This window comes from Streptomyces pallidus (ex Mingjun et al. 2026), assembly GCF_051550185.1.
Taxonomy (GTDB): domain Bacteria; phylum Actinomycetota; class Actinomycetes; order Streptomycetales; family Streptomycetaceae; genus Streptomyces.
This window is the reverse complement of the sequence record NZ_CP196181.1, coordinates 7,431,259-7,485,625: the sequence shown is the minus strand read 5'-3', so window position 1 is coordinate 7,485,625 and position 54,367 is coordinate 7,431,259. Positions and strand designations below refer to the sequence as shown.

Annotated in this window: 57 protein-coding genes and 8 pseudogenes (2 of these 65 running past the window's edge); 38 read left to right on the top strand and 27 right to left on the bottom strand. The window is 72.6% G+C overall.

The window, feature by feature from the left end:
- Positions 1-244: the 3' portion of a DUF2809 domain-containing protein gene (locus tag ACSHWO_RS33495; RefSeq protein ID WP_438319333.1), read on the top strand. The gene continues 188 nt to the left of window position 1, outside the view; the window shows 244 of its 432 coding nt (coding positions 189-432); its start codon lies off the left edge, out of view; the stop codon is at positions 242-244.
- 129 nt (positions 245-373) lie between these two features.
- Positions 374-1,261, top strand: a complete 888-nt coding sequence (locus tag ACSHWO_RS33490; RefSeq protein ID WP_385849971.1) for a CAP domain-containing protein — start codon at positions 374-376, stop codon at positions 1,259-1,261.
- Between the two features lie 30 nt (positions 1,262-1,291).
- On the opposite strand, the gene ACSHWO_RS33485 is transcribed toward ACSHWO_RS33490, so the two are convergent.
- Positions 1,292-1,855 (bottom strand): nitroreductase family protein, encoded by a 564-nt coding sequence (locus ACSHWO_RS33485; protein WP_438318183.1) that lies wholly within the window; start codon positions 1,853-1,855, stop codon positions 1,292-1,294.
- A gap of 139 nt (positions 1,856-1,994) precedes the next feature.
- A complete protein-coding gene (locus tag ACSHWO_RS33480; RefSeq protein WP_438318134.1) occupies positions 1,995-2,435 on the bottom strand; it encodes a transglycosylase SLT domain-containing protein in 441 nt (146 codons plus the stop codon).
- A 468-nt stretch (positions 2,436-2,903) separates the two neighbouring features.
- On the opposite strand from ACSHWO_RS33480, the gene ACSHWO_RS33475 reads away from it, so the two are divergent.
- The 3 genes from ACSHWO_RS33475 (at position 2,904) to ACSHWO_RS33465 (ending at position 6,999) form a co-directional block, all read left to right on the top strand.
- Positions 2,904-3,524 carry a hypothetical protein gene (locus ACSHWO_RS33475; RefSeq protein WP_438318180.1) on the top strand — a complete coding sequence of 207 codons (621 nt, stop codon included), beginning with the start codon at positions 2,904-2,906 and terminating at the stop codon, positions 3,522-3,524.
- A 104-nt stretch (positions 3,525-3,628) separates the two neighbouring features.
- A complete protein-coding gene (locus tag ACSHWO_RS33470) occupies positions 3,629-4,045 on the top strand; it encodes a hypothetical protein (protein WP_438318177.1) in 417 nt (138 codons plus the stop codon).
- Between the two features lie 287 nt (positions 4,046-4,332).
- Positions 4,333-6,999, top strand: coding sequence for an ABC transporter substrate-binding protein (locus ACSHWO_RS33465; protein ID WP_438318174.1), 2,667 nt, complete (start codon positions 4,333-4,335; stop codon positions 6,997-6,999).
- Between the two features lie 91 nt (positions 7,000-7,090).
- Here ACSHWO_RS33465 and ACSHWO_RS33460 read toward each other — a convergent pair whose 3' ends face one another.
- On the bottom strand, positions 7,091-7,549 hold the full coding sequence (locus ACSHWO_RS33460) for a DUF4231 domain-containing protein (protein ID WP_438318171.1): 459 nt from the start codon (positions 7,547-7,549) through the stop codon (positions 7,091-7,093).
- 145 nt (positions 7,550-7,694) lie between these two features.
- On the opposite strand from ACSHWO_RS33460, the gene ACSHWO_RS33455 reads away from it, so the two are divergent.
- Genes ACSHWO_RS33455 through ACSHWO_RS33445 form a run of 3 tightly spaced genes read left to right on the top strand, consistent with a single transcriptional unit; the run spans position 7,695 to position 9,491 of the window.
- A complete protein-coding gene (locus tag ACSHWO_RS33455; RefSeq protein ID WP_438318168.1) occupies positions 7,695-8,375 on the top strand; it encodes a hemerythrin domain-containing protein in 681 nt (226 codons plus the stop codon).
- Positions 8,372-9,325, top strand: a complete 954-nt coding sequence (locus tag ACSHWO_RS33450) for a pyridoxamine 5'-phosphate oxidase family protein (RefSeq protein WP_438318165.1) — start codon at positions 8,372-8,374, stop codon at positions 9,323-9,325. Before ACSHWO_RS33455 ends, ACSHWO_RS33450 begins: the two co-directional genes overlap by 4 nt.
- A 37-nt stretch (positions 9,326-9,362) precedes the next feature.
- A complete protein-coding gene (locus ACSHWO_RS33445; protein ID WP_385849886.1) occupies positions 9,363-9,491 on the top strand; it encodes a hypothetical protein in 129 nt (42 codons plus the stop codon).
- Positions 9,492-9,969: 478 nt separating this feature from the next.
- On the opposite strand, the pseudogene ACSHWO_RS33440 reads toward ACSHWO_RS33445, so the two are convergent.
- Positions 9,970-10,047, bottom strand: a pseudogene (locus ACSHWO_RS33440) (NAD(P)/FAD-dependent oxidoreductase); the annotation flags it as partial.
- A 340-nt stretch (positions 10,048-10,387) separates the two neighbouring features.
- Between ACSHWO_RS33440 and ACSHWO_RS33435 the strand changes: the two are divergent.
- The 12 genes and pseudogenes from ACSHWO_RS33435 to ACSHWO_RS33380 all read left to right on the top strand — a co-directional run bounded on the left by ACSHWO_RS33435 (position 10,388) and on the right by ACSHWO_RS33380 (position 16,100).
- On the top strand, positions 10,388-10,774 hold the full coding sequence (locus ACSHWO_RS33435; protein ID WP_438319332.1) for a DUF885 family protein: 387 nt from the start codon (positions 10,388-10,390) through the stop codon (positions 10,772-10,774).
- Between the two features lie 281 nt (positions 10,775-11,055).
- Positions 11,056-11,439 (top strand): DUF5132 domain-containing protein, encoded by a 384-nt coding sequence (locus tag ACSHWO_RS33430; protein WP_438318162.1) that lies wholly within the window; start codon positions 11,056-11,058, stop codon positions 11,437-11,439.
- Between the two features lie 727 nt (positions 11,440-12,166).
- Positions 12,167-12,577: a condensation domain-containing protein gene (locus ACSHWO_RS33425; protein WP_438319331.1), complete on the top strand. Its 411-nt coding sequence runs from the start codon at positions 12,167-12,169 to the stop codon at positions 12,575-12,577.
- Positions 12,486-12,731: pseudogene (locus ACSHWO_RS33420) on the top strand (hypothetical protein); the annotation flags it as partial. The gene ACSHWO_RS33425 and the pseudogene ACSHWO_RS33420, both read left to right, overlap by 92 nt.
- 85 nt (positions 12,732-12,816) lie before the next feature.
- Positions 12,817-13,128 (top strand): hypothetical protein, encoded by a 312-nt coding sequence (locus ACSHWO_RS33415; RefSeq protein WP_438318159.1) that lies wholly within the window; start codon positions 12,817-12,819, stop codon positions 13,126-13,128.
- Between the two features lie 33 nt (positions 13,129-13,161).
- A complete protein-coding gene (locus ACSHWO_RS33410) occupies positions 13,162-13,377 on the top strand; it encodes an MbtH family protein (RefSeq protein ID WP_385849889.1) in 216 nt (71 codons plus the stop codon).
- Positions 13,378-13,574: 197 nt separating this feature from the next.
- Positions 13,575-14,060, top strand: a complete 486-nt coding sequence (locus ACSHWO_RS33405) for a cytochrome P450 (RefSeq protein ID WP_438318155.1) — start codon at positions 13,575-13,577, stop codon at positions 14,058-14,060.
- A pseudogene (locus ACSHWO_RS33400) lies at positions 14,057-14,119 on the top strand (hypothetical protein); the annotation flags it as partial. The gene ACSHWO_RS33405 and the pseudogene ACSHWO_RS33400, both read left to right, overlap by 4 nt.
- Positions 14,120-14,143: 24 nt before the next feature.
- Positions 14,144-14,275, top strand: a complete 132-nt coding sequence (locus ACSHWO_RS33395) for a hypothetical protein (protein WP_438318152.1) — start codon at positions 14,144-14,146, stop codon at positions 14,273-14,275.
- Between the two features lie 30 nt (positions 14,276-14,305).
- Positions 14,306-14,497: a hypothetical protein gene (locus ACSHWO_RS33390; protein WP_438318149.1), complete on the top strand. Its 192-nt coding sequence runs from the start codon at positions 14,306-14,308 to the stop codon at positions 14,495-14,497.
- Between the two features lie 237 nt (positions 14,498-14,734).
- A pseudogene (locus ACSHWO_RS33385) lies at positions 14,735-15,855 on the top strand (IS110 family transposase).
- A 56-nt stretch (positions 15,856-15,911) separates the two neighbouring features.
- Positions 15,912-16,100, top strand: coding sequence for a hypothetical protein (locus tag ACSHWO_RS33380; RefSeq protein ID WP_361102158.1), 189 nt, complete (start codon positions 15,912-15,914; stop codon positions 16,098-16,100).
- On the opposite strand, the gene ACSHWO_RS33375 is transcribed toward ACSHWO_RS33380, so the two are convergent.
- Positions 16,069-16,995, bottom strand: coding sequence for a class I SAM-dependent methyltransferase (locus ACSHWO_RS33375; RefSeq protein WP_438318146.1), 927 nt, complete (start codon positions 16,993-16,995; stop codon positions 16,069-16,071). The two genes, ACSHWO_RS33380 and ACSHWO_RS33375, sit on opposite strands and share 32 nt — an antisense overlap.
- A 120-nt stretch (positions 16,996-17,115) precedes the next feature.
- Between ACSHWO_RS33375 and ACSHWO_RS33370 the strand changes: the two genes are divergently transcribed.
- From ACSHWO_RS33370 to ACSHWO_RS33360, 3 genes and pseudogenes are all read left to right on the top strand, one after another.
- A complete protein-coding gene (locus ACSHWO_RS33370; protein ID WP_438318143.1) occupies positions 17,116-17,700 on the top strand; it encodes a TetR/AcrR family transcriptional regulator in 585 nt (194 codons plus the stop codon).
- A 121-nt stretch (positions 17,701-17,821) separates the two neighbouring features.
- Positions 17,822-18,499, top strand: coding sequence for an FAD-dependent oxidoreductase (locus ACSHWO_RS33365; RefSeq protein ID WP_438318140.1), 678 nt, complete (start codon positions 17,822-17,824; stop codon positions 18,497-18,499).
- Positions 18,421-18,645 (top strand): annotated as a pseudogene (locus ACSHWO_RS33360) (FAD-dependent monooxygenase); the annotation flags it as partial. The gene ACSHWO_RS33365 and the pseudogene ACSHWO_RS33360, both read left to right, overlap by 79 nt.
- 240 nt (positions 18,646-18,885) lie before the next feature.
- Here the strand turns inward: ACSHWO_RS33360 and helR are convergent.
- From helR to ACSHWO_RS33340, 4 genes are all read right to left on the bottom strand, one after another.
- Positions 18,886-21,135 (bottom strand): RNA polymerase recycling motor ATPase HelR, encoded by a 2,250-nt coding sequence (gene helR, locus ACSHWO_RS33355; protein WP_438318137.1) that lies wholly within the window; start codon positions 21,133-21,135, stop codon positions 18,886-18,888.
- 324 nt (positions 21,136-21,459) lie between these two features.
- Complete coding sequence (locus ACSHWO_RS33350) at positions 21,460-21,900, bottom strand: transglycosylase SLT domain-containing protein (RefSeq protein WP_438318134.1); 441 nt, start codon at positions 21,898-21,900, stop codon at positions 21,460-21,462.
- A gap of 333 nt (positions 21,901-22,233) precedes the next feature.
- A complete protein-coding gene (locus ACSHWO_RS33345) occupies positions 22,234-23,433 on the bottom strand; it encodes an enoyl-[acyl-carrier-protein] reductase FabV (protein ID WP_438318131.1) in 1,200 nt (399 codons plus the stop codon).
- Positions 23,434-23,623: 190 nt separating this feature from the next.
- Entirely contained in the window at positions 23,624-24,394 is a 771-nt protein-coding gene (locus tag ACSHWO_RS33340) for a MarR family transcriptional regulator (protein ID WP_438318128.1), read from the bottom strand.
- A gap of 264 nt (positions 24,395-24,658) precedes the next feature.
- Here ACSHWO_RS33340 and ACSHWO_RS33335 point away from each other — a divergent pair, with 264 nt between their 5' ends.
- Both ACSHWO_RS33335 and ACSHWO_RS33330 read left to right on the top strand, forming a co-directional pair.
- Positions 24,659-25,837 carry a serine hydrolase domain-containing protein gene (locus ACSHWO_RS33335; RefSeq protein WP_438318125.1) on the top strand — a complete coding sequence of 393 codons (1,179 nt, stop codon included), beginning with the start codon at positions 24,659-24,661 and terminating at the stop codon, positions 25,835-25,837.
- 171 nt (positions 25,838-26,008) lie between these two features.
- Positions 26,009-27,538: a serine/threonine-protein kinase gene (locus tag ACSHWO_RS33330; RefSeq protein ID WP_438318122.1), complete on the top strand. Its 1,530-nt coding sequence runs from the start codon at positions 26,009-26,011 to the stop codon at positions 27,536-27,538.
- 56 nt (positions 27,539-27,594) lie between these two features.
- Here ACSHWO_RS33330 and ACSHWO_RS33325 read toward each other — a convergent pair whose 3' ends face one another.
- The 3 genes from ACSHWO_RS33325 to ACSHWO_RS33315 form a co-directional block, all read right to left on the bottom strand.
- Positions 27,595-27,771, bottom strand: a complete 177-nt coding sequence (locus ACSHWO_RS33325) for a hypothetical protein (RefSeq protein ID WP_438318119.1) — start codon at positions 27,769-27,771, stop codon at positions 27,595-27,597.
- 55 nt (positions 27,772-27,826) lie between these two features.
- Positions 27,827-29,476 carry a serine/threonine-protein kinase gene (locus ACSHWO_RS33320; RefSeq protein ID WP_438318116.1) on the bottom strand — a complete coding sequence of 550 codons (1,650 nt, stop codon included), beginning with the start codon at positions 29,474-29,476 and terminating at the stop codon, positions 27,827-27,829.
- Between the two features lie 100 nt (positions 29,477-29,576).
- Complete coding sequence (locus tag ACSHWO_RS33315) at positions 29,577-30,314, bottom strand: SDR family oxidoreductase (protein WP_438318113.1); 738 nt, start codon at positions 30,312-30,314, stop codon at positions 29,577-29,579.
- Between the two features lie 93 nt (positions 30,315-30,407).
- Here ACSHWO_RS33315 and ACSHWO_RS33310 point away from each other — a divergent pair, with 93 nt between their 5' ends.
- From ACSHWO_RS33310 to ACSHWO_RS33295, 4 genes are all read left to right on the top strand, one after another.
- A complete protein-coding gene (locus tag ACSHWO_RS33310) occupies positions 30,408-31,247 on the top strand; it encodes a LysR family transcriptional regulator (protein ID WP_438318110.1) in 840 nt (279 codons plus the stop codon).
- 214 nt (positions 31,248-31,461) lie between these two features.
- A complete protein-coding gene (locus ACSHWO_RS33305; RefSeq protein ID WP_438318107.1) occupies positions 31,462-31,686 on the top strand; it encodes a hypothetical protein in 225 nt (74 codons plus the stop codon).
- A 124-nt stretch (positions 31,687-31,810) separates the two neighbouring features.
- On the top strand, positions 31,811-32,866 hold the full coding sequence (locus ACSHWO_RS33300; RefSeq protein WP_438318105.1) for a hypothetical protein: 1,056 nt from the start codon (positions 31,811-31,813) through the stop codon (positions 32,864-32,866).
- A gap of 82 nt (positions 32,867-32,948) precedes the next feature.
- The gene (locus ACSHWO_RS33295) at positions 32,949-33,692 is read left to right on the top strand and encodes a VOC family protein (protein ID WP_385849622.1); all 744 of its coding nucleotides are present in this window, start codon (positions 32,949-32,951) and stop codon (positions 33,690-33,692) included.
- Positions 33,693-33,767: 75 nt separating this feature from the next.
- Here ACSHWO_RS33295 and ACSHWO_RS33290 read toward each other — a convergent pair whose 3' ends face one another.
- Positions 33,768-34,355, bottom strand: coding sequence for a cysteine hydrolase family protein (locus ACSHWO_RS33290; protein ID WP_385849623.1), 588 nt, complete (start codon positions 34,353-34,355; stop codon positions 33,768-33,770).
- Between the two features lie 74 nt (positions 34,356-34,429).
- Here ACSHWO_RS33290 and ACSHWO_RS33285 point away from each other — a divergent pair, with 74 nt between their 5' ends.
- Complete coding sequence (locus tag ACSHWO_RS33285) at positions 34,430-35,425, top strand: GlxA family transcriptional regulator (RefSeq protein ID WP_438318101.1); 996 nt, start codon at positions 34,430-34,432, stop codon at positions 35,423-35,425.
- A gap of 142 nt (positions 35,426-35,567) precedes the next feature.
- On the top strand, positions 35,568-36,599 hold the full coding sequence (locus ACSHWO_RS33280) for a magnesium and cobalt transport protein CorA (RefSeq protein WP_361101855.1): 1,032 nt from the start codon (positions 35,568-35,570) through the stop codon (positions 36,597-36,599).
- A gap of 31 nt (positions 36,600-36,630) precedes the next feature.
- Here ACSHWO_RS33280 and ACSHWO_RS33275 read toward each other — a convergent pair whose 3' ends face one another.
- The gene (locus ACSHWO_RS33275) at positions 36,631-36,876 is read right to left on the bottom strand and encodes an SDR family oxidoreductase (RefSeq protein ID WP_438319330.1); all 246 of its coding nucleotides are present in this window, start codon (positions 36,874-36,876) and stop codon (positions 36,631-36,633) included.
- A 12-nt stretch (positions 36,877-36,888) separates the two neighbouring features.
- Between ACSHWO_RS33275 and ACSHWO_RS33270 the strand changes: the two are divergent.
- The 3 genes and pseudogenes from ACSHWO_RS33270 to ACSHWO_RS33260 form a co-directional block, all read left to right on the top strand.
- Positions 36,889-37,002, top strand: a pseudogene (locus tag ACSHWO_RS33270) (AraC family transcriptional regulator); the annotation flags it as partial.
- 227 nt (positions 37,003-37,229) lie between these two features.
- Positions 37,230-37,874: a GAP family protein gene (locus tag ACSHWO_RS33265; protein WP_438319329.1), complete on the top strand. Its 645-nt coding sequence runs from the start codon at positions 37,230-37,232 to the stop codon at positions 37,872-37,874.
- A gap of 61 nt (positions 37,875-37,935) precedes the next feature.
- The gene (locus ACSHWO_RS33260; RefSeq protein WP_438318098.1) at positions 37,936-38,820 is read left to right on the top strand and encodes a hypothetical protein; all 885 of its coding nucleotides are present in this window, start codon (positions 37,936-37,938) and stop codon (positions 38,818-38,820) included.
- Positions 38,821-38,847: 27 nt separating this feature from the next.
- Here ACSHWO_RS33260 and ACSHWO_RS33255 read toward each other — a convergent pair whose 3' ends face one another.
- Both ACSHWO_RS33255 and ACSHWO_RS33250 read right to left on the bottom strand, forming a co-directional pair.
- Complete coding sequence (locus tag ACSHWO_RS33255) at positions 38,848-41,835, bottom strand: trypsin-like peptidase domain-containing protein (RefSeq protein ID WP_438318095.1); 2,988 nt, start codon at positions 41,833-41,835, stop codon at positions 38,848-38,850.
- A 7-nt stretch (positions 41,836-41,842) separates the two neighbouring features.
- Positions 41,843-42,154, bottom strand: coding sequence for a trypco2 family protein (locus ACSHWO_RS33250; RefSeq protein WP_361101844.1), 312 nt, complete (start codon positions 42,152-42,154; stop codon positions 41,843-41,845).
- Here ACSHWO_RS33250 and ACSHWO_RS33245 point away from each other — a divergent pair.
- A pseudogene (locus ACSHWO_RS33245) lies at positions 42,068-42,517 on the top strand (ADP-ribosylglycohydrolase family protein); the annotation flags it as partial. The gene ACSHWO_RS33250 and the pseudogene ACSHWO_RS33245 sit on opposite strands and share 87 nt — an antisense overlap.
- A gap of 62 nt (positions 42,518-42,579) precedes the next feature.
- Here ACSHWO_RS33245 and ACSHWO_RS33240 read toward each other — a convergent pair.
- The 6 genes from ACSHWO_RS33240 to ACSHWO_RS33215 form a co-directional block, all read right to left on the bottom strand.
- The gene (locus ACSHWO_RS33240) at positions 42,580-43,194 is read right to left on the bottom strand and encodes a TIGR03086 family metal-binding protein (protein ID WP_438318092.1); all 615 of its coding nucleotides are present in this window, start codon (positions 43,192-43,194) and stop codon (positions 42,580-42,582) included.
- Positions 43,195-43,396: 202 nt separating this feature from the next.
- Positions 43,397-43,756, bottom strand: coding sequence for a hypothetical protein (locus tag ACSHWO_RS33235; protein ID WP_438318089.1), 360 nt, complete (start codon positions 43,754-43,756; stop codon positions 43,397-43,399).
- A gap of 365 nt (positions 43,757-44,121) precedes the next feature.
- Positions 44,122-44,526, bottom strand: coding sequence for a transglycosylase SLT domain-containing protein (locus ACSHWO_RS33230; RefSeq protein WP_361083557.1), 405 nt, complete (start codon positions 44,524-44,526; stop codon positions 44,122-44,124).
- 383 nt (positions 44,527-44,909) lie between these two features.
- Positions 44,910-45,776 carry an NmrA family NAD(P)-binding protein gene (locus ACSHWO_RS33225; protein ID WP_438318086.1) on the bottom strand — a complete coding sequence of 289 codons (867 nt, stop codon included), beginning with the start codon at positions 45,774-45,776 and terminating at the stop codon, positions 44,910-44,912.
- A complete protein-coding gene (locus ACSHWO_RS33220; RefSeq protein ID WP_438318083.1) occupies positions 45,773-46,261 on the bottom strand; it encodes a hypothetical protein in 489 nt (162 codons plus the stop codon). Before ACSHWO_RS33220 ends, ACSHWO_RS33225 begins: the two co-directional genes overlap by 4 nt.
- Before the next feature lie 141 nt (positions 46,262-46,402).
- Positions 46,403-46,927 (bottom strand): MarR family winged helix-turn-helix transcriptional regulator, encoded by a 525-nt coding sequence (locus tag ACSHWO_RS33215; RefSeq protein ID WP_438318080.1) that lies wholly within the window; start codon positions 46,925-46,927, stop codon positions 46,403-46,405.
- A gap of 149 nt (positions 46,928-47,076) precedes the next feature.
- Between ACSHWO_RS33215 and ACSHWO_RS33210 the strand changes: the two genes are divergently transcribed.
- The 3 genes and pseudogenes from ACSHWO_RS33210 to ACSHWO_RS33200 all read left to right on the top strand — a co-directional run bounded on the left by ACSHWO_RS33210 (position 47,077) and on the right by ACSHWO_RS33200 (position 49,685).
- Positions 47,077-47,328 (top strand): type II toxin-antitoxin system RelE family toxin, encoded by a 252-nt coding sequence (locus tag ACSHWO_RS33210; protein ID WP_361099373.1) that lies wholly within the window; start codon positions 47,077-47,079, stop codon positions 47,326-47,328.
- 118 nt (positions 47,329-47,446) lie between these two features.
- Positions 47,447-47,776: a hypothetical protein gene (locus ACSHWO_RS33205; RefSeq protein WP_385848279.1), complete on the top strand. Its 330-nt coding sequence runs from the start codon at positions 47,447-47,449 to the stop codon at positions 47,774-47,776.
- A gap of 474 nt (positions 47,777-48,250) precedes the next feature.
- Positions 48,251-49,685 (top strand): annotated as a pseudogene (locus ACSHWO_RS33200) (SDR family NAD(P)-dependent oxidoreductase).
- Positions 49,686-49,723: 38 nt separating this feature from the next.
- Here ACSHWO_RS33200 and ACSHWO_RS33195 read toward each other — a convergent pair.
- The 5 genes from ACSHWO_RS33195 to ACSHWO_RS33175 form a co-directional block, all read right to left on the bottom strand.
- Complete coding sequence (locus tag ACSHWO_RS33195) at positions 49,724-50,935, bottom strand: alpha/beta hydrolase family protein (protein WP_438318077.1); 1,212 nt, start codon at positions 50,933-50,935, stop codon at positions 49,724-49,726.
- Positions 50,936-51,017: 82 nt separating this feature from the next.
- Positions 51,018-51,665, bottom strand: coding sequence for a hypothetical protein (locus ACSHWO_RS33190; RefSeq protein ID WP_438318074.1), 648 nt, complete (start codon positions 51,663-51,665; stop codon positions 51,018-51,020).
- A complete protein-coding gene (locus ACSHWO_RS33185) occupies positions 51,662-53,251 on the bottom strand; it encodes a hypothetical protein (protein ID WP_438318071.1) in 1,590 nt (529 codons plus the stop codon). Before ACSHWO_RS33185 ends, ACSHWO_RS33190 begins: the two co-directional genes overlap by 4 nt.
- A gap of 377 nt (positions 53,252-53,628) precedes the next feature.
- Complete coding sequence (locus ACSHWO_RS33180) at positions 53,629-54,237, bottom strand: hypothetical protein (protein WP_438318068.1); 609 nt, start codon at positions 54,235-54,237, stop codon at positions 53,629-53,631.
- A protein-coding gene (locus ACSHWO_RS33175) for a hypothetical protein (RefSeq protein WP_438318065.1) crosses the window boundary here: on the bottom strand, positions 54,230-54,367 show its 3' portion. The gene runs 18 nt beyond the window's last position; only the last 138 of its 156 coding nucleotides appear in the window; the start codon falls outside the window, past its right edge; its stop codon occupies positions 54,230-54,232. Before ACSHWO_RS33175 ends, ACSHWO_RS33180 begins: the two co-directional genes overlap by 8 nt.

The window sequence follows — 54,367 nt, the reverse complement described above, 5'->3', positions numbered from 1 at the left end:
ACGGGTCACGCCCCTGAGGGGTGCCGCAAGTGCGCTGGCCTTCAGTTGCCTCGTCGAGTTCCTGCAGCTGAGCCCAGTGCCGGCGGAGCTCTCCCGACGCAGCACCGTCGCCCGCCTCGTGCTCGGTTCCACGTTCAACCCGCCCGACTTCTTCTGGTACTCGGTCGGCGCGGCAGTCGGGTGGCTCGTCCACACCGCGATGGCGAGGCGCAGGCCCAAGCCTTCGTCACGTACGCACAGGTGATGCCCGGTCGGAGCCGTTCCGCGCCGGCCGCCGAGAAATCCCGTTTCGAAAAGTCGTTATGGCGGCTGCTGCCGCAGGTCTCCTTCTACGTCAGGTCACATCAGGTCAGGCAGTAGTACGAGGAGAACGATGCAGCACCACCGCGACGACGAGCGCACGGAGTGGATATCCACCGACCGGTCCGGCCGCGCCGCCGGGCACCGCAAGCCGGTCCGCAAGGCTCCGCTGCTGGGCATGGCGGCGGCCGCGGTCGTTCTTGCCGGCGCCGGCGCCTACGCCCTGGGCTCCCCGGAGTCGTCCCCGGCGGGGACGGCCGCGGCAAGCGCGCCTTCGGCGCTCCCCCCTCAGGCAGGGGCCCCGGGCGGGTCTGCGCCCGACCCGGCCGGTGCCGCGAGTCCCACGGCGACTGCCGCCGCCCCCGGAAGCGGCGCCTCGGCCTCAGCCTCGGCCGAGGCGTCGCCCGTCGCCGGCACAGGCGGCCCTGGCGAGACCTCGCCGAAGCGGTCCACCGCCACGCCCCCGAGCGGCGAGCAAGCGGCTCCGGCGCCGACCGGCCGGCCGTCGGGCACGGGTCCGGTGGGTCCTGACCCCTCCGTCCGCGGCTCCCGCTCGTCGACGCAGGCCGTCAGGGACGCCGAGGCCATGTCCCTCCAGCTCCTCAACGCGGAGCGCGCCACCGTCGGGCTCCCGCCGCTCGCCCCCAGGCAGGACCTCGGCGACTTCGCCCGGGGCTGGGCCAAGCACATGAGGACCAGCGGTTTCGGGCACTCTTCCGACGGGGACAGCGCCTACCTCAAGACCGGCTCCCGCACGTGGATCGGCGAGAACATCGTCATGTGGAGCGGGGCGTCGATGACCGCGCAGGAGGCCGCCGAGAAGTTCCAGTCCATGTGGCGCCACAGCCCCGGCCACTACAAGGCACAGACCAACCCGAAGTTCACCGAGGTCGGCATCGGCATCTATCACGACGAGTCGGGATGGTGGGGCGTGCACAACTTCTCGGACGGCAGGCCCTGACCCTCCGGAGCCCGACCGTGCTCCTGTTCCCTACGCCGGTGGTGTCGGCCAGGGGGCCGTGCACAGGTCGGTAGCGGTGCGGCGTTCGCGTACGACCGGGGGTTCGTCGGCCGCCTTGCCGATCGCGAGCATCGAGACGACCGCCCATCCGGGGTTCGGGCGCAGTTCCTCGGTCAGGGCTTCGAGGTCGAAGGCGCGGAACTGGTGCGTGGCCAGTCCCATCGCCTGGGCCTGGAAGCTCAGGTGGGCCACGGCCTGCCCGAGGTCGTAGTCGGCGAACTCGGAGTAGAGGACGGTGGAGTCGTCGACGTGGCGGCGGGTGAGGGTGACGAGCAGCAGGCCCGCGTCCTTCGCCCAGAGGGCGGAGCTGGGGGCGAGGTGGGGCAGCAGGCGCATGTGGTCCGGCTCGCCGGGGCGGGCGGGGAGGAAACCCCAGGGTTGTGAGTTGCCGGCGGAGGGGCTCCACCGGGCGGCTTCGAGGAGCAGATGCAGGGTGGGATCGTCGACGAGGCCGGACGGATCGAACGTGTACGGGCTGAAGCGCTCGGCGAGGAGGGGGTGGAGCCGGTCGAGCCGGTGAGGATCATGAGACACGTCTCGTGCAACTCGGCGTGTGAGTGTTCCATTTCCGGTCGTCCGGCTCGCCTCACACGGATACGCGAAAACGCTCGGCCGGGGGTTTCCGGCCGAGCGTTTTCGTGTGTCCGTCCTGTGGTCCGTGTCCGCTGGTGGCTCAGTACCAGTGGTTGGCCTGCCAGAAGTTCCAGGCCTGGACCGGGGAGCCGTAGCGGGAGTTCATGTAGTCCAGACCCCACTTGATCTGCGTGGCCGGGTTGGTCTTCCAGTCGGCACCGGCGGAGGCCATCTTCGACGCCGGCAGGGCCTGGACCAGACCGTACGCACCCGACGACGCGTTCGTGGCCTGGTAGTTCCAGCCGCTCTCATGGGAGACGATCTTGTCGAAGGCCGCGAACTGCGCCGGGTCCTTGATCATCTGCTGCGCGATCGCCTTGGCGCTCGTCGGGGCCGCCTGGGCGGGAACCGTGGCGAGCATGGAACCGGCGACACCCAGGGCGACGACGGAACCCGCGAAGGTCTTCTTGGAAGCGGCGATGCGGCGGATGACAGAGGACACGAGCTGGCCTTCCGAAGGGGACGAGGACGATCGCGGCATGCCGAGGACATGCGTGAGCCACTCACGCCAAGGAGAGGGGTTCGTCAGCGGCCGGTGACTACCCGGGCCGCCCTGCGACGCATCCAGTTCTACCCACGCCCCCACCCCCTGACAACGCCCCCTCCTACTACGAGCCCTCGCAGACACACGCGGACGACCCGAGCACACCCCGCCCGAGGCCCCGCCCCACCGCGCCACGCGGCCTTCGCACCTACTACCCCCGCTCGTATGTGACATGGGCCCTATGGGCCGAGTCACCCCGAGACCACCCGAATCTCACCGAATGTCACGGCTTGTGGCTGTTTGCACAGCCCCCTCCGGTCACGGACGTCCACGGTCCGCAACAGTGCGATCCCGGCTCTGCGTCGAACGGAATCCGGCCATCGCCCTGGCCTGATACCGAGAGCTACGGTGGCGCCACTCTTCGACGGCGCCCATCCGGTGGCGCCCGGACAGAAGGAGACGGCAATGGCGACGCGGAGACGGTCGAGGGGGCTCGCGCTGGCCGCGCTCGCCCTGTCCGGGACCCTGACCCTGGCGGGCTGCAACGGGGACACCGACGGGGGAGCAGCCGGGCCGGCCTCCGGCACGACGTCCGGAACCACACCCACCGCCACCGCGGCCGCGCCCTCGGTCACGCCCGGCGGCGTGCTGCCCTCGGCGTCCGCTAAGGCCACGCCGACGCCGACCGGGGCCGCCACCGCGCCCGGCAAGCCGAAGCCGCCGGCGCCGGCTCCCAGCTGCGATCACAAGATGCCGATCTCGCCGGACGAGATCGCCGTCTACCGCTACACCCCGGAAGGGGGCGAACACAGCCTGATCGTCAAGCACGGCAACTGGGGCTGCCCCGGCCCGGGCGGAGCGGCCCCCTTCGTGACGGTCGGCGGGGAAACCTTCGTCTCCGTCAACGAAGACGCCAAGATCACCGCACTCAGCCCGATCGTCGCCAGCTCCGTGAGCAAGCCGATCACCCTCCACGAGCTCAGCGAGTGGCTGGTGGCCCACCCGGACAAAGGCCTGGTGTTCCACTACAACGTCGACCACAGGGGCCACATCGAAACGCTCGGCCAGGAGGAATACACCTCGTAGCCGCCGCGATCGGATAATGGCACCACCCGGGCTGCCCCGTGCGTGCGCGGCGGCAACCCGAAACGACCGACAGAACGACAGAACGACCGGAAAGACGAGGATCCATGGCGCTGAAGGCGGGCCACCGGGTGAAACTGGCGGCGGACCTCGAACTGGCCGGTGCGGTCAGCCCGGCCGGGGGCTCCCCGGCGGACACGGACGCGGACACGCACGCCGTCTCCGGATCCCTGTCCCTGTACCTGGCCGCCGGCATCGAGGGCACCGTCGAGCGCGTGCACGAGCACCGGGACCGGCCTCAGAGCCAGGAGGTGCGCGAGTACGTACGCCTCAAGTCGCTCCTCGACGACTTCGGCCACCAGATGCCGCCGGGGTCGAGGGGGCAGCTGGAGGAGCAGGTCGGCTCCCTGGAACCCGCCTGGACCGCCCACCAGGAACAGCAGCGCCGTGCGACGCTCCGCGTCCGCTTCGACAACGGGTTCGTCCTCGACGGCGCGCACGAGGAACACCTGACCGCCACCTGAGGCGCCCGTCGCCGCGGAGCCGCCGCGCTCGTGATGTGGCGCGAAGTCGTCTCCCGCGGGGACGGGGCGCCGCGAGGGGCGCCGGCCGGGGCAACCTTCTCAATACCCGGCGGGAACACCGCCCGCACCGCTAGCGTGGCGCACCTCACTGCCGTCGGGGGGCAGGCGGTCGATTCCACGACCGCCGGGGGCATGGTTCCGCATGGCCTGAAAGCAGCCTCTCGACGGTGCTTCCCCGGCAGGCGGACGTCCCCGCCCGCCGTGACGCGCAGAGGAGCAGCGAGCACGTGCCGCTTCCACAGAAGATCCACTATCTCATCGAGTGCTTCGACACCCTGGCGGTGAACCGGGGCGGGAACCGCCGGTTACCGGCGATGCTGCTGAAACGGGACGCCGCCGGGGAGCCGACGGCACGCGACATCGTGGTGGAGTACGAGAAGCGCCTCTACACGAAGGAGGGCAGCGAGAAGGTCAGGCGGGTGCCGCACGCCCTGCTGACCGATGACTGTCTGGGACCGCGGGACGCGGTTCCCGGCGAGCCGGCCCGCGAGGTGGCCGCGCCGCACGTCCACGTACTGGACGAACTCACCAAAGAGCTCGCCAAGCTACCGCCCGGCGCCGGGAAGATCCGGCTGTCGCGTTTCAACACCTGCCGCGCCGTGCTGAACGCGAACGTCAACACCGTCACGCCCGATGCCGGAGTGCGGCAGCTGCGCGACCACCTCTACGAGGAACTCCTCCAGCGGCGGGGCGGCCTGGAGATGCTGGCCGGACTGGCCGGCGACGACGCGGCCACGGCCATCGCCACCGCATGGGCGAGCGTCGTGAGGTTCTTCGGCCTGCGGCTGCCCCGCTCGATCTACGGTCTGTGGCTGAAGAGGCGCCGCACCCTGCGCTGGGTCGGGAGCCACCGCCCCGAAGGCGCGAACTTCCTGCGGATGGCGCTGGAGATCACCGCATCCGGCGAGTCCCACAACAAACCCGACGTGGTCCAGCGCCTGCTGCTCACCGCCCTGATCAACGACCTCGCCAAAGCGGTGAGACCGTCCCGCTTCTGGGTCTACCGTGCCCGGCGCCGCTGGTCCTTCGTCCTGCTCCTGCCGGACATCGGCGCCGAGGGCACGACGATCCGCCAACTCCTCGACACCTACGAGCAGATCGCCCGCGACGAGCCCACCGGCCCCCTCATGGTCCTGGGAGCCGCACCCGACGAGCCGCTCTCGTACGCGCAGCCGGTCGCCGCGGACGCCGATGACGCGGACGCGTTGGCCAGGCAGGTGCGCGTCCTCTACGCGCGGCCCTCCGCGTCGGCGGTCTACCTCGTACCGCTCTCCCCGCGCGACGACGACGGTCCGGCCAGGAGCTGGCTGCAGACCAAGCCCAGGGTCGACGCACCGCCGAGCGGCCAGGGAGCCTACGTGCGGGCCGTGGCGGCCCCCGTCCTCGCGCTCGCCCTGGTGGCCACCGGGATCTACTACTGGCGGGCCGAGTTCGGACTGCCGCCGTCCTGCCACAAGGTGAGTACGGGCGAGATCGTCGGCGTCACCGACGGCAGCGGATGCCACCTCGGCAGCCCCGGCCGCGACGACGAACTGCTCGACCTCGAAGCGGTCGCCAAGCGGCAGAACGACGCCGCGGCCCACAGCGGGCGCCCGTACCGGACCGTGGTGTTCTTCGCCCCCCTGACGGCGGAACCCGGTGACTCCACGCCGGTCAGCCTGCAGTCGCTGCGCGGCGCCCTGGCGGCCCAGCACCAGATCAACTCCCGTGAGGGCGCCGTCGTCCAGATCCGCCTGCTGCTCGCCAACTCCGGCAAGTACTTCGCGTACGGCTCGCGCAATCCCCACGGGCCCGACGTCGCGGCGGAGATCATCGAACGCAAGCACCGGGACAAGATCGCCGCGGTCATCGGCATCACCCAGAGCCGGCCGGCCTCGTTCGCCGCGGTCGCGGAGATCTCCGCGGCCAGCATCCCGGTCATCGGCAATTCCGTGTCGGGCAGCAAGATGGTGGACGAGCGCGCGTCGTCCTACTACTTCCAGGTGTCGCCCTCCAACGACCGCATCGCCCAGGTGATGGCCGAGTTCTCCGCGTACTCCGAGGAGGTCGGCGAGCTGACGACGGCCAAGGAGGGAGCCAGGACGGCCGTCGTGGTGTACGACCCGGACGACGAGTTCTTCAGCTCGGACCTCCAGGAGAAGTTCAGCAAGCACTACAAGGGCGGAAAGGTGGTCACCGTCCCCTACTACGAGAACCGCACCGGGCAGATCGTCTCGGACGTGGCACGGGACATCTGCACCGAGGTCGGGAAGTCGGACGGGTTCATCCTCTACGCCGGCCGCTCGGGGGAGATGCCGGCCCTGTTCGACGCCCTGCAGGCGGCCTCGGAGTGCCGGAGGAAGGACGGGAGGAAGATCGCCGTGCTCTCCGAGAGCACCGCGGCCAAGTACCTCCAGGACCCGGCGGACATGATGCGGCGGCACTCCCTGCTCCAGCCGTACTACATGATGTACAACAACTCGAACGGCAAGGAAACGCCGAACACCCCGTACTCGGAATTCACCGCCCACTTCCGGAGCGTGTTCACGGACGGTTCGCTGCCCGAGGGCAACGCGGCCGGCGCCTACGACGCGCTGCAAGTGGCGTCGGCGGCGATCAACGCGGTCTACGTGCAGTACAGGACGGGGACGAACGGCAGCGCCCCGTTCCAGGCGACGGACGTGTACGCACGGCTCTCGAACCCCGGCATCGAGAACCTCTCGGGCGCCACCGGCCTGCTGACGCTGAACAGCCGCAACAGGTTCCCGCCGAACGGCGCCGTCTACATCCTCCAGCCGCACCTCGACAAGAGCGTGACCACCCTGGTCGCCTGCGGAAACCTGCCGGACCAGCCGGTGAACTCGGACCTGGGCAGGACGTGGGGTCCGGCCGGCCGGACCCGGGCCTGCCCGTAGCGGCCGTCTCCACAGCGGGCCCCGCCGCTCGGGCGGCGGGGCCCTGGAGGTGCCGGGCACCGCGGGGCGGTGAACCCCTCCGGTCACAGCACTACGTGTGGGGCAGCGGTGCGGGTTCCCGGCGGTGCTCCAGCCAGGTGCGGCTCAGGTCGTCCCAGATCGTCTGGTACCGGCCGAAGACCTCACCGAGCTGGTCGAACGTGAGCTCGTCGGCGGGCGTCGACGCCACGAGGTATTCGAGGTCGTCGGCGAGCCGCCGGAACCGGTGCTGCGCCTCCTCCATCAGCACCCACCTGGAGCGCCAGTTGAAGAACGGTTCGACGGCTCCCAGCAAGGTCACCAGCGCCACGCACGCCAGGGCCAGACCCGCCCACGCGTTGAGGTCCTGCAGGCCCAGGATGACGGTGGACGCTGCGGACAGGACGAGCGTCGCCACCTTGGTGACGGAGGCACTTCGGCCGAAACGTTTCTTCTTGCCGCGGGCGTAGTCGTTGCCCTGCCGGATCTTGTCCAGCAGGAGGGCCGCCGCCTCCCCCGGTCTCAGCCCCACACCCAGTCCGTTCCCCTGCTGCACTCCGCCCCCGTCTTCTCCGTCGCCGCGCCGGACCGCCAAGCCAACTGCAAGTCAGCACCAAGAGGGTACGGGCACCTTCGTCACATCTGTTGCCCGCCTTCGATTCCTGGAGCATGCAAGCGTGTCCGCCAGCGGTACTGCCGAACGTCCCTACACCCACGAAATGGTCGTGGTCCACCGTGTCTTCCGCCGAGAGTCGGCCCTGCTGCCGCGGCTGGTGCGTGCCGTGCCGGCCGGTGCGACGGCCCGCGCCGCCGCGGTCGGCGCGCACCTGGCCGAGTACGTGACGGGGCTGCACCATCACCACACCGTCGAGGACGAGATGATCTGGCCGCTGCTGCGCGAGCGGGCCGCGGACGAGTTGCTCGTCGAGCGGATGGAGGAGCAGCACGAGCGGATCGACCGGAGCCTGGCGGCGGTCAACGACCGCGCGCCGGTGTGGCAGCAGACCGCCAACCGCGCGGCCGGCACGGAACTCGCGCTGGCGCTGGAGGAGCACCGCGCAGCGCTCCTGGAGCACCTCGACGACGAGGAGCGCCTGCTCCTGCCGCTGGTCGCCTCGCACCTGACGGTCGCGGAGTGGGACGCGGTCGGACGCCGCGGCCTGGAAACCGTCCCGAAGGACAAGCTCATGCTCGCGCTCGGGTCGCTCCTCGAAGACGCGACCCCGCAGGAGCAGGCGTACTTCCTCGGCAAGGCCCCGCTCATCGGCCGCCTGCTGTGGAAGGCGTTCGGGCGCCGCCGGTACGCCGTCTCCTGCCGCGCACTGCGGGCCCCTCTCGACGGTGGGGAGGGCCGATGACGACGCCGACGGTTCTGGACTCCGCTCCCCTCGACGTGCTCGACGCCTACCGGACCTGCGAGCTCGCCACCCTCGGCCGGGACGGGACGCCACTGGCCTGGCCGACGGCGGTGGCGCGGCGCGCGGACGGGACCCTGCTGGTCACCACCTCCCTCGCGTTCGCACAGAAGGCGCTGAACGTCCGCCGGGACGGCAGGGTCGGCCTGCTCTTCTCCGACCCCACGGGCAGCGGCCTCGACACCGCCCCGCAGATCTTCGTGGGCGGCCGGGCTGAATGCCCCGACCGGATCATGACGGGCCCGCAGGGCGCCGAGGAGTACTGGCGGATGCTGTTCGAGCGACAGCCGCACAGCCGGGCCTACCTCTCCTTTCCCCTGCGCCCGTTGATGCACTGGTACTACCTGCGGCTCCTCATCACGGTCACGCCCGAGCAGGTGGTCGTACGCCCACCACGCGCCGCACTGCTGCCCGGACCGGGGGCAGCGGGACCGCCCCCGACCGGGACGGGCGAGCTGCCCGGGGCCGCGCAGCTCGCCGGGTTCCCCACGGCCGTCCTGGCCGCCCGGGACGCGTCCGGGGCGCCGGTGCTCGCCCGGACCCGGCCGGCGCCGACCCCTGAGGGCTACCTGGTGGAGGTGCCGTCCGACTGCGCCGCCGCCCCTGGCCCGGCCTCGCTCCTGGTCCACCGGCACGACGACCGGCTCAACCACATGTACAACGCCCTCGTCCGCGGGGAACTGCGCCGGACCGACCGGGGCTGGGTCCTGGTGCCGTCCACCGTGGTGGAACCGATGGGGTCGGGCGCCGCGCGCGATGCCCTGCGCGTCCTGCGGCACACGAAGCGGTCCACCGACCGGTACCTGGAGCGCCGCGGCCTGCGGCGGCCGAAGGTGCAGTGGGACCGCTTCCGCGCCCTGGCTGCACCCGCACCGCAGCAGGAGCGGACATGACCGCCCCGGGCCGGCGGGAAGGCCGGGGACGGTTCGCATGCGCAGCCTGACGACCCGGCTCGCCGCGGTGCTGGCGGGCCTCCGGCGCCGCGCGGGCGCGGGCCCCGCGGCCGGAGCGGTGGACGAGACCCGTATGCGGCAGGTGCTGCGCTCCCCCCACCACTGACCCGGCCCCTCGGTGCCCCGGAGTGCCCGGCCGGATGCGGCGCGTTGCGGCGGCCGGTCGGGCGGTACGGGTGCGGGCGGCCGAGGTAGGAAGAAGTGCAGGGCCCGACGCCCGCCAGCCGGTTGATGCCACCCGACCACGGCCCGGCGGCGTTGACCACGACCGGCGCGACGATCCGCGTCCCGTCGGCCAGGCGGACGCCGGCGACCCGGTCCGCCCAAGCCGGTGGACGACGAGGCGCAGCCGCCTCCTTCGAACAGGACTGCGGTGTCCGACGGTTCGACGGAAGGGGAGTCGAGCAGCACGGCGCCGGTGCGGTGGAAGACCGCGAGGGGGCGGCTGCCGGCGAACCCCAGGTGGTCCGGCCAGGACGCCCAGAGGTGGCGGGCCTCCCAGGCCGTGGCGCAGCCGTGAACGTGGAGTAGTTGAACCGGATGACCGCGCTGGACGCGCTGGACGCGCTGATGGATCCGTGCCCTGCGGCGCCGGCCTTGTCCACGACGACCACCCGTTGCCCGGTTCGGGCCAGTTCGAGGGCGATGGCGGCACCGATCACGCCGGCACCGACGACCACGGTGTGGGGAGGATCGAGAAGACGGCCGAGGCGGTGAGGGGCGTCCTGTCGGAGCAGGTGATGCCCGGGCGGGGCGTGAACTCGGCCGTGGTGGTGGCGTCTGCCAGGACGAGGCCCGGCCGGGGACCGGGGTGTCGTCTTCGGCGGTGTTGACCAGCGGGGCGTAGGCGTAGCGGCCTGGGCAGCGCCGAAGGCGGCGTACGGGTCGAAGCCGGAGGTCGCGCCGGCTACGGCGATGCGAACTTCGGGTACTACGAGCAGCCGACCGCGGCCAGTTCGGTCGGGCTACCGCTAGAACGGCTCGGACCCGGCCCGGAGGTCCCTGCTCGCCTCGGCTTCGCTGATCTACCACGAGCTGGCGCCGGGACACCACTTGCATCTGGCCCGGCAGGCGGAGAACCGCGTGCTGCCGCAACTACGCCGAGAAGTGGCCGCGTTCGGCGCGTTCAACGAGGGTTGGGCCGAGTACGCGGCCGGCCTCGACCGGGCGAGGACGGTCCTGCCCCGGCAGGCGCTGTCCTACCGCGCGGGCTACCTGGAGTTCCTCGGGCTGAGGGCCGCGTCCGAGGCGGAACTGGGCGCCGGGTTCGACGTGCGGGCCTTTCACGAGGCGGTGCTGGGGGGGCGGCACGCTGCCGTTTCCGGCTCTCCGGCGGCGCGTGACACGCGAACTCGGAAATCACCTTCGGGTCTGAAAATACGACCATGAATTTTTTCTCTATAAGAATGCACGCTGCCGTCCGCGTTCTGCGGGGAAGGGGCGAACACCCTCCCGAGTGAAAGCCGAGAAGGCCGTTTGGCCCCGATGGACTTGGTTCCACTACGGTGGCCGCGAGAGCAGTCGGTGGGTGCTGTCGACGACCAGGGACCCGGTTCGTTCGGCAAATTCCGAATTTCCAAACGGAATGCTTTCCCTCCCCCAGCCGGGTGCTGCTCCGGCGTTCGCAATGCCTGGGTCCCCGTCATACGTTCGTGTACAGAGGTTGGAGCATGATGCCGCCCCTAGTCCCGCCCTTCCTGGTCGGCCTCGTCGTCGCGCCACTGGCCAAGCGTCTCCTCAAGCCGCTGGTGCGCGGTGTCATCAAGACGTCCGTCGGCATCGCCCTCGAGGTGAAGAAGGCGGCCCATGAGGCCGGAGAGAGCATCCACGACCTCGCGGCGGAGGTGGCCGCCGACATGGCGGCGGCACAGATCGCCGCCGGTGACACCGGGCCCCGTTCGGGTGATGGACAGCGGGTCACCCCCGAGAAGGCCGCCCCCGGCGGCGAGAAGGGCGGCGCCGCCGCCGACCGGCCCGGGGCCGAAGCGAGGACCCCGAAGATCCGCACGACCGCCCATGCCGGCGCCGGCATGGGCGTCGACAAGACCCGCTGACTCCTTTCCGGAGGCTCCGGTCACCACCCGGGCGCATTCACCCGTTCCGGATCGCATAGATACGCCCGGGCACCGGTCCGATCGCAGGGCCGATCGACCGATTTCCTTCCCCATTTCCAGTCCGTCGCAGCGCTCCGTCCGTCCGTGACGGCCTTCGCGACCTCCACCAAACAGGTGATCGTACACATGCCGTTTCTGCCGAGTGCCGCGGCCGGGAATCGCTGCGTGGATATGGGCGTGCGCCCGTGCTCGGTCGTCCCGGGCCGCCAGCGCCGGGACGTCAAGCCGGTTCTGGGACGGCCCCGGACGGCCGAAATCGTCGCCGCGACCCTGCGGCGCGTCCTCGGGCTCACCGACGCCCGCGCCCACCCCGTCACCGGCGGGGTCCTCGTCCGGCACGATGCGCGCGTGACCGCCACGGACGTCGGCGGGTTCGTCCGCAGAGCCGTCACCCTGGTCCTGGAGGGCGCGGCCCGGACCCCCGCTGCCCCACCCGCACGGCCCGCCGCCGAAGCGGTTCCGCGCACCGACCTGGGCGTCCGCATCGGCGAGGTCGACGCCCTGCACGTGACCTTCGTCGAGGACGGAGACGGTCCTCGCCAGGTCGTCCGAGGGACCTGGGACCGGGCGCCGGCCTTCCTCGACCTCAGCGAGGAGCAGGCACCGCTCGCGGCGGCCCGGGCATGGATGGGCGACGACCGCGTCCGACCGATCGACCTCGGTCGCGATCCGCTGTTCAGCCTCGGGCTTCAGGCTCTCGCCGACGTGCCACCTGTGGCACCAGGGCTACCACCACCTGGTGATGGACGCGTACGGCTGCGCCCTCGTCCGGCAGCGGGTCACGCAGACGTACACGGCGCTGGCCGAGGGCCGGAAGGTGCCGCAGTGCGCGTTCGGTTCGCTGGACGACCTGGTGGCTGCGGACGCCGAATACCGCACCTCGACGCAGTTCGTCACGGACCGGGCGTACTGGATGGAGCGCTTCGCCGACCGCCCCGCCCCCCACCCGGATCGCGGGCCGGTCTCCCGTCGGGTCTGCCCGGTCCGTGCGCCGCACCGGAGAGTCGGAGGTCCGGCACACCACTGTTCTGCATCCACCCCGGCGGCGGCATCAGCTGGTCGTACAGCGGGCTGCTGAACCACGTAGCGGGCTGCTGAACCACGCCGGGCCCCAGCACCCGGTGTACGCGATCCAGGCGCGCGGCCTCGGCCGGCGCGAACCCCTGCCGACGTCATTCGAGGAGCTGGCGGCTGACTACGCCTACGCCGACCAGATCCAGAAGATCCAGCCGGAAGGCCCGTACCTGATGCTCGGCTGGTCCGCCGGCGGGCTGATCGCCCGCGCCCTCGCCTGCGACGATCCTCGACGCCCACCCGGTGAAGGACGTGACGTTCGAGGAGGTGCCCGTTCCCACCGAGCGGGACGTGCCCGTCGGCATCCTCGACGCCGATGCGGACGAGCTGGGCGACCGGCCGCTGACCTACGGCGAGGTCGCCGAGATCCTGCTCCGGCGGGGCAGCGCGTTGGCCGGTCTGACCGAGCGGCAGATCGAGGCCCTCGTCCACATCGTGATCAACAACTCCAAGCTGGCGGTCGACTTCGTCCCTGGCCGCTTCGACGGCGACCTGCTGCCCTTCAACTCCCCGATCGACCGGGACCACGACGACGCCGGACCCGTGAACTGGTGAGACCGCAACCCGCAACCCGGAGGACTGATTCCCGTGACCAACCCCTTCGACGACCAGGACGGCACCTTCCTCGTGCTCGTCAACGACGAGAACCAGCACTCGCTGTGGCCGCAGTTCGCGGACGTCCCCGAGGGCTGGACCGTCGCCCACGGCCCCGACACCAAAGCCGCCTGCCTGGAGTACGTCGAGCAGGCCTGGACCGACATGCGGCCCAAGAGCCTTGCCGACGCCATGAACACCCAGCGGTAGAACGGTCGACGTGAACCTGACCGAACCCACGGACGAGGCCCGGCTCACGGAGGCCCCCGCCGGGCCCGACGTACACCGAACCACCGGACCACGCCCGGCTGCGCAAGCCGGCCAACCGGGCCTTCACCGCCCGGCGCGCCGAAGCCCTGCGCGACGGCATCCAGCGCCTCGTCGACCGGATCGTCGACGAGGCGGTCGTGACGGGGCCGACCATGGACCTGATCGAGGCGGTCGCCGCCCCGCTGCCGCTGCCCGTCGTCTGCGAGCCCTTCGGCAGCCCGCCCGGGGACCGCCCGCAGGTCAAGGCCTGGTTCCGCCGTTTCGGGCGGCTGACCGAGGGCATCGACAGGACCGAGACGGCGATCGACGAGTACGAGGAGTACCTCGGCCGCCTCGTCCGCCGCCGGGCTGACCCCGGCGACGACCTCGTCGGCAACACCGTCCTCGCCCTGCTGCGCCACCCCGACCAGCTGGCCCGGCTGCAAGAGGACCCGGGGCTGATCCGCACCGCCGTCGAGGAGCTGTCCCGCTACGACACGCCGACCCAAGCGATCCCCCGGGTCGTCGCCGAGGACATCGAGATCGGCGGGCGGACGCTGCGCGAGGGCGAACTGGTGTACCTGTTCCTCGCCGCGGCCAACCGTGACCCCGAGCGCTTCGAGGACCCGACGGTCTCGACCTGACCCGCCCCGCCAACCGGCACCTGAGCTTCGGCAACGGCCCGCACTTCTGCCTCGGCGGCCCGCTGGCCAAGCTCCAGGCCGAGGTGGCCGTCGGCACGCTCGTCCGCCGGCTCCCGCAGCTGCGGTTGGCCGACGCAGCCGGTGGCGGGGCCGCCCTCGAATGGCGGCCGAACGCGCTGCAACGGCTGTTGAGCACCCTGCCGCCCACCTACTGACACCTGATCGACAACGAAGGAGATCTGATCATGGCCCGAGAGTTCGAGGTCCGCCGCGAACAGGACCTGCCGGCCACACCCGAGCAGGTCTGGGACGCGGTCGCCACCGGCACCGGCACCGGCACCGGCACCGGCAACCTCGGCTGGCTCCACCCGATGGACGAGGACGTCGACGAGGAGCGGGCCGCCAAGGCGTGGAACGCCTGGCTCGACCACGCCTAATGGGACTTGCCGGGTCGTAGAGACTCGGTTCCGTAGCCGCCAGCAGGTGGGCACTTCCATCGCCGGAACCACTGCGAGTTCTGGGGTCAGACCGTGCCCCTGCTGGTCGGCCGGGAGGCCAGACCGCTGATGGGGTGGCGTGCCCGCCGGGCAGTGGGGCGTGAGCACTGGATCCATTAGGCCGCGTGCCGCGCCTTCCGCAGGCTGCATGGTGACGCACTTGACCAGGAGGAAGAGTTGCTGCTGATCGGCGATGACTGGGCCGAAGACCATCACGACGTCGAGATCCAGAACGAGACCGGCCGGAAGCTGGCCACCGCGAAGCTGCCAGAGGGGGTGGAGGGCATTGCGAAGCTGCACGAACTCGTCGCCCGGCACGGCGGCGAGGGTTTGGACGCGGCCGGTGTCGTGGTCGGGATCGAGACCGACCGCGGCTCGTGGGTGCAGGCCCTGATCGCCTCCGGCTACCAGGTCTATGCGGTCAACCCCCGGCAGGTCGCCCGGTTCAAGGAGCGCTACGGGACCTCCGGCGCCAAGAGCGACAAGGGCGACGCGCACGCGCTGGCCGACATGGTCCGCATCGACCGGGACCAGCTCCGCCCGGTGGCCGGGGACAGCGAGGCGGCCCAGGCCGTCAAGGTCGTCACTCGCGCACACCAGACCCTGATCTGGGAACGCACCCGCACCTTCCAGAGGCTGCGCACCGCCTTGCAGGAGTACTTTCCCGCCGCCTTGAACGCCTACGCGGACCTCACGCTGACCAGCACGGATGCCCTGGAGCTGCTGATCAAGGCCCCCACCCCGGCAGCCGGGGCGAAGCTGACCCGCGCCCAGATCGCCGCTGTCCTGGCCCGCGCCCGCCGACGCAACCGGGACGCGAAGGCGGCCGTGATCCAGACCGCGCTACGCGAACGGCAGCTCGGGCTGCCCGAGTCGGTCACAGCCGCCTACGCGGCCACCGCCACCGCTCACGCCAGACTCCTGATCGCCCTCAACGAGCAGATAGCCGAGTTGGAGACGACCCCACCCGATACGCCTCCGCGAAGGCCCGCAAGAACTACGCCGGCACCAGCCCGATCACCCGTGCCTCCGGCAGGAGCCACACCGTCCAGGCCCGCTACGTCCGCAACAACCGGCTCGCCGACGCGTTGCAGACGCAGGCGTTCTCCGCCCTGCGGGCCTCACCCGGCGCCCGCCGTTACTACGACAAGCAGCGAGCACGCGAGATCGGCTACAACCCAGCCCTCCGGCAGGTAGGCAACCGACTCGTCGGCATCCTCCACGGATGCCTCAAGACCCGCACCCACTACGACGAAGCGACCGCCTGGTCGCACCACGCGCAACCCCATGCCGCTTGACCTCAAACGTCATGGGGTGTCTGACCCGTCCCCGACCGACGACAGAAGGACTTCTGGTGGAAACACTGCTCTACGCCGCCGAACTCGTGGAGGAGGACGGCGCCTACAGGCTCGTCGTCCAGGACGTGGTGCGGGACACGGTCCAGGTGATCCCGGTTCCCAGATCCGCGGTGGACAAACTCCCGACCTTCCTGACGGCGCTCAACTCCAAGCTCAACCCTGCAGCGGCGCGCCCCCGCTGGTAGGGCGCCGGGCACCCGACGGGGCCGGCGCCGTCCGACCGCCACCGCACGGCGCCGGCGCCGTCGCGGTGAGCAGCCAGCCGGTGCTCCGCAGTCGCAGGACGCCGTCGGACGCGTGGCGGCGCAGCAGGTCGGTCAAGCGGGCCCTGGCACGGTCGCCGAGGTCGGGGCCGGCTTGTGCGACGAGGTGTCGGCCGGGGCCGGAGTCCAGCAGGAACCCCGCCGCGTCAGCCGCGTCGCGTCCCCAGGTCCCGTACGCCGTGACGTGCGTGGCGCGGACGTCACGCAGCCCTGCGGCGCTCAGCAGTGCGGCGGCCGCGTCGGGCGCGGAGAGGGAGAACATCCCGGGTCCGCCGGGCTTGCCGAAGCCTTGCAGCGGGAGGAGGTCGGCGAGGGCGGTCAGCGCGGTCAGCCACTCGTTGCCTTCGGGCTCGGCGGCGCAGAGCAGGGCCACCCGGCCACCGGGGCGCAGCGCCGTGGCGATGTTCGCGAACGCCGCTGCGGGGTCGGCGAAGAACATGATGCCGAAGCGGCTGATGGCGAGGTCGTAGGCGCCGCGGTCGAGGGGGTGGACCTGGGCGTCGCCGAGTTCGAAGCGAACGTTGGCGAGGCCTTCGCCGTCGGCGCTCGCCCGGGCTCGTTCCAGCATGGGACCGGAGAGGTCGAGGCCGACGGCCTCACCGCCGGGTGCGGCTGCACGGGCGGCCTGCCGGGTCGTGGATCCCGCACCGCAACCGATGTCGAGGACGCGTTCGCCGGGGGCGATGGCCGCGGCCTCGAACAGGGGCCGGTCGAAGCCGGCGTTGACGGCGTCCCAGCGGTTCTGGTGGGCGGCCCAGTGGGCGCCCTCGTAGCCGTTCCAGGCCTGGGCCTGGCTGGAGTTCGCGATGGCGTGCACGAATGGGACCTCCTTGCGGACGGGCGTACGCGGTCGGGCACCCGCCCCTAAAATGGGCATGCGCCCAAACAGTATGGGCGTTCGCCCATACCTGCAATCCCTTTCTTTCCGGAGGACTTGGTGTCACCTCGTGGAGTGGCCATCCCCGATCTGCGCGCGCGGCTCTTCGACGCCGCCGAGCGCGTGCTCGCCCGGGACGGGGCGTCGGCCCTGACCAGCCGGGCGATCACGGCCGAGGCGGACTGCGGGAAGGGGGTGCTGCACGCCCACTTCGCGGGGCTCGACGAGTTCGTGGCGGAGCTGGTGCTGGACCGCTTCAGCCGCTCCGCCACACTGGCGGCGTCGCTGCCGGCGAAGGCCGGCTGCGACGCGGTGGCCGACAACCTGATGGAGCTGGCCGCGGCGGTCCTGTCCCTGGATCCGGGGGTCGTCGGTCTGGCGGTGACCCGGCCGGCCGCGGCACAGCGGGTACGCGAGGCCTGGGCCGCAGGCGCTCCCGGCTTCGACACGATCCAAACCTCCGTACAGACCTACCTCGATGCCGAGCAGGCGATCGGGCGCGTGGGTCCGGGCATGGACACGGGCTCGGCCGCACTCGCCCTCGTGGGCACGCTGCACCACCTCCTGATGACGAGCAGCCCCGACTCCCCCGCACCGCAGGACCGGGTCGAGCGACTGGTGCGCGCCCTGACCGGCCGACCCTGAGCGAGGTCCCACGGGCGGCTGGATCCTCGGCGGCGCGGGCTGGTTCCCCCGGCGCTCCTCCAAGCGCTCCCTCGAAACCCCCACGAAGCCGGCCCCCGAACGGGCACCGCCGATCAGCGGCTTGCCTTCCCCGGCCGCGGCCAGGGGTCCGGGCACGGGAGTCGACACGGACGCGGTGGTGGTCGGGGCGGGGCCGGTCGGGCTGAGCGCGGCGCTGCTGCTCGCCCGGGCGGGGCTCGGCGTGGTGGTGCTGGAACGGCGGCCCGGGCCGGTCACCCAGTCCCGGGCGACCGACCTGCACGCGCGGACCTTTAGGCGCTGGCCCCGAGCGGGCTGGCCGATGCGCTGGACCCGCTGGGCCGACGAGGACGCCGCCGGCGTCACGGTCCGCTCGGACGCCCTCGAACCTCTGCGCGCCCGCCGGGTGGTGGCGGCCGACGGCGCGTCGAGCACACTGCGGGCCTGGCCGGTACGGCGTTCCCCGGCCGGACCTAGCCGGCACCTGGCACCTCGCCGATCTGCGGGTCGGGGACCCCTCGATGGATCCGGGCCGCGTGCACATGACCGGCGGACCGCGCGGTCTGCTGGTGGTGCTGCCGATGCACCTCGACGGCTGGGCGCGGGTGGTGCTGCACCTGCCGCCGGTGCCGCGCAGGAAGGTGCGGACCGTCCGGCTGGCTCGCCGCGGAGGCGGCCGCCGGGCGATGGACGGCCACCGTCCGCGAATGCCGCTGGACGAGTACGTCCCGCACCCACCGGCGTCTGGCCGCACACCACGGGAGCAGCCGGGTGCTGCTGATCGGCGACGCCGCCCACGTGTGCAGCCCGATCGGCGGACAGGGGCTCAACCTGGGGCTACGGGACGCCGTCTCGCTCGCCGCCGTACTGCCGGGGGCGGCCCCCGGCGCTGCCCCGGCGGACGGCGCGCTCGCGGCGTGGCGGCGCGCCCGTCGCGCCGACGCCCTGGGCGTGCTGGCCCGCACCGATCTCGCCACCCGCACCTGGACCGTTCCGTTCGGCCCCGGCGCGGGCCGTACGGGACACGGCTCTGCGCGGCGTCCTCGGCACTCCGGCCGGCCGCCGCCTCCTCGCGGAGGCGGTCGCCGGCCCCCGCCCACCTGCCCGGCACCACTGATCGTCGTAGTGGCCGCAGCCGTAGCGGTCGCCGACGGTCGACGGCGGCCGTCACCGCGGCAGGGAGGAGTCCTGGAGGACGACGAGTTGCCGGGTCGCCCGCGTCATCGCGACGTACCGGTCGACCGCACCCTCGATCCCGTCACCGAACGACTCCGGGTCGACGAGGACCACCAGGTCGAACTCCAGGCCCTTCGACAGCTCGGGGGTCAGCGACCGGACGCGGTCCGTGGCCGGGAACGTCGGGTCGCCGATGACGCACACGGTCCCCTCCGCATGCTCGGCGAGCCACGCGTCGAGGACGGGGCCGAGGTCCGACACGCGGCCGTGGACGACGGGGACTCCTCCGACGCGGATGGAGGTCGGCACGTTGGCGTCCGGGAGGGCGGCCCGGATCACCGGCTCGGCCTCCGCCATGATCTCCTCCGGCGTCCGGTAGTTGACGGTCAGGGGGGCGAGGCTGATCCGGTCGAGCCCGACCCGCTGCAACCGTTCCTGCCACGACTCCGTGAACCCGTGCCGGGCCTGGGCGCGGTCACCGACGATGGTGAAGCTCCGGGAGGGGCAGCGCTGGAGCAGCATCTGCCATTCGGCGTCGGTCAGTTCCTGCGCCTCGTCGACGACGACGTGCGCGAACGGGCCGGCGAGGAGATCGGGGTCGGCAGTGGACAGCTCGGCCTCGTCGACCAGGCTGACCTGCGCGTCCTGGCCGCGCAGCATGGTCACCAGGCCTTCGCCCTCGTCACCGTCGGCGCCGGAGTCGGACGCGGCCGCGATCAGGTTGTCGACGACCTGGGCCATCTGCTCGCGCTGGGCGGCGAGCGCGGCCTCGTTCCGGCGCCTGCGTCGGGCCGCCTCCGGGTCGCCGAGGCGCTGTCGTGCCGCGTCCAGGAACGGCAGGTCGGACAGCGTCCAGGCCTGGGGCTCGGCGCGCTGCAGCTTCTCCACCTCGTCGGGGCCGAGCCAGGGGGCGCACATCCGCAGGTAGGCGGGCACCGACCACAGATCGCCGACGAGGTCGGCCGCTTCGAGCAGCGGCCAGGCGCGGTGGAAGGCCGTGACCAGCTCCCGGTTCCGCGCCAGCGACCTGCGCAGCAGATCGCGCGGGACGCCGCCGCCGTCCGCGTACCCGTCGCCCTCGTCCTCGGCCTCGTCCTCGGCCTCGTCCTCGTCCTCGTGCTCCTCCTCGTGCTTGTCCATGAGGAGCGTGACCAGTTCCTCCCAGACCTGTTCGCGCGCCTCGTTGTGCGGGGTGCCGGGTTCGGCCGCTGCGAACGCCGTGGCCCAGTCGTCAGCGCTCAGCCAGATGTCGGACCACGGGGTCGTGACCGTCATCCCTTCTGCGGGCGGTTCCTCGTAGAACCTGACGGCTTTCTCGATCGCCCCCACCAGGTCCGCCGAGGACTTCAGGCGGGCCGTCTCCGGGTCGGCCTCGGCCTCGGCCGTGGCCCCCTCGGCGACGAGGTCGCGCAGGATGCAGGTCTGCACGCCGTCCTCTCCGAGGCTCGGGAGGACGTCGGACACGTACGACAGGTAGGGCCGGTGCGGACCGACGAACAGCACGCCGCCGCGCCGGTGACCGAGGCGGGGATCGGAGTGGAGGAGGTAGGCGGAGCGGTGCAGCGCGACGACGGTCTTGCCCGTTCCCGGGCCGCCGTCGACGACGAGGGCTCCGCGGGAGCCCGCACGGATGATGGCGTCCTGGTCGGCCTGGATGGTGCCGAGCACGTCCCGCATCCGGGGTGACCTGTTGCTGCCCAGGCTGGCGATGAACGCGGACTGGTCGTCGAGCGCGGCGTGCCCGGCGAACCCCTCCGGGGTGAACACCTCGTCCCAGTAGTCACTGATGCGGCCGCGCGTCCAGCGGTACCTGCGGCGGCTCGCCAACCCCATCGGGTCGGCGTGCGTGGCGCCGAAGAACGGCTCGGCCGCCGGGGAACGCCAGTCGACGATCAGCCGGCGGCCCGTGCCGTCCGTGAGGCCGAGCCGTCCGACGTACACGGGCTCGGGGTCGTCCGCGCACACCATGTGCCCGAGGCACAGGTCCAGGCCGAAGCGGCGCAGCGTGCGCAGGCGGGCGGTCAGCCGGTGGATCTCCGCGTCGCGGTCCATCGCCTGCTGCCCCAGGCCGCCGGGGGCCCGGCGTGCGGCGTCGAGACGGTCGGAGACTTCGGCGATGGACTGCTGGAGGCACTCCGCGAGGGCGGCGAAGTGCTGCTCGTCCTCGGCGGTCAGCGCCGGGTCGGCCTTGGCCGAGAGATGGCCGGGAAGGTCGAACACGCTCGTGGTCAGAGGGGTCATGTCAGCGGCTCCATCCGCGAGGTCTCCCGCGGAGTCCGGCGCCACGGACAAAGCGCACGCACTCCACGAATCCCTCGTTTCCTGCAAGTTCCGGTTGAGGAGAGCGATTTTGGAGTACCAGGGGGGCCTTGCCGCAAGACCCCCCGTGCGCTATAAGTTGAGAGTGGCAAGAGGTGGGTTCTCCTTCTTCCCCTCTCTTTCTCTTTCTCTTTCCCGCCGCCCGTGCCGATGGGCCAGGTGGCTGCATACGCGAAAACGCTCGGCCGGGGGTTTCCGGCCGAGCGTTTTCGTGTGTCCGTCCTGTGGTCCTTGTCCGCTGGTGGCTCAGTACCAGTGGTTGGCCTGCCAGAAGTTCCAGGCCTGGACCGGGGAGCCGTAGCGGGAGTTCATGTAGTCCAGACCCCACTTGATCTGCGTGGCCGGGTTGGTCTTCCAGTCGGCACCGGCGGAGGCCATCTTCGACGCCGGCAGGGCCTGGACCAGACCGTACGCACCCGACGACGCGTTCGTGGCCTGGTAGTTCCAGCCGCTCTCATGGGAGACGATCTTGTCGAAGGCCGCGAACTGCGCCGGGTCCTTGATCATCTGCTGCGCGATCGCCTTGGCGCTCGTCGGGGCCGCCTGGGCGGGAACCGTGGCGAGCATGGAACCGGCGACACCCAGGGCGACGACGGAACCCGCGAAGGTCTTCTTGGAAGCGGCGATGCGGCGGATGACAGAGGACACGAGCTGGCCTTCCGAAGGGGACGAGGACGATCGCGGCATGCCGAGGACATGCGTGAGCCACTCACGCCAAGGAGAGGGGTTCGTCAGCGGCCGGTGACTACCCGGGCCGCCCTGCGACGCATCCAGTTCTACCCACGCCCCCACCCCCTGACAACGCCCCCTCCTACTACGAGCCCTCGCAGACACACGCGGACGACCCGAGCACACCCCGCCCGAGGCCCCGCCCCACCGCGCCACGCGGCCTTCGCACCTACTACCCCCGCTCGTATGTGACATGGGCCCTATGGGCCGAGTCACCCCGAGACCACCCGAATCTCACCGAATGTCACGGCTTGTGGCTGTTTGAGGATCCGGCGAGCCGCCGTCCTCGCTCTACCGCGCCGGCCACGGCACGTCGGCTTCGACGGGCTGGTCATAGGCCGTGCCGTCGACGCCCCAGCCGTACAGCTCCCGGACCTGGCTCATGAACCAGTCGGCCCCGGGTCGGGCTGCTTCGAGGCCTCGCTCGGGGTCGGCCCAGAGCGTGCGGACGCGGTCCTGGACGTGGTCGTCGAGCTCCCAGCCGTCGAGCCGGATGCGGCCCGCCCCGTCCAGGACGAGCGGGGCACGCCCTTCCAGCTGGTCCCACAGGTCCGCGGCCTGCTCGGCGGTGGTGCGGAAGCCGTCCTCACCGAGGACGGTGCGCAGGAAGGCGGTGTACAGGGCGATGGAGGGGATGGCGCCGGAAGCCTGGGTGACCGCGGCGCCGGCCACGACCGTGAAGGCGCGGCCCTCCTTCTCCTTCAAGGGAGCGGAGGCGCTCAGGTCGCGGGCGGTCCGCTCCAGGTGCTCCTTGGCGGCGCCGATGGTGCCCTGCCGGTACACCGGCGCGGTCACCTCCGATCCGACGTAGGTCAGGGCCACGGTCGTGAACCGCTCGGCGAGGAGCCCGCGGTCGGCCAGGGCACTTACCCAGAGCTGCCAGTCGTCGCCGCCCATCACCGCGACCGTCGCCCGTGTCTCCTCGGCGGTGCCGGGTTCCATCCGGGACCGGGAGACCTGCGGGTCGGTGCCGGAGAAGTCCAGCGCGGGTGCCTCGTAGGCGGCGCCGAGCGGTTTGATCACGGAGTGGTGGACGGTGCCGGTCGCCGGGTCCGTGCGGCGGGGCGCGGCGAGGCTGTAGACGAGGTAGTCGACCGGACCGTAGTGCTCCTCGACCAGGTCGGCGACCTCGGTCTTCGCATCGGTGGAGAAGGCGTCGGCGTTCACGAACCGGATGTCGTGCCCGCCGTCCGCCGCGAGCCGGGCGGCGGCTGCGGTGCGGTACCAGCCGGCGGTCGCGGTGCGCCGTCCGGTGTCGGGGGCCTCGAAGGCGACGCCGATGCCGCGGATGCCGTGCTGGCGCAGACCGGTCAGGAGCGTGGCGAGACCGTAGCCGGCCGAGTGCCCGAGGATCAGCGCCACCGGGCGGCGTCCGTCGGTGCGGGCCGGGATGGCGTCCCACATGCGGCGGACGGTGTGTGCGGCGCCTTCGGGGTGGGAGTTGACGATGAGGAATCCGCGCTGCTTGGGCTCGATCTGGCGAAGGCTCACAAGGGGTCCGTTCCGTCTGGTGCGAGTCACCGGGATCGTATCCACGGGTTTGTCGGCCGGTCATGACAGAGCGTCACGCAGCAAACGCCCCGGTCCTTGTGGTCCTCGACCTTGACATCGCGTCCTTGATCATCGGCTGGAGCGGTCTCTGCGCTCACGCCCCCGCCCGTTACGCGCGCGCCCGACGTCCTCAACCCCGGATGCCGCGTGCTTGGTCCGTGACGAGCGGAGCTGCGCTTTCGGACTTGCGCGTGTAGGCCTGCTGCCATTCGTCGGCCGCCTGGACCATGGCCCGGCCGACGTGCTCGAAGAAGTCGCCGATGTCCTGCAGGCGCGTTCCGGCGGGGGTGGTCGCGCCGAGAATCCGGGCGGCCTGCCGGGTGAAATCCGCCAGCATGGTGTTCTGGCGGGCGCTGGCCATCCAGCCGCGGAACCAGGCGTCGGCATCGATGACGTACCGGTCGCGCCTGCGGCGGGGGTCGCGTTCACGCCTGATGAGTTCCTGCCGTTCGAGTTCTCCTACGGCCTTGGACACGGAGGCGGGGCTGACCCGAAGGCGCTGGGCGAGCTCTGCTGCGGTCAGACTGCCGTCGTCGGTCACGTACAGGCAGGTCAGCACGCGGGCCGTCATCCGCGGTAGACCCGTGTCGACCATCATCGTGGTGAACTGCTCCTCCAACTGCTGAACGGCCGCGGGATCGCGCCCGTGGGCGGCAGTGACAGCGGTCGACGGAGAAGGGTCCGGAGGCGCGGCCGGTCCACGGCGGCGCGCCCGCCTTCGGGTCGCCTGCTGCGCCGCGTCGGCCCGGTATCCGTCGGGGCCACCGTTGCGGGCCACCTCTCTGGTGACGGTGGAGATGGGTCGGTCCAGGCGGCCTGCGATCTCCGTGTAGCTGCCCCCTTCGGACAGCCCCTCCGCGATGATGCGCCGGTCCTCGTGGGTCAACCTGCCTCCGGGCATCGGCTTCGCCTCCTCGTCCGCGTCACGGCTTCCCCGTGGGGGCAGTATTGCGTTCGGCGCCTAGCCATTGCAAGACATCCACCAGCCTTGCTTTCACCTTCAAGGTCATTGCAAGAAACAAAGCACGTCTTACCTGCAAGTTCGAGATTTCAAGAGGTAGATCGATTGACGAATCAGTGAATGCAACTTAGCGTTTACTCAACCGCGAACGAGTGGAGTCATCTGCCCACCCCGGGCGGCGACCCTCTGAAGGGACGTAACGACATGAAAAGCTCCTTCTCCGCCAAGGCCGGGCCGCTCATCGCCGCGATGACGCTGGCCTGCGGCGCCCTGTCCGCCCCTGCCGCGGCCGCTCCGTCTCGTCCCGACCGTGCCGCGGTGCAGCGGGCCCTGGACGACGCCGTGGCCAAGGGCGGTGCCCCGGGCATCGTCGCCGAGGTCAGCGACGGGCCCGGCGGGTGGTTCGGCTCTGCGGGCGCATCCGACACCGCGACCGGGCAGAAGCGCCGGCAGTCGGAGCAGTTCCGGATCGGGAGCGCCACCAAGGCGTTCACCGCCGCCGTGGTCCTGCGGCTGGTGGCCGAGGGCAGGCTGGGCCTGGACGACACGGTGGAACAGTGGCTCCCCGGCCTGGTCGCGGGCAGCGGCTACGACGGCCGCGAGATCACCCTGCGGCAACTGCTCAACCACACCAGCGGTGTCTTCAACTACGGCAACGACGCGGAGTTCTTCAAGAAGGGGGTCGGCGCGGAGTGGTTCCGCAACCGTTACGCCACCTACACCCCCGAGCAGCTGGTCAGGATCGGCCTGGCCCATCCGCCGCTCTTCGCCCCCGGCGAGGCCTTCCTCTACTCCAACACCAACTACGTCCTGGCTGCGATGATCGTCGAGAAGGCCACGGGGCGGGACTTCGGCGCGGAGCTCGACCGCCTGGTCCTGCGGCCGCTGAAGCTGGACCGGACCTACCTGCCGGGCACCGGGCCGACGCTCCGCGGGCCGCACCCCCGCCACTACTCCACCCTCTTCTCCTCCGACACACAGCCTGCGATCCACGATGCGACCGAGATGAACCAGTCCTTCGCCTGGGCCGCCGGCGGCATCGTGTCGACCACCGGCGACCTGCAGCGGTTCTTCGGCGCGCTGCTCGGCGGACGCCTGCTGCCCGCGGAGCAGCAGCGGGAGATGTTCACCACCGTCGAGACCCGAGGCCCCGTGCCGTGGATCCCCGACACGCGCTACGGCCTGGGCGTGTTCTCCCAGACGCTGCCGTGCGGCGCCACGGTCTGGGGCAATGCGGGCGCCACGTACGGCTCATGGACGTACACCATGGGATCCCGCGACGGCAAGCACCTGCTCACCAGCCAGGTCAACGGCGACTGGAGCGGCCTCGGCGTCTTCAACGGCCTGCTCACCGCCGAGTTCTGCCCGACCGGGTCCCGGTAGGTGGGCGCGGCGGCTCCGGTCAGACCGCCGCCGACCCCGATCCCGGAGACGGTTCGCCTCCGTTCTGTCTCGTTTCGCGGATTTCTCGCCATCGCGTCGAACCGGAGGGCCTGACCGCACGTGTGGTGCGTGGCGGCAAGCCCGAAGGAAGACGAACGGAGAAGCGCCCTGATGTACGACGAGGAGACCGCGCCGGAGCAACCGGCCGGTGGGCGGCTGGTCGCAGGCCGCTACCGTCTGCTGTCCCGCCTCGGCGAGGGCGGTATGGGAACCGTGTGGTGCGCCCGCGACGAGGTGCTGCAACGGGACGTCGCCGTCAAGGAGGTGCGCGCCCCGGCCGGTCTGCGCACCGGCGACGTCACGCGGCTGTACAGCCGGCTGGAGCGGGAGGCGTGGGCGGCGGCCCGGATAGCCGACCGGAACGTCGTGACGATCCACGACGTGGTCATGGACGGCGACCGGCCCTGGATCGTGATGGAGCTGATCCGCGGACGGTCGCTGGCCGAGGTGCTGAGGACCGAGGGGGCTCTCACCCCGCAGCACGCCGCGCACATCGGCGCCGAGGTACTGACCGCGCTCCGGGCCGCCCACGCCGTCGGGGTCGAGCACCGGGACGTGAAGCCCGCCAACGTGCTGATCTCCGACGACGGGCGGGTGGTGCTCAGTGACTTCGGCATCGCCGTGGTCGAGGGCAGTACGGCCCTGACCATGGCTGGCGAAGTGATCGGGTCCCCCGAGTACCTGCCCCCGGAGCGGGCGTTGGGCGGGACCTCGGGCCCCGAGTCGGACCTGTGGTCCCTGGGCGTGCTGCTGTACGCGACCGTCGAGGGCGTGTCCCCGTTCCGGCAGGACACGGCGCTGAGCACACTGCGCTCCGTCGTCGAATCGGATCCTCCGTCCCCGCGCCGTGCCGGCCCCCTCTCCCCCGTCATCGAAGGCCTGCTCCGCAAGGAGCCGGCCGAGCGGACCCCGGCCCGGTCCGTCGCCGAGGCCTTGCGGACGATCGTGCAGGGCGGCGGCGCGTGGTCCGCGGATTCCGCGGCGGAGCGGGATCCGCAGCCGGGGACAGGACCGGCACCGGAGCCGGGGGCGGAGCCGGAGACCGTCGATGCGCCGGTGGTCGCGCCCCTCGAAGCCCCGGCCGCAGGAGCGCCCGCCGCCACGCCCGCCGCATCCCACGCGGCCTCCCCTGTCCCGTCACCCGGCGCCCCTCGACGCAGGCGACGGGGGCGGGCCGCGATGGTGGCCGGCGGGGCCGCCGTCCTCCTGGTCGGGTCCGCCCTGGGCTACGTACTCGTCCAAGGCGAGGCAGGTGCCGGCGCGAGCGCCGGCCAGGTCCCCGTCGGGGCGAGTTCGCCCGACGCGTCGGCCGTACGGGTGGCGGTCTCGGGCTCCAACACGGCCTATGCGGGCGCCTGCTCACCGCCGGCCGACCGGGCTCCCACGTTCACGGCGACGTTCACCGCCTCGCAGCCCGCCCGGATCTCCTACCGCTGGGTGTCCGAGGACGGCTCGGTGGTCGATCCGCACTGGCGCGTCATGACGCTCGGGGGAACCGCAGCCGCCACGGGACAGGACACGGTGCGCCTGACCACGTACTCGAAATCCGGGACGCTGGACAGCAGGATCGGCGTGGAGATCCGTGATCCCGTCCACACCGCCTCCAACCAGGTGCCCTTCTCGGTGACCTGCCGCAACTGAGGTCGATGCAGCCGCCGTGGGCCTCCAGGACCCGGACCGTCTCGGCGAGGACCTGCTCACGCAGGTCGGGGGCCGACTTCCAGCGCGGCGCGTCCGCCCAGTGCCGCGTACGCCAGCACCTCCGCGACCAGGGCGTCCGCATATCCCGGACGGGCTGCGTCGTAGAGTTCGGCGACCTCCCCGAACACCTGACCACGTGCCATGTCGACCTGGTCCTGCGTGGCCGTGCGCATCCCTCGTTTCCTCGATCGGTGAGCGGTGAGCGGTCACCCCGGTGCTGCGACCGGGTCAGCGGCGGCGGGTCAGGGCTGCGGGGGCGCCCGCGGACTGGGCGCCCTCCGACTCCAGGGTCAACCGGTCCGGATCCGCCATGGTGAGCACGTAGAGATTGCCGCGGGGACAGTCGAAGGTCGCCGCCCGGTCCGTGGGATGACTGGTCACGGCGGCGAAGACCGCGGTGTCGCGGCCGACCTGCCGCAGTTCGAGGGCTTCCGTGCATCCCAGGTCGCGCCCGCTGGAGGTCTCCTGGACCTCGCTGACCTGCCGGCCCACCACCTCGCCCACGACCCCGGGTTTGAGGGTGACCGTGACGGTGAACTCCCCCGTCCGCGCACGGAGGACGCCGTCCGCGTCCGGGGTGCCGGGGCCGACGCCGGACCACGTACCCGCCCAGGACGCGGGCAGTGCCTGCGCCGACGGCGGGGGCGAGGTCGAGGCCGCCGACGGGGACGGGGCCGGGCTGTCCGAAGGGGACGCCGTCTCGGCTCCGTCACCGTTCCAGGAGAACCGGACCGGGAGGACGGCGGCAGCGGCGGCCAGTACGGCCGCGCCGGCCGCCGCGCCGAGCAGCAGGGACCGCCCCGGCGGTCTGCGCCACGCACGTGCGCTCCGGCGTCCGGCAGCGGCCGAGGTGGCCGGGACGGCTGGACCGGCCGGGACGGCCGGCGGGGCGCTCGGAGGGGGCGGGGCGGCCGGAGTGGGGTCGGGCCCCGCAGGGGCGGGGCCGGGGGGCCGGGGGGTGGTGAGGAGGAGCCGGAGTTCGGCTTCCCTGCGGGCGACCTCGCCCGGGAGGGCCGGTGGCACCGCCGCGCTCCACTCCGGCCCTGCGGCGGCGTCGACCCGTGACCGTACCTCCTCGGCGGTCGGACGCAGGCCCGGGTCCTTGACCAGGCACTCCCCCACCAGGGGCAGGATCGCCTCCGGTACGCCGTCGAGCACGGGCTCGCCGTGGACGATCCGGTACAGGAGGGCAGGGAGGTCCAGCTCCTCACCCGCCGCCAGGAACGGGCTGCGGCCGGTGGCGGCGTACACGAGGACCGCGGCGAGGGAGAACACGTCCGCCGGCGCCCCGGCGACATGGCCGGTCGCCTGCTCCGGCGCCAGGAATCCGGGCGTGCCGATCACCGCGCCCGTCCGGGTGCGGCGCGGGTCCTGCACCGCACGGGCGATGCCGAAGTCGATGAGGACGGGCCGCTCCCGGCCGAGCAGTACGTTCCCCGGTTTGATGTCGCGGTGGACCACCCCCGCCGCCCGCACGGCGACCAGCGCGGCCGACAGCTCCCGGGCCAGGCATTCCACTGCGGGTGCGGTCAGAGGCCCGTGCGCGCGCACCCAGTCCCCCAGCGACGGCGCGGCGACGTACTCGGTCGCCAGCCACTGCGGTGCCGTACCCGGGGGGCTGAAGTCCACCACCGAGACCGTCCAGGCGCAGCGGACACGGTCGTTGGCGCGTATCTCCCCGGCGAACCGTTCGGCGAAGTCAGGCTGGAGGCTGAGCTCGCGGTGCACGGTCTTCAGGGCCAACGGCCGGCCGGAGACCGTACGGGCCAGGAACACCTCGCCCATGCCTCCCTCGCCGAGCCGGGCCAGCAGGCGGTAGCCGCCGATCTCCGCCGGGTCGCCCGGCCGCAGTGACTCCACGAACTCCCCCGTCCCCATGGCCGTTCCGGCCCTTCGGTGAACGGGCCGTCCGGTGGGTCACCCTAAGGGACCGGTCGACGGGCCGAGGGGCCGGAGCGGCCGCGGGCAGGGGGTCGGCTCACCAGGGCACGACCCCGCTGTCGTCGAACATGCGGCCGGTCGGCCCGTCGTCCGGCAGGGTCGCGAGCCGGATGGCGATCGCCGCGCCCTGGTCGGGGGTCCGCGTCCCGCTGAATCCGTTGAGGTCGGTCGCGACGTACCCGGGGCAGGCGTTGTTGATCAGGATGTCGGTGCCGCTCAGCTCCTTGGCGTACTGGATGGTGACGGCGTTGAGGTAGGTCTTCGTGGGTGCGTAGGCCCCGCTGATCCCCCCGAGGTCGACGCCGGGCGTGGTCTGCAGCGTCAGGGAGCCGACGTGGCTGGACTGGTTGACGATCCGTGGGTGCGCCGAGCGGCGCAGCAGCGGCAGCATCGCGTTGGTGACCCTGATGACGCCGATGACGTTGGTCTCCAGTAGCCGCCGCACTGTGTCGGGGTCGACGGTCGTGGGTTGCTCCGGCCATCCGCCGGCGATGCCGGCGTTGTTGACCAGGACGTCGAGCCGTCCTGCCCGCTCCTCGAACAGTCGGACCGCGGCGGCCACGCTCCCGGCGTCGGTCACGTCCAGCGGTACGCCGAACGCGTCGGCGCCGGCCGCGCGCAAGCTCGCCACGGCGTCCTCGCGACGCTGCTCGTCCCGGGCGCCCACGCCGACGCTCCAGCCCCGCGCACCCAGCCCGGCCGCGATCTCGTAACCGATTCCCTTGTTCGCGCCCGTGACCAGCGCGATCGTCTTTTCCGTCATGGATGCGAGCATGCCCGCGCACCGGCCGGGCACCAACACCCTCCCGGTAGTGCAGCAATACCCGGACGGTATCGATCAGGCGGCTGCCGTCCTTAGCCTTGGCCCATGGAAACACGCGAACTGCGGTACTTCGTCGCCGTCGCCGAGGAACTGCACTTCGGCAGGGCCGCCCAGCGCCTCGGGATCGCCCAGCCGCCCCTGTCGCGCACGATCAGCCAGCTCGAACGGCGCCTCGGGACCACACTGCTGGAGCGCACGAGCCGTCGGGTCGCGCTCACCGAGGCCGGAGCCGTGCTCCTGGCCGAAGCGCGCGCGATCCTCAGCGCGGTGACCGCAGCCGAACGGCGTACCCGGCGGGCCGCGACGGCGCGACCCGGGCTCGTCCTCGCCGTCAAGGCCGGGACCGGCGGCGAGCTGCTGACGAGGCTGCTCGACGCCTACGCCGCGGAACCCGGTGCGGCCACCGTCGACCTGCTGCTCTGTGAGGCGCACCGGCACCGGCAACTGCTGCAGGACGGGCAGGCCGACGTGGCCCTGCTGCACCTGCCCTTCGACTCGACGAACGGGCTCGACACCGAAACCCTGTACACCGAGGGGCAGGTCGCGATCCTGCCGGCGTCGCACCCGCTCGCCGGCCGCTCGCGGGTCCGGATGGCCGACGTCACCACGCTGCCCGCGCTCCCACCGGCCCGTTGGCCCGGTCCGGACGGCAGCTACCCGGAAGGACGGGGCGCGGAGGTGCGGAACCTGACGCAGCTGTTCCAGCTGATCGCGCTCGGCCGTACCACCGTGGTCATTCCCGAGTCGGCCGGTGCCGACCTGCGGCGGGACCTCGTCGCCGTGCCGGTCCTCGATGCGCCGCCCGTGACGACGGTGATCGCCTGGCCGCCGCACAGCCGGCTCCGGCCGGTCGCGGACCTGATCCGGGTGGCGACCAGCATGTGACGTCGCAGGCGCCGCCGTCTTCGCGGCTCGCGCCCAAGTGGCCGCGCGGGAAGCGCTTCCGGGTGGTCATCCGTACGGAATCCCGTGCAGCGGGAGTGTCGTCGTCCCGCCCCGCGCACCCGGGCCGATCATGTCGCTGGATCGAAGCACCGGAGCACCTGCGGACGGAGCGTCATGCCAGGTTCGATCACATGACTACGCGGTGAGGCCGGAAATGGACGAGAAGAAGCCGAAGAAACTCAACGATCCGGAATCACTCTCCGACGAGGAGATGATGAAGCTGATCAATGAGATCCTCGACAGCATCCCACCCGAGCAGGCCGAGGCCTACCTCCTCGCCATTGCCAGTGGGGAACCGACCGCCCGGGACCTTCCGGTCGACCTGACCCCCGCCCAGGCGCACGACCTCCTCCTCTTCCTCCACCGGGGCGGCGGCTGACCCCGCCCGGCGCCCACGTGCACGGTCGGCGATGTCCGCCCGGCCCGCCCGCCAGGCCGGGCCGGGCCGGACAGCCGCGGAAACGGTTGGCGGAGCGGGCGCGGCGCTTGCGATCATGCCCTGCATGAAGACGACGGGGGACGAACGGATCGACGTGGTGCCGCTGGGCGCGACGACGGCACGGGGCACGGTCGAGGCGGTCTCAGGCGGACGGCTGCTGGTGCGGACGCCCGGGCTGGTGGAGGTCCACGACCGCGAGGACTTCCTCGCCGGCAGGGCCGGAAGTCCGTCCGCGGCCCTGCGGACGCATGAGCAGGAGAGGGCGGTTCCCACGCCCGACGGCGGATTCGTGGTGGCCGGACGGGGATCGGTGCGGGCGCTGCGCTGCGACGGCAGCCCCCTCTGGGAGCTCGCCCACGACCCGTGGCACGGCGCCGACCGGGCGCCCGGCGCCCCGGCCGTCAGCCCTGACGGGCGGCTGGTGAGCGTCGTCGTGCCGAAGCTGGAGTCCGACGGCAAGAAGGCGGCTCTGGTGTACGACCTGGAGCCGGGCCGCAACTACACCCTGGACGACCTGCTGCTCCTGGACGCGGCGACCGGCGAGGTGCTCGGCCGGCAGCAGATCCGTTCGCTGGCGTCGGCGGCGTTGCAGTCCTGGCGTCCGGACGGCGGCGCCCTGGTGGTGTCCTGCTGGACCGCCTGGCAGAGCTGGTCGACCTGGTGGGCCGAGCCCTGCGCCGGCGGTCTCCGGATCCTGGGCGGCACGTGGATGCACGCGCTGACGGGATTCCTCCCGGGCTCGCGGGTGCTGACCCAGCGGTACGCCGAGCACCTGTTCCCCGCCGACGACCGCGACGAACTGGCGGCGCACGACATCGGCTCCGGGGAGCAGGTGGCGCTACTGGACCTGGCGGAGCTGGCCGTCGAACCGGAGGACGACGAGTTCTCCTCCGCCGAGATCCTGGACGAGCGCCACGTGCTGGTTCCGGGCCGCGTGCACCCGGCGGGTGGGGCGCCGCAGACGCGGCACTGGCTGCTGGACGCGGCCACGCTGCGTCCGCTCGGCCGGCTGGGCTACCCGGTGCCGGTGGGCGCGGACGTCACCCCGCTGGGAGACGGCACGTGGCTCACGCGCGACGGCGACCGGCTGCACCACTGGGCGCTCCCGGACGTCCGCTGAGGCCGAAGGCGGAACGGGAGAGCTCGCTCGCGCACCCGTGCGGACTCACGACGGCACGGAACGGCTCCATAAGATCATCGGCATGACGCTGCGACCCGCTCAGGTGAACATGAAGGCCCTCGACGACTCGGCGGTGGGCCGGTTCTGGGCGGAGGCGCTCGGGTGGAACCTCTTCAGACCCGGCGCCACCCTCTACGTGGGACCCGTCGGCGACTTCGTCTGGCCGGACCCGGTCACCCTCGGCATCAACGTCATTCCCGTCCCGGAACCCAAGACGGCGACGAAGAACCGCGTGCACCTCGATCTCGCCACCACCTCTGCTGCCCATCAGGCGGAGTTGGTCGCGCGCCTCCGGGCACTCGGCGCGACGCCGGCCTGCGCGGGCCGGGGCGAAGTGCCGTGGACGGTCCTCGCCGACCCCGAGGGCAACGAGTTCTGCGTGCTGGAACCCCGGAAGGTCCACCGCGACACCGGGCCCCTCGCCGCCGTGGTCGTCGACTGCGCCGATCCGCGGGCCATGGCCCGGTTCTGGAACGGGGCGACGGACTGGACCCTGCACGAGGTGACCGACGAGCGCGCCGTGCTGCGCTCCGCCGCGGGAGTGGGCCCGTACCTGGAGTTCCTGCGCACCCCCGACGTGAAGACCGTGCCGGACCGCATCCATCTCGACCTGCTGCCGTACCCCGGTGACGACCCGGCAGCGGAGGTGGCCCGGCTACGGGCCCTCGGCGCCACCGACCTCGACGTCGGCCAGGGCGACGTCCCGTGGACCTGCATGGCCGACCCGGAGGGCCACGAGTTCTGCGTCCTCGCCCCGTCGGCATGACGTCGGCCCCGTGAACCGCCCCGGCCGTGTGGGCCGGGGCGGGGGCTGTGGCGCCGTGGCCCTCGGTCCGGGTGGTCAGGGTGCGACGGCTGCCACCAGCTCGCCGGTCGTCACCACCCGGGCGAAGCCGCCGCCGTGCAGTGAGACGGCGGTCGCGCGGGCCAGTTCGTCGGCCGTGAGGTGCCAGCCGTTCGGGCCCGTCAGGTCGAAGGTGTGGGTGGCGTCGAGGGCGACCAGCACGTCGTAGCCGAGGTTGCCGCCCATGCGGGCGGTGGTCTCCACGCACATGTTCGTCTGGATGCCGACCAGCACGACCTGGGTGATGCCCGCCGCCCTGAACCAGTCGTCGAGGTCGGGGGCGCCGTAGAACGCCGAGTTCACGGATTTGGTCACGAGCAGCTCCGGGCCGTGCCCCTTGCCGCGCCTGTCTTCGACGTACTCCTTGAAGTCGTTCCCCTCGTGCCCGGTCCGCAGCGGCGAGCCGGGCGTGTTCGAGTCGTGCCGTACGAAGACGACCGGCCGGCCCGTGTCCTGCCAGGCCTCGATCAGCGAGGCGATGTTCCCGTCGGCGGCCGGGTTGTTGCGCGGTCCCCAGAACTCCGACTCGTCGAAGCCCTTCTGCACGTCCACCACGACCAGCGCCGCGTTCTGTGTGATCTCCATGCCCACGATCCTGCCGTCCCCGCCGGCCGGCACACAGCAGGCGGAAAGACAGCGATCGATGGTTTACTGCCAGCATGACCCGACCGGCACCGGCCGCCCACCGCATCGCCCTCCTCGCCTTCCCCGGCATCCGGGCCTTCGACGTCTCGGTGATCACGGAGGTGTGGGGCGCCGACCGCACCGACCGCGGGGTACCCGCGTTCGAGTTGCGCCGGGTGGCCGCGGGCCCCGAACCGGTACCGATGCGCGGCGGGCTCGCCCTCACCCCGGACCGCACCCTCGACTGGCTGCCCCGCGCCGAGCTGATCCTGGTCCCGGGCCTGGACGACCACCTCACCCCGGCGCCCGAACCGGTCCTCGCGGCGCTGCGCCGCGCCCACGCCCGCGGCACCACCATCGCCGCCCTGTGCGGGGGTGCGTTCACGCTCGCCCAGGCCGGGCTGCTCGACGACCGCCGAGCACTGACCCACTGGGCCCTGGCCGATGTGCTGCGTGCCCGGCACCCCCGGGTGCGGGTCGAGCCGGACGCCCTGTTCGTCGAGGACGGCAACCTGTGGACCTCCGCCGGAACCGCCGCCGGCATCGACCTGTGCCTGCACCTGGTGCGCGCCGCGCACGGCGCGGAGGCCGCCGCGACCATCGCCCGGTCCATGGTGACGGCGCCGTTCCGGTCCGGCAGCCAGGCCCAGTTCATCGAACACCCCACCGCGCACGCCCACCGCGACGTGGACGCACTGGCCGAGGTACGCGCCTTCGCCCTGACGCACCTCCACGAACCGCTCACCGTCTCCTCGCTCGCCGCCCGCGCCGGGATGTCGCCGCGCTCGTTCGCCCGGCACTTCACGGCGGCCACGGGGACCACCCCGCTGCGCTGGCTCGTGGACCACCGCATCGCGGCGGCGCAGAAGCTCCTCGAACGCACCGACCTGCCCATGCCGGAAGTGGCCCGCCGGTCCGGTTTCGGCAGCGAGGTCACCATGCGCCAGCACTTCGCGTCCCGCCTGGCCACCAGCCCGCGCGCCTACCGCGCCTCCTTCGCCGAACGGCCGCTCCCCGCACCGGAGCGTTGAGTCCGGGGTGCAGGCCCGATCTCGGCGTGGCACCGCTCTGCCGCTGGCGCCCGGCCGCGGGATCCTGGAGACACAGGACCTCACCCGGCCCGCACCAGCCCCGGCCCCGGCCGGCCCCGCTGTCGACACGGAAGGGGACGCCATGATCGTTGACTGTGCCCACTACCGCGACGGGCAGCGCCAGCAGGAGGGGCCGATGCCGCTGGAGCGGGCGGCCGCGTGCTGCACGCAGGGCGGATTCGTCTGGCTCGGCATGTTCGAACCCGGTCCCGAAGAGATGGACAAGGTGCGCGAGAGCTTCGGCCTGCACGAGCTGGCCGTCGAGGACGCCCGCACGTTCCACCTGCGGCCGAAGGCCGAGCAGTACGAGGACGGCACCGAGCTGATCATCCTCCGCACCGCGCGCTACGACGACGAGCGGGAGGAGATCGACACCGGGGAGATCAGCGTCTTCCTCTCCGAACGCTTCGTGATCACGGTCCGCCAGGGCATCGCCAGCGAGCTGCACGGAGCCCGCAGCCGGCTCGAACGGCGCCCCGAGCTGCTGCGCACCGGCAGCGCCTCGACGCTCTGGGCCATCCTCGACCAGGTCGTCGACAGCTACGCCCCGGTCGTCGGCGAACTCGACCGCGACATCGAGCAGATCGAGGCCACTGTCTTCTCCGGGTCGGTCGCCCCGACCGAGCGGATCTACTTCCTGCGCCGCGAGGCCACCGACTTCTACCGCGCCGTGCACCCGCTGCTCGCGGTGCTCGCCCGTCTGCTCAAGCCCGGCAGCGCACCGGCCGAGCTGCTGCCGTACTTCCACAACGTGCACGACCACCTGCTGCTGGTGAACGAGGAGGTGGCCGCCCAGCGCGACCTGCTGGCCACCGTTCTGGAGGCCAACATCGCGGTGATCTCCGTCGAGCAGAACAAGATCAACCTGCGGCAGAGCGCCACGATGGAGCGGCTCACGATCATCGCGACCGTCTTCCTCCCGCTGTCGTTCGTGGTCGGGTTCTTCGGACAGAACTTCCCCTGGCTCGTCGCGCACATCAGGGGTTTCCCTGCGTTCCTGGTCCTCATGGTCCTGGGGCTGGTGCTGCCCTGCCTGGCCCTCTTCCTCTGGCTCCGCCACCGCCGGCGCCCCGGTGCCCCACCACCGCCCCTCCCCCACGAGGGTCGGCGGTAGCGGCGTTCGCGTACCGGGACGGGGCCCCGCGCTACAGCCGGTAGCCGCCCGACTCCTCGATGTTCTGGGCGGTGATCCAGCGGCTCTCGTCACCGCCCAGGGTGGCGATCATCGCGCCGATGTCGTCGGGTTCGCCGACCCGGCCGAAGGCGGTGCGGGCGGCGAGTTGCGGGATGACCTCGGGGAAACGGGTGAAGGCGTCGTCGGAGAGCCGGCTGCGGGTGGCGCCGGGCCAGACCGCGTTGACCCGGATTCCGGCGTCACCGGGGTCGCCCACCGGGTCGGGTGACACCCGTCGCAGTTCAGCCGCGAGTACCGCCGCCAGTTCGGTGCGCCTCCCAGCGAGGACGCCCCACACCTGCGCCGTGCGACGACCGGCGGAGCCGCAGCCACCGCGCCCTGACGTCCGCTTCCGCCGAACGGACCGCCGGCAGCGCCGCCCGTCGCCGAGGGCGGGGCGGAGGCGTTCGGGGGCACCGGCGTGGCCCGCTTGACCCGCCGGTCCGGGGGCCGCAGAGTCGGGACGCGGCGCCAAGGCGGGCGCCGGACCCGCTGCCCGCCGGGCCCGTCCGCGCAACACGCCCGCCCGGGGACGCCGGGCGGCCCTGACCTCCGGGAGCGGCTGTGCCGATGGTCGTCGACCTGGTCGTGATCGGCACGGCCATCACCTTCGGGCCCCTGCACAACAGCGCCTTCATCCTGCTGCTCGCGTCGCGCCGCGGTGTGCGCAAGGGCCTCGCCTTCCTGCTGTCCTGGCTGGCCAACCTGGTCGCGGTGATCGCCTGCGTGGTGCTGCTGACCGGCGGGAAACCGCCCCTCCACCACACCAGCCCGTCGACCGCCGCGGTCGCTGCCAAGCTGGCCATCGGCGTCGGCCTGGTGCTCTTCGGAAGCTACCGGCTCCGGCAGCCGCCGCGCCCGTACCGGCCGCCGAGCTGGACGGGCCGCATCGACAAGGCCTCCCTCGGCACCGCCGCCGCACTCGCCTGGCTGCTCCAGCCGTGGGCCCTGGTCGCTGCCGGCGCCGCCACGGTCGTCGACGCCGACCTCTCCTCCCTCTCCGACTGGCTCGCCCTGACCGGCTACTGCCTGCTCGCCACGCTCAGCCTCCTGATCATGGAGATGTACACCGTCTGGGCCCCGGACACCGCCCAGGCCCGGCTGAGCGCGCTGCGGACCTGGCTCGAACACCACCAGGAGCAGCTGATCGTCACCCTCTCGCTGCTGGCCGGGCTCTGGCTGACCGCCAGCAGCATCTACGCGCTGGTCGCCTGACGACCCACCGGTCAGCTTCGCTACCGGGCCGGCGACCTGCCCGATTGTAGGATCGGCGCCCGTGACAGAAACGATCGATTACGGACGCTTCCACATATGGCTGGACCAGGCACGCGAAGCGGGAGCGATGGACCCCGGCGCGCGATGGGACCTGCTGCGCCGATTCCAGGAGGAGTGGGGGTACGAGCCCGCCGGTGACGGGTGCCCGCCGGAGGACCTCCCGGACGAGTACACGTCGTACGTCGCCCGCCGTGAGGCCGAGGCCTCGACCGGACCGACCGGCGACGATCCGCAGGACGACGAACCGCGGGACGTGGACCCCTCGCTCGCGATACCCGCAGCGCTGGCGCAGTGGTGGGACCTGCCGTTCAACTCGTTCACGGACCGGTCGGACGCGTACGAGACCAACCCGATCTGGCCGCCCACCGTCCGGCCCGACCCCACCGGCTACGGTGTCGCGGGCGGACTGTCCGACGACAACCCGTTCGTCGGCCCGGGCGAGGACCTGCGCATGTGCGTGTTCATGGCCGAGAACCAGTTCTGCAACGAGTGGGGCTACCCCGCGGCCCGCGCCCACCTCGCCGACCCGCAGGTCCTGGTCTCCGGGGTGGACGAGGACGGCAGGGAGACCTGGGTGCTCCAGAGCCGTTCGGTCTCCGAGTTCCTCCTCCAGCTCGCCGTCACCCGGCTGCCCGCCGCATACGGGTGGATCGTCGAGCAGGGCACGGTCGACCCCGAGGTGGTGGCCCGGCTGCACGCCTCCCTCCAGCCCATGGGGTTCCTCCCGTGGCGTGAGGTGGGCTCCCACACCGAGTACTTCGGTGGGCCCGACGTGATCGTCGGGTACAACACCGGTCAAGGCGACTGCGAGCTCGTCGCCTGCGCCCGCACCGAGACGGCGCTCGACCGGCTGGCCGAAACGCTCGGTCTCGACTGGGAGGAGTGATCCGCGGGGCGGAGGCCCCCGCCCGGCTCAGGCCGTGGCGCGCAGGGTCTGCGCCTCCTCGGTGAGCCAGGCGGGGCGGACCATCTCGACGTTGCGGCCGACGCCTCGCGCCGACCGGACGAGCGCGTCGGCCGCCGTCCCCGGGTCCGCTGCGGCCCGCGCCCGGGCGGCTTCCGCCAGTGCTTCGCCCGCCGCGGCCTCCGTGGCACCGGCGCGCTGCAGGGAGGCCGCTGCGCGCTCCGCGGTCTGCGCCGCCTGCTCGAACCGGCCCTCCGACCACTGCGTCCACGCCAGGTTGTAGAGGCAGACGCCCTCGGTGCGCGGGTTCTCCATGGTGGACGCCGCGCGGAACGCCTCTTCCAGCGATGCGGTGGCTTCGGCCGGCCGGCCGAGGGCGAGCTGGGCCACACCCTTGGCGTTCAGCGCGTAGTCGGTGGCCTCCTGCACCCCCGCGATCTCGTAGGCGCGTACGCACCGGTCGCCGGCCGCGATGGTCTCCTCCCATCGGCCCATGGTGAGCAGCGCCGTGAAACGGGCGTTCCACGCGCGGGCCTCGGTGAGCGGGTCCTGCGCGGCGCTGGCGATCGCGGCGAGCCGGTCCGCTCCGGCCAGGGCCTGCTGCCCGTTGCCGGTGGTGCTGTGCGCAAGGCTGAGGCTCAGCACGGCGTGGGCCTCCGCTTCGGTGTCGCCGTTGTCGCGGGCCAGGTCGGCCGCCCGCGCCAGTGCGTCCACCGCGTCGTCGAGGCGGCCCAGTTGGCGGTGTGCGTCACCCAGGCCGAACACCGCGTCCTGGAGGGCCTTGCGGTCGTCGAGGCGTTCCGCGAGCTCGGTGGCCTCGGTGAACAGTTCGACCGCGTGCGCGAGCGGCCCGCCGCTCAGCCGAGCGTGTCCGTAGCCGATGAGATGGGCGAGGTGTGCCGTGTCGTCGGTCAATTTTCCCTCCAGTGTCCGGTGCATCGAGATAGCGGCCAGTGCGGAGCCGTGCCGGCACATCCAGGGCCCGATGGCCCCGAGGACCAGCGCGGCCTCGTTCGCGTCCCCGGCACGCATGCGGTGTTCGAACTCGCGGCGGTGGGTCTGTACGTCGTCCAGGCTGCGCCAGGCCCCTCGCGGCAGGCCGTGGTGTGCGTACCAGTCGGCCGCCCGCCGTTCCAGCGTGCTGCGGCCCAGCGGGCCGTCCGGCGGCAGGGCGGCGTACGCCAGGTCGGCGTCCAGCGGATGCACGGCGTACGTGCGTGTGGCCCGGTCTGCGGAGACCATGCGGATCCGCAGCAGCCGGGACAGGACGCGCGGGACGTCGAGGGCGGGGTCCAGCCCGGCCGCGATCCATTCGACCGCTTGTCGCGGCACGGGGGTCCGCAGTACGGCGAGGACGTTCACCAGTGTGCGGGCGTCGTGGCCGAGCCGCCGGTACCGGTCCTGGGCGAGGCCGTCGACGACGTGGCCGCGCAGCGCGAAGTCCTCCAGCACCTCCTGCAGGGTGGGCAGTTCCAGGAGGTCGTCGGCCATCGCGCCGACCAGTAGCTCCAGCGCGCGGGGCACGCCGTGGACGCGGACCGCCGCTCCCAGCAGCTGTTCGTCGGACAGCTGCGCCAGGCCCAGGGTCCCGTCCAGGTCGAGTTCGCGCAGCAGGGCGACGGAGTCGGCCGTCGGCAGCCCCTCGGTGAGTTCGACTTCGGCGGCGAAGCGGCGCAGTTCGGGCGGGAGTTGCAGCGGTATCTGGGACGTGACCAGCAGGCGGGGGGCGTTCCGGGCCCGGAAGAGGCAGTCGAAGAACACCTCCAGTCCTTCGTCGTCGAGCGCGCCGTCGTCCAGGAGCCGGTCCTCCAGGTTGTCGACCAGGACGACGAAGAGCTCGTCGCCGATCGCGGCGAACAGCTCCCCGATCTTGTCGCGTACGGGCCGGTTGGCGGCCCACACGTCCCGTAGCCGTGCTTCGCGGTCGGGGTCCAGCGCGCGGGCGCAGTCGAAGTAGAGGCGTTCGAGGGAGACCCCGGACGTACGGGTGCTCAGGTTGACGATCGCCGCGGGAAGCGGAGCGCGGGCGCGGCCCGGCCATTCGCCCTGTTCGAGCATGGCCACGACCTTGGCTGCGAGGGCGCTCTTGCCCATGCCGCGTCGCCCGGTGACGGTCACCATGCGGATCGCCGGGTCGGCGAGGTGGCGGCCTGTCAGGGCGCGCACCTCGTCGCGGTCCTTGAACAGCTCCAGCCCGTGGGCGACGGGAAGCCCGATGACCCTGACGGTCTTCGCGGGGGCCGGGCCGGTCGGCCCGTCGTCAGCGGCGGGGAGGGCAGGCAGCGGAGGCTGGGCCGTCACGTCGGGCAGGGCCAGCGGGTCCGAGATCGCCAGCAGCCGTGCCAGGCGCCCCCGTACGGGCTCGTCGAGCCGGCGCAGGGTGTGGTCGACACGGGCGGCCGTCAGCCGGCCCAGTCCCTCCCACCGGTGGTGTTCGGCCACCACTCCGACGATCCGCGATCCGGCCCAGAGCGCGGCGCCCGACATGCCCGACCAGGGCGACACCTGCGGGTCGGGGTCGGCGGCCGCCACCGGGACGGTGACCTCCAGCGTTCCCGTCCTGAGGTTCGACAGGGCGGCGACCGTGCCGTCCGCCTGGTGCAGTTCGCGGAACTGCCTGCCGTCGGGGCCTCGGCGGCGTTTCCACAGCGGGAAACCGGCCGCGTGGACGTCGATGACGGCATGGTGTTCGTCGGCTATCCGACCGAACGGCGCGGGGTCGACGTCAGGTGCTCCGGGCGGCGGCGTGAACTCCAGCAGGGCCACGTCCATCGTGGCGTCCGACCACAGCAGCCGCGCCGACGCGGCCCACTGGCCCGGCCGGTCGGCGTCGAAGCGCACCCGGACCTCGGACGCGCCCCGGACGACGTGCAAGGCCGTCAGCACGGCCGTGCCGGCGACCCGGTATCCCGATCCCCGGCGGCCGCCGCCCGCGGCGACGGCGACGATGACCTCGGCGATGCGGTGGGGGTCCAGGCCGCTCCCGCTCCTCACCACTGCCGCGTCAGTCCTCACCGGCCAGTTCACTGCCGGAGATCAGGGCCGGCTGGTCGGGGAGTTCGCCGCTCACGGGCTGGAGCGTCAGCGTGAGCCGCTGCGTGACCGTCGCGGACCGCTTGGCGCTCGCGCCCGCGTCGAACACCCAGAACCGGACCTTGACGCCGGGCTCGTTCGTGCGCTCCACGCCCACGGTCAGCTCCAGCTCCACCCGCTCCGCCTTGAACCGCAGATCGGATTCGGCTCCGGCTGTCATGGCACGGCTCAGCTCCTCGCGAAGCTGCGCGATCATGTCTGCCAATTCGACGGCGTCGTTCACCGGCAGTGGCCCCCCAACGGTTCTCGGTCCCAACTACGTTCTGCTGCAACCGACATCATCGCGCATCGCCGCCGCGCACCGGCACTCGGCGTCGTCGGCACCGGCCAGGACCCTGTGCGGCACGCAGCGTCCGTCCTCGGCTCGGGCTACCGGATGTCGGCTCCGGACACCGTCCCGTTCGCCCTGTGGTGCGCCGCGGGCTGGATGGACGACCTGCCCGAGGCCCTGTGGCAGACCGTCGGCGGCTGGGGCGACCGGGACACCACCTGCGCGATCGCCGGCGGGGTCGTCGCCGCCCGCACCGGGACCGACGGGATCCCGGCCGCCTGGCGCGCGGTCCGCGAGGATGTCCCCGCGTGGAGCCGACGGGCCTGGGGCGCACGCGACGCGCGGCCCCGCCTGCGCCGCACGCAGGCGCGCACGGGTCAGGGCGACGTCGGCGGCGTCGTCGGCGTCCAGCCCGGATCCCGTCCACTCAGCCCGACGGCCCGGTCCAGCAGCGGCGCGTCGTCCGGCACGGGCACCACGGCTCCGAAGACGCCCCCGCCGCGGCTTTCGTCCTCGGCGGCCGCCAGCAGGAACGCGTGCGCCGCGCTCAGCGCGGCCCCGTCGGGCGCGTAGGCCTGGCCGACGGTCCGGGCGAGGTCCCAGCCGTGGATCACCAGTTCGTCGGCGGCCACGGCACCCGCGATGTCGCCGGGCAGGTCCACGCCGCCCGCGCGGGTCATGCCCGTCCAGGCGGCCGGGTCCGTCCATGCTTCGGCCATTTCGGTGAGGACCCGGGGCAGTTCCTCGCGCCAGTCGTCGGGCAGAGCGGGCACGGCCGCCGGGTCGGGGGCCGTGTCGGTCGTGGGCCCCAGGTGCTTGCGGCCCGCGTCGCGGAAGGCGACGGCGAGATGGGCGATGTGGCTCAGCAGGCCGCCCAGCGTGTACCCCGGGCAGGGCGTCGGGTCGGCGAGCCGGTGGTCCGGGATTCCCGCCGCGAGTCGGGCCACGACCAGGGCTTGCGGTCGTAGGTCGAGGGTCGCCGTGTCGGTCATACGCAGCTCCATCCGGGACGATGGATTCGAAGGGTAGACCGGCGACGGGGTCCGTACTCATCGCCACACGGACGTGGGCTCCATCCGGCCTCCGCCGCCGCGCCCGGCGGTTGAGGCGGTCGAGGCGTAGCGCGGTAGTGCCTCCGCTGGTGCGCTCGACCGGCGGAGGCACTCCCGCGCAGGTTCCGGGTAGCGGCAGCGATCAGCAGTTGATGTAGCTCATGGCCACCCGGGTGAAGGACTGGCCGGAGGGGGCGGAGATGCTGACGGGCGAAGAGTCGCCCTTCGGACCGGCCCAGTCGCTGTCCCGCCAGCCGCCACCGGACAGGTAGCCGCGTACGAACGGACAACGGCCGTCCGCCTTGGTGTCGTGCACCGTGCCGGAGACGTGGGTGTTGTTGTTGCACCACTTGCCGTTGGCGTAGCCCTCGCCCGAGCTGACCGACCAGTTGGCGGTGCAGCCCTGGGCGCCGGTGCTGCCGGCACTGGCGGACGGGGCGGTCACGGCAAGCGCGGCGACGGCCAGTGCAGCGGCGGCGAGAACGCGCGGCATGTGCCTCATCACAAGACCTCCGTGGAGTCGCAGGGGCCGCCCGTCGACCCCTTGACGGGCAGCCAACGTAGTCGTGGTCCCGTCGTCGTGAGCGTCTCCGCGGGGATCTCCTGCCGCGCTCCCGGCACATTGACTCAGATGCATGACGGACCTCCCGCTCCCCCGGGCGGTGCCTCCCCAGGTTGCCGGACCCTCCCCGCGCGGAAGCGAGCCGTCCGCCGCGGTGGCCGCGGATCCGCGCGCTGGCGCGATGGTGCCGCGAGCAGCCCGGGACCGCCCTGGACGCGGGACCGGTGGCCGGATACGCCGGGACGCCCGTCCGGGAGGATCCGGCCGAGCGTCGTGGCGTGTCGTGTCTGCAGCTGGTGACCGGCTTAGTACCAGTGGTTGGCCTGCCAGAAGTTCCAGGCCTGGACCGGGGAGCCGTAGCGGGAGTTCATGTAGTCCAGACCCCACTTGATCTGCGTGGCCGGGTTGGTCTTCCAGTCGGCACCGGCGGAGGCCATCTTCGACGCCGGCAGGGCCTGGACCAGGCCGTACGCGCCCGAGGAGGCGTTCGTGGCGGTGTGGTTCCAGCCGCTTTCATGGGAGACGATCTTGTCGAAGGCCGCGAACTGCGCCGGGTCCTTGATCATCTGCTGGGCGATCGCCTTGGCGCTCGTCGGGGCCGCCTGGGCGGGAACCGTGGCGAGCATGGAACCGGCGACACCCAGGGCGACGACGGAACCCGCGAGGGTCTTCTTGGAAGCGGCGATGCGGCGGATGACGGAGCGGGACACGGAAAGCCTTCCGTAGGGGACAAGGACGGTCGCGGCATGCCGGGGACATGCGTGAGCCACTCACGCGAGGGAGAGGGGTTCGTCCCGGCGGGGGGCTGTGCGCCCCGGCCGCCTCGGCGACGCATCCAGTTCTACAGACGCGTCGCCGACGCGGCAACGACCCCGCCTACTAGGCGCCCTCGCAGACGGGGAGGGACGGCCCGCCGGCGGCCCTGGAACCATCCGGGCAGGTGGCGAGTGCGGCCGTGGCGCGGTTCCGGCGCGCCGGGGCGCTACTAGCCCGGCTCGTATGTGATGTGGGCCCTATGGGACGAGTCACCCCGTACGCGCCGGAACCTTGCGGACTGTCACCACTCGTACCTGTTTCTCCGGCCGCCCGGCGGTCAGCGGAACCGGTGCAGGTTCTCGCCGAGGAAGGCCTCCAGGGTGCGCGGGGCGCGCCCGGCGAGGTGGAGGAAGGTGTCGTCCGGTGCCTCCTCGCGGGCCACCGCGAGCTGCTGGATCTCCACCACGTGGGTGGCCAGCCAGTCCGGCATGCCGGCCCGGGCGACCAGGTGCGCGTGCAGCTCGGAGGGACTGAGGTCGAGGTACCGGATCGGCCGGCCGAGCAGTTCGCCCAGCAGGGCGGTGAGCTCCGGGTGGCTGTAGGCCCGGCCGCCGGTGAGCGGGTACGTGCCGCCCGCCAGCTCCGGGCGGGTGAGGACCGCGGCCGCGGCGTCCCCGATGTCGCGGACGTCCACGTAGTTGCACCGCGCCCGGCCCGTCGCGCCGTGCACCACGCCGGCGGCGGCGATGCCGGGCGCCAGGAGCAGCAGCTTCTGCATGAAGGCGTACGGCCGCAGGATGGTGCTGGTGACGCCGGAGGACCGCAGCCGTTCCTCGACCAGATGGTGGCCGCGGGAGACGGCGACCGGGGAGTCCGGCTCGGCGGCGGGCGCGGAGACCTTGACGATGTGCCCCACCCCGCAGTCGACGGCCGCCTCGATCGCGTTCAGCTCGTACCGGACCTGGTGCGGGCCGTTGGCCATGGTGAGAAAGAGCTGGTGTGCGCCACGGAAGGCCGCCCGCAGGGACTGCGGGTCGGCGGCGTCGGCCGCGAGGGGCGCGGTCCGGGCGAGCGTGTGCGCGTCGAGTGCGGCGGCCAGGCGGGCGGGGTCGCGGCTCAGGGAGCGGCTCGGCGCGCCGAGGGCGGCGAGGCTGCGCAGGGTGGCGCTGCCGGTGGCGCCACCGGCGCCCATGACGACGATCACGATGTCTGCCTTTCGGGTCGGGGTGGGGCGGGGAGCCGGAGCTCCGGTGCGCGTGTCGGGCGGCTGCCGCGCCAGCGCCAGGTGGTGACGGTGGCCGCGATGGCCGAGGAGACCGCCAGGTCGACCGGCAGCCGGCGCGGCCACGGGCTGCCGGAGAGGTCCGGGAGCTGCGGCAGCCAGCGGGCGGCGGCCAGGCCGACGGCAAGGCCGACCGCCGCCGCGGCCAGCCCCAGGGCGGCGGCGGCGAGCGGGCGTGGGGTCCGGGCTGCCCGGGGACGGGCGGGCCGGCGCCGCAACGTGGCGCCGAGGAGGGCGGCCACGAGGGCGGACGTACCGCCGATGGTGGTGAGCGCCGCCGTTGCCAGCTGCGGCTGCCGGGTGACCGCTCCGGCGACACCCGCCGTGACGGCGGGCATGGCGTAGGCGACCAGGACTTCGCGCCACAGGACGAAGGGCGGGGGTGCGCCGGGAATCTTCTTGCTCATGGGTTGCCCTCTCTAGGTCTTTGATTAGTCACCTAACTATCTATGCTTAGGTGCCTAACTATTGAGGCTGAAGGGAGGCGGGCCGCCGGCGGCCCGCCCGAGCGGGGTCAGTCAGCCCCGCGATCCTCCCGCGTCCTGCGGTCAGTCCTGGGTGAGTGCGTCGACGCCCGCAACCACCCGGGCCAACAGGTCGAGGAAGGTGGTGCGCTCCTCGGGCGAGAGCCCGCCGACCAGTGCCTGCATCCGGGTGAAGTGCTCCGGCGCCAGGTCGCGCAGCTTGTCGGCGCCGCGCGCGGTGAGGATCACCACGTTGCCGCGCCCGTCGTCGACCGACGGGCGGCGGGCCACCAGGCCCTCCCGCTCCAGGCCGTCGACGAGGCCCGTCACGGTAGCCCGCGAGACACCGAGGCTCGCCGCGAGCTGGGAAGGCGACTTCTCGCCGCCATGGTCCTCAAGGTCGGCCAGTAGCCGGTAGCGGCCGGTGGAGAGGCCGAACCGGCCGAAGTGCACCTCCCCGGCCTGGCCTATCCGGGCGCCGGCCGCCATCAGCCGCGCCGCGACCAGGACCGCCTGCGGATCGGCCACGAGGCCGTAGCGGGCGATCTGACGGCGGGCCTGATCGAGGGTGGGGGCGCCGAGTTCGGCGTCGGGACGCTGGGTAGTCACGAAAAATAATATGGCACCTAACCAGTCTTCGGGTCAAGCCCTGTCGGATCCCCTCCCGCCGGCAGGCATACGGGCACGGAACCGGGGGAAGGGGATCCGGGACGGCGCCCGGCCACCGACCGGAGCACGGTGGGACGAAGGAAACGGCGATGGTGTACGCGATCGTCTGGGACGAGGCCGTCGTCGACACGGCGACGCGCTTCCTCGGCGACGATCCCGAAGGACTGCGCCAGCTCCTGCGGTCCGTGGACCTGCTCGCCGCCCGCCCGCGCCCGCACGGCACCGTCGCGTACGGCTCTCCCGACCTGCGGCGCACGCACGTGGGCCGCTACCGGATCCTGTACGAGATCACTGACGCGGCCGCGACCATAGTCCTCCGGCACATCGGCCGCACCGCCTGACCCCACCGGACACGACCCGGGTCCCCGGCTCGCCCACCCCGGACGCGTGTCCCACACTGGTACGGGCACGCCCGTCCTGCGGCCGTGCCGTCGGAGCCGGGTGGGCGGGAGGCAGGCCATGGTCATCAGTCACCACATCACCGAAGACACCTTGCACGTGGAGATCCCCCACGAGCTGGACGTCACCAACCGGTCCGCAGCCGCCTTCCAGATCGAGGCCCTCGTCCACGCGCACAACCCGCGGCAGGTCACGATCCACCTGCCGACGAGCGCCCCCTCCCCCATGACGTTCAGCGCCCTGGCCCGCGCCCACCGCATGTGCCAGAGCCTGGGTATCGCCTTCACCGCGACGGGGCCCGGCGGCCGGACGAGCCTGATGCCCGTCGACGCCACCGCCGGCACCGTCCGCCCCCGGCGGCTGGAGCACGGCACCCGGCACGACCACTGACCCCGCCGCGAAAACCGCTGTTCGGGCACCGAAGTACGGTGATAGACAGCCGGGGTGAGAAGCACTCCGGAGCTCTTCGCTCTGCTGCGGCCGATCGGCGACGGGTCAACCGCCTTCCGCACCGCGACATCCCGCGCGCCCGGCCCCGACGCGCAGGTGCCGACCCGCCCCGAGTGGACGCTGTGCGATCTGGCGGACACGTGGACGCGGCCGACACCTCCGGCGTTCCGGTGGACTCCCAGAAGCTCAACGGCGACCGTCGTGTCTTCGACCGGCTCCCGGCCTGGGACCCGGACGAGGAGGACGTGGCGGCGCGCCACCCGGTGCGCCCCCGACTCCCCGGTCCGCCCGGGTGCAGCACCCTGTCCCGCAGCACGGGCGGTCACCGATCCGCCCGTACCCCACATGTGCGAGTTTCTGGTAGGGAATTCTGTGCAGTCAGCTGTTCCGACGACTCCCGCCGCAGGTACGCCGATGGACAGCGGTCTCATACAGACCTGCCTGGAACTGCTGCACCAGGCGCAACAACTCCCCGCGGACGACGCCCAGCGCCGACTCCTGGAACGGGCAGCCGGCGCCTTCGTCCGCGACGGCCGCCACCGGCGCCGCGCTCAGACACGTGCGAACCGGGCTGCGGCCGACGCGAAACTGCTCGCCACCGCCGCCACCGGCGCCCCCGACCGCACCATGGACGCCGCGCTGCCCACCCACAGCCCCACCCCCGCCCGGCAGGGCCTGACCACTCGGGAGCTGCTGAACCGCCCACAACGCTGCTACGTCTGCAAGAACCACTACCGGCAGGTCCACCACTTCTACCACCGGCTGTGCCCCCCGTGCGCGGACGAGAACTTCACCCGGCGCACGGCCCGCACCGATCTGACCGGCCGGCACGCGCTGCTGACCGGCGGACGCGTGAAGATCGGCTACCAGGCGGCGCTGATGCTGCTGCGGGACGGGGCCGAGCTCACCGTGACCACCCGTTTCCCCCGCGACGCAGTACGCCGCTTCGCAGCAGCACCCGGCGCCTCCGACTGGTGGCACCGGCTCCACGTCGCCGCCCTGGACCTGCGTGATCCGCGGCAGGTCCTGGCCCTCACCGACCACCTGCTCGCGCAGGGCCGCCCCCTGGACGTCCTGGTCGACAACGCGGCCCGGACCCTGCGCCGCTCGCCCCGGGCCTACAGCGCACTCGTCGCCGCCGAGACCACCGACCGGGCCCCGCTCCCCACGGCTCAGGTCTGGACCGCTCCGGGATTCCTCGGCCCCGGCCCCCGCACGGCACCCCGGCCGTGGACCACGGAACTCACTCCCCGGCCCCCGACGCACCCCACCGCGGCCGGCTCCGCAGACCCGGCTGCCGCGGCGGCGGCCGCCCTGCCGCCGCACGACGCCGTCGACGAGGCGGGCCTGTTTGACCGAGACGTCCGCCACCAACTCCTGGACGCTGCGGTCGGGCCAGGTCGACCCCGTCGAACTGCTGGAAGTCCAGCTGGTCAACGCCGTCGCGCCGTTCCTGCTCGCAGACCGCCTGCTGCCGCTGCTCGACGCCTCCCCGCACCGGCACCGCTACCTGGTCAACGTCTCGGCCGTCGAGGGCCAGTTCACCGTCCGCAACAAGACCAGCGACCATCCGCACACCAACATGGCCAAGGCGGCCCTGAACATGCTCACGCGCACCAGCGCCGCCGATCTCGCCTCCCGAGGCATCCACACCTGCAGCGTCGACACCGGCTGGGTCACCGACGAGAAGCCCCTCCCCGCGCGGGAACGGCACGCCTCCACCGGATGGCGCCCGCCGCTGGACATCGTCGACGGCGCAGCCCGCATCTACCACCCCATCGTGCAGGGAGAGGCGGGTCCACCCCTCCGCGGCGTCCTCCTCAAGGACTACCGGCACGTGCCATGGTGACACCTCCCGGCCGGGCTCGCGCAGTGCGGGCAGCGGGGTTAGCCCGCGGCCTCCAGGCGCTCGTCGAGCCAGTCGAAGACCCGCTGCTCGAACAACGCCCGTCCCAGCGGCTCGCAGTGCAGGTCGGTGCCCTCGGCCGCCACGAACTCGACGAACCCCTTGTCGCCCGGCAGTGCCTCGTACAGCTCTCGCGCCTGGCCCGGCCAGAACTGCTCGCCTTCCGGCGAGGTGACCAGCAGCGGCACCGTGATCCGGTCCAGCACGCCGGCCAGGTCGTACCGGCCCACCTCGGTGAGCAGGTCGTACGGCGAGTCGATGCCGTACGGCTTGGCCCGCCAGCGCCAGTACGCCGCGAACCCCGGGTCCTCCGCGAGGCCTTCGCGCACCGCCGTGTCGAAGGCGTCCCGGTCGCCCGAGTCGTACAGGGCGCGCAGCTCCGGCGGGAAGTTGTGCCACCAGCTGTCCGCCACCCGGACCACGCCGGGGTCGGCGACTCCCGCCGCGATCCGGTGCTCGAAGGCCAGGGCCCGGGGCACCCAGTAGCCGGCCTGGCTGATGCCGGCCAGCACCAGCCGGTCCGTGGCCACGTCGGCGCGGGCCAGCAGGAAGTCCACCACCGGAGTGATCACGTGTTCCCAGTCCGGCCGGAACCGCATCCCGTGCTCGAACAGCATCGTCTGCTGTCCGGGGCCGTCGAACAGGAGCACGTTCCAGCCGCGTGCCACGGCCGGCGCGCCGAGCATCGTCCAGGCGGCGCTCACCGGCCCGTCGCTCCCGTTGTTCACGATCACGGTGGGCGCACCCGCGCCGCCGGCGCCCGAGCGCGGCGTGAAGAGGTAGCCGGGCAGGGCCGTGCCCTCGTACGGCACCGACACCCGCTCCGCCGCGGGATGCCATGCCGCGGCGAAGCGGTCGAAGCAGTCCCGGTGCTCCCGGAACACCGCCAGGAGCCGGCCCTCGTCGGCCAGCGCGTCCGCCGCGACCTGGGCCGTCCCGAAGTAGCCGGCCGCCCGCAACCAGGCGTCCCGTGCGCTCGTGGACCGGCCGGCGGCCGCCGCCAGCTCGCCGTCCGTCCGGACCCTGCGGCCCAGGTCGGTCCAGGTGTCGAACCACTTGCGGCCGTCCGCGTCGGCCAGGGCGGCGGCGGTCGCCAGCACTTCTCCCGGATCCGCCCCTCTCTGCCACGCTGCCCCGAGGAGCACCTTCACCTCGAAGTCGAACTGATCGTTGTCGCAGAACCGGTACGCCACGATGCCTCCCGGGATCCGAGTTCCACGGTAGGGGCGGGGCACGGGGGCCGCACCCGTACCACGGGGGCGCGCCGGTGAGGGACTACTGGTCGGGCCGGTCCAGGTCCGGGAACTCCATGCCGTCGGGGCCGAGTCCGGTGTTCTCGGCGTGCTCACGCATCCTCGCCCCGTACTCGGAGTGCTCGGCGAGCGAGGTGTAGGTGTCGAAGTCCAGGTCGAGGACCTCGGCGAGGTCGGCGAGGTAGACGTCGAGCCCGGGGTACATGACGGCGACGTACGGCAGGTCGTCGACGTCGGTGACCAGGACCGGGTACTCCCCCGTGGAGTCCGGCTCGCCCAGGTAGAGCAGGCGGCGCGAGTCGCTGCCGCCGACGAGTGGCAGGCACACCGCGGGCAGCAGCTCCTCGAAGTCGGCGAACATCCCGACCATGACGTCCCCGCAGCCGTACATCGACTCCGTCGTCGCGCCCAGGCCCCGGTCGCCGAAGACGGGTTCCCGCGGGTCGTCGTACCAGCCGACGTCGGACAGCCAGGAGCTGTCGAACGCCAGCCAGCGGCGCAGGCTCGGCGGCAGTGCCCTGCCGCCGGGCAGCCTCAGCCGGTCGATGGCCTCCGGTGCCAGCGGTACCGGTTCGCTGATGTCCGGCGCGTCCGACGTGGGCCAGCCGTGCTGCCTGACCTGCTCGATCACCCGGTCGACCAACGCTGCTCCGTGCATGTTCTCGTTCACGCGGAGCACTGTGTCACCCGGCGCCGACAACGCCGGGAGCGGCACCGCCGCGCCTTCCGAGCGGGCTTCCCCGCGTCGGCGTCCGGCTCCCCTCCGCGGCGGCGGTGAGCAGGGACACGGCCGGGGTCCGGATCGTGTCCCGGGTCATGGGAGAGCAGTCCCGCGCCCGCAGCCCGTGCAGACACAGCCGTTCCAGGGCTTCGGATCCGTGCGGCCCCGGCGGCCGGGGTGATCGTACGGGCTTCGAGGGCCGCTGCCGTCGGTGGCGCCGGCAGGTCGGCGAAGGCGGACAGGGCTTCGCCGCGTACGGGGTCGCGCTCGTTGACCAAGCGGCCGGCGGCCAGCGCGAGGACCTCCGCGACCTGCCCCGGATCACGGCTGTGGCCGGCTTTCTCGACCAGCCGGTCCCAGATCGTCCCGCGCTCGTCGGCGTCACCGGTACCGAGGGCGGCCAGGAGTTCGGGGCGGTCTTCGGCGGGTGGCAGCGGGCGAGCAGGCTCCAGAGTTCCCAGCCCGTGCGGCGTTCGGCGCGGAGCGCCTCGACCCCGGCACGGGTCCTGGCGTGCCGCTCGTCGGCCGGTAGCAGGGCGAGCACCCGGTCGTGCGCGGACACTCCTGCGTGCATCGCCGGCGGCGACGACGGCGTCGACGAAGCCGGGTCGGCGCCCCGGTGGCACCGACCGCAGCAGGACGCGGAAGGCGTCGCGGTGGAACCACCGGGCGCCGAGCCCGGGCGGGGACGGCGGATCAGCCGCCGCAAGCCGCCGCAGGACCGCCCGGCCGGGCGTCCGTTTCCCACCGCGCGGCCGTACGGCCGGGGGCGGCGAGCCAGGCCGTGACGCGCTCGGCGTCCACGGCGACGAGGTCGCCCAGCCGGTCGTGCACCGGACCGGGCAGGTCGTCGGGGCCGTACCGCTCCAGCAGGTCCAGCACGCGGCCCGCGCGGCGGGCAGGGCAGCGGCGATCCCGGTGGCGTGCCGCCGCCACCAGGGGTCGCGCAACCGCTCGGAGGGCCGGTCTCCGAGTTCGCGTTCCGCGTGGTCGAGGACCGCGAAGGGGTGACGGACGGCCAGCGTGCTCCAGTCCTCGAACGCGATGGCGGCGGCGAGTTCGGGCAGCAGTCGCGCGGTGAACTCCGTCGAGCAGCCCGGCAGCAGGCGGGCCGCGTCCCGGTCGCCGTACTCGGTGCGCGCCCGGAGCAGCATCCGCTCGGCGAGTGCGGACCGCCGCCCGTCGCGCAGCAGCCGTGCCAGGTCGGCGCGGACCACGGCGGGCGCGTCGTCGTACGCGGCCTCGACGGCGGCGTCGGGAACCGGCAGTCGCCGGGCGCCGTGCAGGGCGTACCGGCGGACCACCGGGTCACGGTCGGCGAGCCGGGCCGCTACGTGCTCGACCTCACCGGCGGTCATGGCCGCCAGCGCGGCGAGGCGGCGCTCGTAGGGGCCGAGCGCGTCCAGAGTGGTGGGCAGGGGCCGTAGTTCGCCTCGGGCGGCGAGCCGGCGGGCGGTGACGGCGGTGTACCTGAGCCGGGCGGAGTGCGACAGGGGGTCGAGGGCGGCGAGCAGCTCGTCGGCAGTGGAGATCACCGCGGGCATTGGGCCTGAGGGCACGCCCACAGCCCCAAACCGATTGTCGGACCGGCCGCCGCTCGCTGAACGCGGCGGACCGGCCCGGACCATCGCCCTGGTGAGGATCGCCCTGGTGGGGCCGAGTGCAGCGGTCAGTAGGCCGTAGGGGGATCAGCAGCGTTACCGCCCAGGCCGGGCTGAGCACAGCCGCTGGGGCAGACCCTGTCCCCATGGCCGGACGAGTGCGCATGCCGGCCCCACGCCCATCAGGGTGTCCTGCCAGCCTCACCACTCGCGTTTTTCCTCTCCCGCCCCAGCTCTCCCACCGGCTCCACAGCTGTCGCCGGCCGGTTCCACCCGGTCTCGGCCGACCCCCGACCCGGCCTCGCCGACCGCTACTTCAGCGTGAAGCCTCGGCGGACCAGGTGGAGGTCCGGGGCGTTCCCGGCCGGGGTCGTGCAGCGGGTGGCGACGGGCAGCGCCTCCTGGTTCTCCGGTATGCCGCTCCAGGCGATCCGGTGGCGCCCCTCGTCGTCACGGTGGAAGCCGAAGGCGACCTCCGGGTGCCAGTTCTCCGGGAAGTGCGGCCGGGTTCCTCCCGGCGGGACGGTGTACGTCACCGACTCGGCTGTGCCGGTGAGGACGGCGTCGCTCCCTCCCTTCAGGGTGAGGCAGTCGACGCTGACCTCGACCCGCACCGTGCCCTTCCACTTCCCGTTCTCGCGGAACGCGTGGGTGACGGTTGCGTGTCCCCAGGACTTCGCGGGGTCGGCCTGCGGGTCGCCCGGCCGGGGGACGGCGTGGGCATCGACGCTCATGGTGAGCGTCTCGTTCGGATCGGCGACGGGGCCGTGCGGGTCGAGCTGGGCCCAGCCGCGCAGGCTCGCGCTCGCGCGCACGGCGGAGTCCCGCGCCGCGGACGCCGGCGCAGCTGATGCGGCGGCGGCGGGAACCGCGACCACGACGGCGGTGGCCAGGGTGATGCCGGTGAGAAGCCTACGCATGGTCAGGACCTCGTCTTCTGGTGGTGGCGGGCCGGTTGCCGGCCCGCATGCGCTCGGCCCTCATCTGGTCGCGGAGGGGGTAGAGGGCCTGGATGCGCATCTCCTCCATCGCCGCCTGGGTCCACGCGTA

Bases quoted from the DNA above. Each gene is read 5' to 3' on its own strand.
- ACSHWO_RS33285 (WP_438318101.1), top strand. From the start codon at position 34,430: ATGACCCGACCGGCACCGGCCGCCCACCGCATCGCCCTCCTCGCCTTC.
- ACSHWO_RS33450 (WP_438318165.1), top strand. From the start codon at position 8,372: ATGACGACGCCGACGGTTCTGGACTCCGCTCCCCTCGACGTGCTCGAC.
- ACSHWO_RS33295 (WP_385849622.1), top strand. From the start codon at position 32,949: ATGACGCTGCGACCCGCTCAGGTGAACATGAAGGCCCTCGACGACTCG.
- ACSHWO_RS33390 (WP_438318149.1), top strand. From the start codon at position 14,306: ATGGCCCGAGAGTTCGAGGTCCGCCGCGAACAGGACCTGCCGGCCACA.
- ACSHWO_RS33310 (WP_438318110.1), top strand. From the start codon at position 30,408: ATGGAAACACGCGAACTGCGGTACTTCGTCGCCGTCGCCGAGGAACTG.
- ACSHWO_RS33235 (WP_438318089.1), bottom strand. From the start codon at position 43,756: ATGAGGCACATGCCGCGCGTTCTCGCCGCCGCTGCACTGGCCGTCGCC.
- ACSHWO_RS33265 (WP_438319329.1), top strand. From the start codon at position 37,230: ATGGTCGTCGACCTGGTCGTGATCGGCACGGCCATCACCTTCGGGCCC.
- ACSHWO_RS33490 (WP_385849971.1), top strand. From the start codon at position 374: ATGCAGCACCACCGCGACGACGAGCGCACGGAGTGGATATCCACCGAC.
- ACSHWO_RS33240 (WP_438318092.1), bottom strand. From the start codon at position 43,194: ATGACCGACACGGCGACCCTCGACCTACGACCGCAAGCCCTGGTCGTG.
- ACSHWO_RS33480 (WP_438318134.1), bottom strand. From the start codon at position 2,435: ATGCCGCGATCGTCCTCGTCCCCTTCGGAAGGCCAGCTCGTGTCCTCT.
- ACSHWO_RS33325 (WP_438318119.1), bottom strand. From the start codon at position 27,771: ATGCGCACGGCCACGCAGGACCAGGTCGACATGGCACGTGGTCAGGTG.
- ACSHWO_RS33430 (WP_438318162.1), top strand. From the start codon at position 11,056: ATGATGCCGCCCCTAGTCCCGCCCTTCCTGGTCGGCCTCGTCGTCGCG.
- ACSHWO_RS33475 (WP_438318180.1), top strand. From the start codon at position 2,904: ATGGCGACGCGGAGACGGTCGAGGGGGCTCGCGCTGGCCGCGCTCGCC.
- ACSHWO_RS33315 (WP_438318113.1), bottom strand. From the start codon at position 30,314: ATGCTCGCATCCATGACGGAAAAGACGATCGCGCTGGTCACGGGCGCG.
- helR (WP_438318137.1), bottom strand. From the start codon at position 21,135: ATGACCCCTCTGACCACGAGCGTGTTCGACCTTCCCGGCCATCTCTCG.
- ACSHWO_RS33305 (WP_438318107.1), top strand. From the start codon at position 31,462: ATGGACGAGAAGAAGCCGAAGAAACTCAACGATCCGGAATCACTCTCC.
- ACSHWO_RS33350 (WP_438318134.1), bottom strand. From the start codon at position 21,900: ATGCCGCGATCGTCCTCGTCCCCTTCGGAAGGCCAGCTCGTGTCCTCT.
- ACSHWO_RS33335 (WP_438318125.1), top strand. From the start codon at position 24,659: ATGAAAAGCTCCTTCTCCGCCAAGGCCGGGCCGCTCATCGCCGCGATG.
- ACSHWO_RS33320 (WP_438318116.1), bottom strand. From the start codon at position 29,476: ATGGGGACGGGGGAGTTCGTGGAGTCACTGCGGCCGGGCGACCCGGCG.
- ACSHWO_RS33300 (WP_438318105.1), top strand. From the start codon at position 31,811: ATGAAGACGACGGGGGACGAACGGATCGACGTGGTGCCGCTGGGCGCG.
- ACSHWO_RS33470 (WP_438318177.1), top strand. From the start codon at position 3,629: ATGGCGCTGAAGGCGGGCCACCGGGTGAAACTGGCGGCGGACCTCGAA.
- ACSHWO_RS33445 (WP_385849886.1), top strand. From the start codon at position 9,363: ATGCGCAGCCTGACGACCCGGCTCGCCGCGGTGCTGGCGGGCCTCCGG.
- ACSHWO_RS33205 (WP_385848279.1), top strand. From the start codon at position 47,447: ATGGTCATCAGTCACCACATCACCGAAGACACCTTGCACGTGGAGATC.
- ACSHWO_RS33290 (WP_385849623.1), bottom strand. From the start codon at position 34,355: ATGGAGATCACACAGAACGCGGCGCTGGTCGTGGTGGACGTGCAGAAG.
- ACSHWO_RS33180 (WP_438318068.1), bottom strand. From the start codon at position 54,237: ATGCGTAGGCTTCTCACCGGCATCACCCTGGCCACCGCCGTCGTGGTC.
- ACSHWO_RS33210 (WP_361099373.1), top strand. From the start codon at position 47,077: ATGGTGTACGCGATCGTCTGGGACGAGGCCGTCGTCGACACGGCGACG.
- ACSHWO_RS33340 (WP_438318128.1), bottom strand. From the start codon at position 24,394: ATGCCCGGAGGCAGGTTGACCCACGAGGACCGGCGCATCATCGCGGAG.
- ACSHWO_RS33220 (WP_438318083.1), bottom strand. From the start codon at position 46,261: ATGAGCAAGAAGATTCCCGGCGCACCCCCGCCCTTCGTCCTGTGGCGC.
- ACSHWO_RS33330 (WP_438318122.1), top strand. From the start codon at position 26,009: ATGTACGACGAGGAGACCGCGCCGGAGCAACCGGCCGGTGGGCGGCTG.
- ACSHWO_RS33280 (WP_361101855.1), top strand. From the start codon at position 35,568: ATGATCGTTGACTGTGCCCACTACCGCGACGGGCAGCGCCAGCAGGAG.